General features: G+C 33.3%; 60 protein-coding genes (2 of these 60 cut by a window edge). 51 read left to right on the forward strand and 9 right to left on the reverse strand.

Annotation, left to right across the window (positions count from 1 at the left end; translation table 11 throughout):
• From fliF to X925_RS00545, 16 genes are all read left to right on the forward strand, one after another.
• On the forward strand, nt 1–476 hold the 3' portion of the coding sequence (fliF, locus tag X925_RS00470; protein ID WP_121515196.1) for a flagellar basal-body MS-ring/collar protein FliF. It extends 1,075 nt beyond the left edge of the window; 476 of the gene's 1,551 nt are visible here — the last part of the coding sequence; the start codon falls outside the window, past its left edge; its stop codon occupies nt 474–476.
• 22 nt (nt 477–498) lie between these two features.
• Complete coding sequence (gene fliG / locus X925_RS00475) at nt 499–1,515, forward strand: flagellar motor switch protein FliG (protein ID WP_121515197.1); 1,017 nt, start codon at nt 499–501, stop codon at nt 1,513–1,515.
• A complete protein-coding gene (locus X925_RS00480) occupies nt 1,508–2,206 on the forward strand; it encodes a hypothetical protein (protein ID WP_012209178.1) in 699 nt (232 codons plus the stop codon). The genes fliG and X925_RS00480 overlap by 8 nt, the downstream gene beginning before the upstream one ends.
• Nucleotides 2,193–3,521, forward strand: a complete 1,329-nt coding sequence (locus X925_RS00485) for a FliI/YscN family ATPase (protein WP_121958832.1) — start codon at nt 2,193–2,195, stop codon at nt 3,519–3,521. Before X925_RS00480 ends, X925_RS00485 begins: the two co-directional genes overlap by 14 nt.
• Before the next feature lie 30 nt (nt 3,522–3,551).
• Nucleotides 3,552–4,913 carry a carbohydrate ABC transporter permease gene (locus X925_RS00490; protein WP_121958833.1) on the forward strand — a complete coding sequence of 454 codons (1,362 nt, stop codon included), beginning with the start codon at nt 3,552–3,554 and terminating at the stop codon, nt 4,911–4,913.
• A 15-nt stretch (nt 4,914–4,928) separates the two neighbouring features.
• Nucleotides 4,929–7,160, forward strand: a complete 2,232-nt coding sequence (locus X925_RS00495) for a carbohydrate ABC transporter permease (RefSeq protein WP_199171448.1) — start codon at nt 4,929–4,931, stop codon at nt 7,158–7,160.
• Nucleotides 7,161–7,179: 19 nt separating this feature from the next.
• Entirely contained in the window at nt 7,180–7,521 is a 342-nt protein-coding gene (locus X925_RS00500) for a hypothetical protein (protein ID WP_041534112.1), read from the forward strand.
• Entirely contained in the window at nt 7,478–8,248 is a 771-nt protein-coding gene (locus X925_RS00505) for a class I SAM-dependent methyltransferase (RefSeq protein ID WP_012209182.1), read from the forward strand. The genes X925_RS00500 and X925_RS00505 overlap by 44 nt, the downstream gene beginning before the upstream one ends.
• On the forward strand, nt 8,245–9,156 hold the full coding sequence (miaA, locus tag X925_RS00510; RefSeq protein ID WP_121958834.1) for a tRNA (adenosine(37)-N6)-dimethylallyltransferase MiaA: 912 nt from the start codon (nt 8,245–8,247) through the stop codon (nt 9,154–9,156). The genes X925_RS00505 and miaA overlap by 4 nt, the downstream gene beginning before the upstream one ends.
• Before the next feature lie 23 nt (nt 9,157–9,179).
• Entirely contained in the window at nt 9,180–9,422 is a 243-nt protein-coding gene (gene hfq, locus X925_RS00515; RefSeq protein WP_121515201.1) for an RNA chaperone Hfq, read from the forward strand.
• Between the two features lie 85 nt (nt 9,423–9,507).
• Complete coding sequence (locus tag X925_RS00520; protein ID WP_012209185.1) at nt 9,508–10,491, forward strand: M23 family metallopeptidase; 984 nt, start codon at nt 9,508–9,510, stop codon at nt 10,489–10,491.
• 157 nt (nt 10,492–10,648) lie between these two features.
• The gene (gene metK / locus X925_RS00525; RefSeq protein ID WP_121958875.1) at nt 10,649–11,845 is read left to right on the forward strand and encodes a methionine adenosyltransferase; all 1,197 of its coding nucleotides are present in this window, start codon (nt 10,649–10,651) and stop codon (nt 11,843–11,845) included.
• 211 nt (nt 11,846–12,056) lie between these two features.
• Nucleotides 12,057–12,359, forward strand: coding sequence for a 30S ribosomal protein S20 (gene rpsT, locus X925_RS00530; RefSeq protein WP_012209187.1), 303 nt, complete (start codon nt 12,057–12,059; stop codon nt 12,357–12,359).
• Between the two features lie 58 nt (nt 12,360–12,417).
• Nucleotides 12,418–13,362 carry a tRNA (guanosine(46)-N7)-methyltransferase TrmB gene (gene trmB, locus X925_RS00535; protein ID WP_158245376.1) on the forward strand — a complete coding sequence of 315 codons (945 nt, stop codon included), beginning with the start codon at nt 12,418–12,420 and terminating at the stop codon, nt 13,360–13,362.
• Nucleotides 13,362–14,366, forward strand: coding sequence for an NAD(P)H-dependent glycerol-3-phosphate dehydrogenase (locus X925_RS00540; protein WP_121958836.1), 1,005 nt, complete (start codon nt 13,362–13,364; stop codon nt 14,364–14,366). The genes trmB and X925_RS00540 overlap by 1 nt, the downstream gene beginning before the upstream one ends.
• Before the next feature lie 59 nt (nt 14,367–14,425).
• Nucleotides 14,426–14,875, forward strand: coding sequence for a hypothetical protein (locus X925_RS00545; RefSeq protein ID WP_121958837.1), 450 nt, complete (start codon nt 14,426–14,428; stop codon nt 14,873–14,875).
• Between the two features lie 34 nt (nt 14,876–14,909).
• Here the strand turns inward: X925_RS00545 and nth are convergent, their stop codons facing one another.
• Nucleotides 14,910–15,542, reverse strand: a complete 633-nt coding sequence (gene nth, locus X925_RS00550) for an endonuclease III (protein ID WP_121958838.1) — start codon at nt 15,540–15,542, stop codon at nt 14,910–14,912.
• Between the two features lie 348 nt (nt 15,543–15,890).
• Here nth and X925_RS00555 point away from each other — a divergent pair, with 348 nt between their 5' ends.
• The 28 genes from X925_RS00555 (at nt 15,891) to X925_RS00690 (ending at nt 42,654) form a co-directional block, all read left to right on the forward strand.
• Nucleotides 15,891–17,102 (forward strand): CinA family nicotinamide mononucleotide deamidase-related protein, encoded by a 1,212-nt coding sequence (locus X925_RS00555; protein WP_158245377.1) that lies wholly within the window; start codon nt 15,891–15,893, stop codon nt 17,100–17,102.
• A 39-nt stretch (nt 17,103–17,141) separates the two neighbouring features.
• Nucleotides 17,142–19,163, forward strand: coding sequence for a chemotaxis protein CheA (locus X925_RS00560; RefSeq protein WP_012209193.1), 2,022 nt, complete (start codon nt 17,142–17,144; stop codon nt 19,161–19,163).
• Between the two features lie 112 nt (nt 19,164–19,275).
• Nucleotides 19,276–19,704 carry a chemotaxis protein CheW gene (locus X925_RS00565; RefSeq protein WP_121958840.1) on the forward strand — a complete coding sequence of 143 codons (429 nt, stop codon included), beginning with the start codon at nt 19,276–19,278 and terminating at the stop codon, nt 19,702–19,704.
• A 28-nt stretch (nt 19,705–19,732) separates the two neighbouring features.
• Complete coding sequence (locus tag X925_RS00570; RefSeq protein WP_121958841.1) at nt 19,733–20,092, forward strand: response regulator; 360 nt, start codon at nt 19,733–19,735, stop codon at nt 20,090–20,092.
• A gap of 5 nt (nt 20,093–20,097) precedes the next feature.
• On the forward strand, nt 20,098–20,481 hold the full coding sequence (locus X925_RS00575) for a hypothetical protein (protein ID WP_121958842.1): 384 nt from the start codon (nt 20,098–20,100) through the stop codon (nt 20,479–20,481).
• Nucleotides 20,482–20,486: 5 nt separating this feature from the next.
• A complete protein-coding gene (fliP, locus tag X925_RS00580) occupies nt 20,487–21,236 on the forward strand; it encodes a flagellar type III secretion system pore protein FliP (RefSeq protein WP_121958843.1) in 750 nt (249 codons plus the stop codon).
• 4 nt (nt 21,237–21,240) lie between these two features.
• The gene (fliQ, locus tag X925_RS00585; RefSeq protein ID WP_012209198.1) at nt 21,241–21,507 is read left to right on the forward strand and encodes a flagellar biosynthesis protein FliQ; all 267 of its coding nucleotides are present in this window, start codon (nt 21,241–21,243) and stop codon (nt 21,505–21,507) included.
• 6 nt (nt 21,508–21,513) lie between these two features.
• Nucleotides 21,514–22,281: a flagellar biosynthetic protein FliR gene (gene fliR / locus X925_RS00590; protein ID WP_158245378.1), complete on the forward strand. Its 768-nt coding sequence runs from the start codon at nt 21,514–21,516 to the stop codon at nt 22,279–22,281.
• Nucleotides 22,203–23,336 carry a flagellar biosynthesis protein FlhB gene (gene flhB, locus X925_RS00595; protein ID WP_233187709.1) on the forward strand — a complete coding sequence of 378 codons (1,134 nt, stop codon included), beginning with the start codon at nt 22,203–22,205 and terminating at the stop codon, nt 23,334–23,336. Before fliR ends, flhB begins: the two co-directional genes overlap by 79 nt.
• A gap of 18 nt (nt 23,337–23,354) precedes the next feature.
• A complete protein-coding gene (gene flhA / locus X925_RS00600) occupies nt 23,355–25,487 on the forward strand; it encodes a flagellar biosynthesis protein FlhA (RefSeq protein ID WP_103065400.1) in 2,133 nt (710 codons plus the stop codon).
• Nucleotides 25,477–26,793 carry a flagellar biosynthesis protein FlhF gene (gene flhF / locus X925_RS00605; protein ID WP_121958845.1) on the forward strand — a complete coding sequence of 439 codons (1,317 nt, stop codon included), beginning with the start codon at nt 25,477–25,479 and terminating at the stop codon, nt 26,791–26,793. The genes flhA and flhF overlap by 11 nt, the downstream gene beginning before the upstream one ends.
• Nucleotides 26,790–27,644 (forward strand): P-loop NTPase, encoded by an 855-nt coding sequence (locus tag X925_RS00610; protein ID WP_012209203.1) that lies wholly within the window; start codon nt 26,790–26,792, stop codon nt 27,642–27,644. Before flhF ends, X925_RS00610 begins: the two co-directional genes overlap by 4 nt.
• A 48-nt stretch (nt 27,645–27,692) precedes the next feature.
• A complete protein-coding gene (locus X925_RS00615; protein ID WP_012209204.1) occupies nt 27,693–28,391 on the forward strand; it encodes a flagellar brake protein in 699 nt (232 codons plus the stop codon).
• A gap of 37 nt (nt 28,392–28,428) precedes the next feature.
• A complete protein-coding gene (gene cheC / locus X925_RS00620) occupies nt 28,429–29,061 on the forward strand; it encodes a CheY-P phosphatase CheC (protein WP_012209205.1) in 633 nt (210 codons plus the stop codon).
• On the forward strand, nt 29,054–29,551 hold the full coding sequence (gene cheD, locus X925_RS00625) for a chemoreceptor glutamine deamidase/glutamate methylesterase CheD (RefSeq protein WP_103065404.1): 498 nt from the start codon (nt 29,054–29,056) through the stop codon (nt 29,549–29,551). The genes cheC and cheD overlap by 8 nt, the downstream gene beginning before the upstream one ends.
• Before the next feature lie 12 nt (nt 29,552–29,563).
• Nucleotides 29,564–30,259: a sigma-70 family RNA polymerase sigma factor gene (locus X925_RS00630; protein ID WP_012209206.1), complete on the forward strand. Its 696-nt coding sequence runs from the start codon at nt 29,564–29,566 to the stop codon at nt 30,257–30,259.
• A gap of 2 nt (nt 30,260–30,261) precedes the next feature.
• Entirely contained in the window at nt 30,262–30,567 is a 306-nt protein-coding gene (locus X925_RS00635) for a hypothetical protein (protein ID WP_121958846.1), read from the forward strand.
• 39 nt (nt 30,568–30,606) lie between these two features.
• Nucleotides 30,607–31,104 carry a hypothetical protein gene (locus tag X925_RS00640; protein WP_012209208.1) on the forward strand — a complete coding sequence of 166 codons (498 nt, stop codon included), beginning with the start codon at nt 30,607–30,609 and terminating at the stop codon, nt 31,102–31,104.
• Nucleotides 31,083–31,784, forward strand: a complete 702-nt coding sequence (locus tag X925_RS00645) for a hypothetical protein (protein ID WP_103065406.1) — start codon at nt 31,083–31,085, stop codon at nt 31,782–31,784. Before X925_RS00640 ends, X925_RS00645 begins: the two co-directional genes overlap by 22 nt.
• A gap of 7 nt (nt 31,785–31,791) precedes the next feature.
• Entirely contained in the window at nt 31,792–34,716 is a 2,925-nt protein-coding gene (locus X925_RS00650) for a DEAD/DEAH box helicase (protein ID WP_121958847.1), read from the forward strand.
• 12 nt (nt 34,717–34,728) lie between these two features.
• Nucleotides 34,729–36,087: a tRNA uridine-5-carboxymethylaminomethyl(34) synthesis GTPase MnmE gene (mnmE, locus tag X925_RS00655; RefSeq protein WP_103065408.1), complete on the forward strand. Its 1,359-nt coding sequence runs from the start codon at nt 34,729–34,731 to the stop codon at nt 36,085–36,087.
• Between the two features lie 12 nt (nt 36,088–36,099).
• Nucleotides 36,100–36,804, forward strand: coding sequence for a hypothetical protein (locus X925_RS00660; protein ID WP_103065409.1), 705 nt, complete (start codon nt 36,100–36,102; stop codon nt 36,802–36,804).
• Between the two features lie 3 nt (nt 36,805–36,807).
• The gene (locus X925_RS00665; RefSeq protein WP_103065410.1) at nt 36,808–37,983 is read left to right on the forward strand and encodes an ABC transporter permease; all 1,176 of its coding nucleotides are present in this window, start codon (nt 36,808–36,810) and stop codon (nt 37,981–37,983) included.
• 26 nt (nt 37,984–38,009) lie between these two features.
• On the forward strand, nt 38,010–38,816 hold the full coding sequence (locus tag X925_RS00670) for an S-adenosyl-l-methionine hydroxide adenosyltransferase family protein (RefSeq protein ID WP_121515216.1): 807 nt from the start codon (nt 38,010–38,012) through the stop codon (nt 38,814–38,816).
• Nucleotides 38,806–39,423: a YigZ family protein gene (locus X925_RS00675; RefSeq protein ID WP_012209215.1), complete on the forward strand. Its 618-nt coding sequence runs from the start codon at nt 38,806–38,808 to the stop codon at nt 39,421–39,423. Before X925_RS00670 ends, X925_RS00675 begins: the two co-directional genes overlap by 11 nt.
• A complete protein-coding gene (gene dnaX, locus X925_RS00680) occupies nt 39,420–40,823 on the forward strand; it encodes a DNA polymerase III subunit gamma/tau (protein WP_121958848.1) in 1,404 nt (467 codons plus the stop codon). Before X925_RS00675 ends, dnaX begins: the two co-directional genes overlap by 4 nt.
• Before the next feature lie 9 nt (nt 40,824–40,832).
• Nucleotides 40,833–41,669, forward strand: coding sequence for a hypothetical protein (locus X925_RS00685; RefSeq protein ID WP_121958849.1), 837 nt, complete (start codon nt 40,833–40,835; stop codon nt 41,667–41,669).
• Entirely contained in the window at nt 41,638–42,654 is a 1,017-nt protein-coding gene (locus X925_RS00690; protein ID WP_121958850.1) for a spore photoproduct lyase family protein, read from the forward strand. The genes X925_RS00685 and X925_RS00690 overlap by 32 nt, the downstream gene beginning before the upstream one ends.
• A 47-nt stretch (nt 42,655–42,701) precedes the next feature.
• Here X925_RS00690 and speE read toward each other — a convergent pair whose 3' ends face one another.
• From speE to X925_RS00705, 3 genes are read right to left on the reverse strand one after another with little or no spacing between them, the layout of a single operon-like run.
• The gene (speE, locus tag X925_RS00695; RefSeq protein WP_121515221.1) at nt 42,702–43,568 is read right to left on the reverse strand and encodes a polyamine aminopropyltransferase; all 867 of its coding nucleotides are present in this window, start codon (nt 43,566–43,568) and stop codon (nt 42,702–42,704) included.
• A complete protein-coding gene (gene speD / locus X925_RS00700; RefSeq protein ID WP_121515222.1) occupies nt 43,568–43,966 on the reverse strand; it encodes an adenosylmethionine decarboxylase in 399 nt (132 codons plus the stop codon). Before speD ends, speE begins: the two co-directional genes overlap by 1 nt.
• A gap of 14 nt (nt 43,967–43,980) precedes the next feature.
• Entirely contained in the window at nt 43,981–44,517 is a 537-nt protein-coding gene (locus X925_RS00705) for a helix-turn-helix domain-containing protein (protein WP_121958851.1), read from the reverse strand.
• Between the two features lie 199 nt (nt 44,518–44,716).
• Here X925_RS00705 and X925_RS00710 point away from each other — a divergent pair, with 199 nt between their 5' ends.
• From X925_RS00710 to X925_RS00730, 5 genes are all read left to right on the forward strand, one after another.
• Nucleotides 44,717–45,736: a rod shape-determining protein gene (locus X925_RS00710; protein ID WP_103065417.1), complete on the forward strand. Its 1,020-nt coding sequence runs from the start codon at nt 44,717–44,719 to the stop codon at nt 45,734–45,736.
• A gap of 112 nt (nt 45,737–45,848) precedes the next feature.
• Complete coding sequence (locus tag X925_RS00715; protein ID WP_233187710.1) at nt 45,849–46,415, forward strand: hypothetical protein; 567 nt, start codon at nt 45,849–45,851, stop codon at nt 46,413–46,415.
• A gap of 19 nt (nt 46,416–46,434) precedes the next feature.
• A complete protein-coding gene (locus X925_RS00720) occupies nt 46,435–46,848 on the forward strand; it encodes a hypothetical protein (protein ID WP_041534115.1) in 414 nt (137 codons plus the stop codon).
• Complete coding sequence (locus X925_RS00725) at nt 46,829–48,538, forward strand: penicillin-binding transpeptidase domain-containing protein (RefSeq protein WP_121958853.1); 1,710 nt, start codon at nt 46,829–46,831, stop codon at nt 48,536–48,538. The genes X925_RS00720 and X925_RS00725 overlap by 20 nt, the downstream gene beginning before the upstream one ends.
• A 150-nt stretch (nt 48,539–48,688) precedes the next feature.
• Nucleotides 48,689–49,930: a hypothetical protein gene (locus X925_RS00730; RefSeq protein ID WP_103065421.1), complete on the forward strand. Its 1,242-nt coding sequence runs from the start codon at nt 48,689–48,691 to the stop codon at nt 49,928–49,930.
• Here X925_RS00730 and X925_RS00735 read toward each other — a convergent pair.
• On the reverse strand, nt 49,920–50,366 hold the full coding sequence (locus tag X925_RS00735) for a DUF123 domain-containing protein (RefSeq protein ID WP_081429278.1): 447 nt from the start codon (nt 50,364–50,366) through the stop codon (nt 49,920–49,922). The genes X925_RS00730 and X925_RS00735 overlap by 11 nt on opposite strands.
• On the opposite strand from X925_RS00735, the gene X925_RS00740 reads away from it, so the two are divergent.
• A complete protein-coding gene (locus X925_RS00740) occupies nt 50,353–50,883 on the forward strand; it encodes a hypothetical protein (RefSeq protein WP_121958854.1) in 531 nt (176 codons plus the stop codon). The two genes, X925_RS00735 and X925_RS00740, sit on opposite strands and share 14 nt — an antisense overlap.
• Here X925_RS00740 and X925_RS00745 read toward each other — a convergent pair.
• Nucleotides 50,872–51,732, reverse strand: a complete 861-nt coding sequence (locus X925_RS00745; protein WP_233186698.1) for an alpha/beta hydrolase — start codon at nt 51,730–51,732, stop codon at nt 50,872–50,874. The two genes, X925_RS00740 and X925_RS00745, sit on opposite strands and share 12 nt — an antisense overlap.
• A 286-nt stretch (nt 51,733–52,018) precedes the next feature.
• On the opposite strand from X925_RS00745, the gene X925_RS00750 reads away from it, so the two are divergent.
• Nucleotides 52,019–52,261, forward strand: coding sequence for a glutaredoxin domain-containing protein (locus tag X925_RS00750; protein ID WP_012209229.1), 243 nt, complete (start codon nt 52,019–52,021; stop codon nt 52,259–52,261).
• Nucleotides 52,262–52,320: 59 nt separating this feature from the next.
• Here X925_RS00750 and X925_RS00755 read toward each other — a convergent pair whose 3' ends face one another.
• From X925_RS00755 to priA, 3 genes are all read right to left on the reverse strand, one after another.
• Nucleotides 52,321–54,837, reverse strand: a complete 2,517-nt coding sequence (locus tag X925_RS00755; RefSeq protein ID WP_103065424.1) for an alpha-amylase family glycosyl hydrolase — start codon at nt 54,835–54,837, stop codon at nt 52,321–52,323.
• Between the two features lie 140 nt (nt 54,838–54,977).
• Complete coding sequence (gene hpf / locus X925_RS00760) at nt 54,978–55,577, reverse strand: ribosome hibernation-promoting factor, HPF/YfiA family (protein WP_103065425.1); 600 nt, start codon at nt 55,575–55,577, stop codon at nt 54,978–54,980.
• An 84-nt stretch (nt 55,578–55,661) separates the two neighbouring features.
• Nucleotides 55,662–57,671, reverse strand: the 3' portion of a protein-coding gene (gene priA, locus X925_RS00765; RefSeq protein ID WP_012209232.1) for a primosomal protein N'. It continues 285 nt past the right edge of the window; only the last 2,010 of its 2,295 coding nucleotides appear in the window; the start codon falls outside the window, past its right edge — the gene reads right to left on this strand; its stop codon occupies nt 55,662–55,664.

Below are 57,671 nucleotides of genomic sequence, written 5' to 3' on the forward strand. Positions count from 1 at the left end.
AAAGCATAACACTTTTTATTGATTTCCAAAACAGTAAAGTAGGCGATAGTCAAGAGCTGAGGTCTCAAATTAAAACAGCTGTTGCTACAGCTATTGGCACACCTGAAGATAATATCTCTTTAGTTGATATACAGTTCAATAGGGATTTGGAAGCGATGAGAGCAGATATTGAATATCAATTACAACTCAGAAGACAAAGAATCACTAATATTGTAATTGCTATAATTGTGATCGCATTCGTTATGATGCTTGTCATCCTAATTGCGAGGGCTCGCAGAGTTAGAAAGGCTTCACAACTCGTTGAAGAAAGAAAGCGGCAATTAGAATCAAGAGTTGAAGAAGCGATGAAAGAAAGAGGTGTTGAGGTTGAAGAAGTTTCACCTGAACAAGAGAGATTTAGGGAGATTGCTGCTTTAGCGGAAAATAATCCAGATGAGGTCGCGGATATCATTAAATCTTGGCTTAAAACTCGTTAATTGTCAAAAGGGGTTGCTTTAAATGGCTGAAAAGGGTAAAGAATTAGATGGCTTAAAAAAATCCGCTATATTATTGGTACTCTTAGGTCCAGAAAGGGCAAGTAAAATATTAAAAAAGCTAGACGAAGAAGAAGTAGAACAGTTAACTTTAGAAATAGCAAATTTGGACAAGATTGATGAAAAAACAAAACAGGCAGTTATGGATGAATTTGGAGAATACATAAAAGCAAAAGATTACATCAACACTGGTGGCGTTGAATATGCAAGAAATCTTCTGGAAAAAACTTTTGGACCAGAAAAAGCCATAGATATAATAGACAGATTGGTTTCTAATTTGCAGGTTAAACCTTTTGAATTTTTAAGAAAAGTGGATGTTTCACAGATGGTTAATGTGTTACAAAATGAACATCCACAGACAGTAGCACTTATATTATGTTATCTTCCACCTCAAGCAGCTTCTCAAGTTATTTCTGAACTACCTGAATCTTTACAACTAGACGTGATAAAAAGAATTTCTACAATGGATTCTGCCAATCCGGATATCGTAAAAGAGATAGAAAGTAGGCTAAAGGATCGTCTTTCTGCCTTCACCGTTCAAACTTTTTCTCAGGTTGGCGGGATCGATATCACCGCGGAAATAATGAATAACATCGATAGAGCGGTCAGCAATAATATATTTGAAAAGCTTTCAGAAAGAGACCCCAAACTGTCGGATGAAATTAGAAGAAGAATGTTTGTTTTTGAAGATATTGTCAAGTTGGACGATAGATCAATACAAAGAATACTTCGTGAGGTAGATAGCAAGGATTTAACAATTGCATTAAAAGGTTCTAGCGAAGAAGTTAAAAATACCATCTTTAAAAACATGTCTAAAAGGGCTTCACAGATTATAAAAGAAGAATTGGATTTTATGGGACCTGTTAGAGTCAGGGATGTAGATGAGGCACAGCAGAGAATCATCAATGTAATCAGAAAACTTGAAGAGTCTGGTGAAATTATTATAGCTGGTGGCGGGGCAGGTGAAGAATTGATTGAATAAAAGAATCGTAAATAATAAATTCGTTGTTTTAGATAAAACCTTCGAATTATCCGTAGAAGAAATAGAACAAACACAATATGAAGAAAATAAAAGAGAAAAAGATAAATTAAAAGAGGCTATTGAGTCAGATGCCCAAAAAGAAGCTCAAAAGATAATTGAAAACGCAAAAATTACGAGTCAAAAAATCATTGAAAATGCAGAATTAGAAGCTAAAAGATTAAAGGAAGATCAAATTAAATACGTAGAAGAGAGGAAGAAGACGCTCGAAGAAGAACTGAAAAAGGTTAGAGCCCAAATTCAAAGGATTTCAAAAGAGTATGATATTTATATCAAAGAGTTGTCACAGCAGAGTTTAAATTTCTGTGAAAACACTATCAAGGCTGTCGTCGAAAGATATTTTAAAGAAAAGTTTGATTTTCCTCAGTGGGTAGAAATTATTTTTCAAAATTTTGAAAAGAAGCTTTCATCAATGAAAAATTCTAAAATTAAACTAAGTCCTTCTTTCAATAAAGAATACGCAAATTTAATAAGAGACAGGTTTTCTGATTTTTTTTATATAGTTGAAGACCCTTCTTTACAAGATAATCAAATAGTTTTGGAAACAGATCAAGGAATATTCGACCTAACTCCTCAAACATTTTTTGAAGATATTTTGAACATGGTGGAGGAAGCTATAAATGCAAATAAATGATTTTTCTTCATCTTTAGCTTATTTTACTGATAAATTAAAAAATAGACCTTTATTTGAACTAGAAGGTAAAATTAGTAGGATAGTAGGTGTTACTATTGAATCAATTGGTCCCAGTGTGGCTTTGGGGGATCTATGTAGGATAAAATTGAAAGATGGTTCAAAGATTTTTGCAGAAACCGTAGGTTTTTCCGATAACAAAGTGCTTTTAATGCCATTAGAGGATGTAAGTGGTATCTATGTGGGGGCGCCGGTAGAAAGAGTAGATAGTAAAATCAATGTGAAAATTAGCTCAGAACTTTTAGGACACGTGTTGGATGGTTTAGGAAGGCCTATGGATGGTTCAAAAGTAAAGAGTTACGAAAGTAAAAGTATATATAGATCTGCCCCCAACCCTCTTTTAAGAAACAGAATTAAAGAACCTTTATCTGTAGGAGTAAGGGCAATCGATGCTTTTTTAACCCTTGGTAAAGGTCAAAGAATTGGAATAATGGCAGGAAGCGGTGTAGGAAAAAGTACCTTACTGGGAATGATAGCCAGGAATACCGAAGCAGATATTAACGTCATTGGGTTGATAGGAGAGAGGGGAAGAGAAGTTAAAGATTTTATTGAAAAAGATCTTGGGGAAGAAGGATTGAAAAAATCTGTTTTGATTGTTTCAACTTCAGACTCACCTGCTCTACTAAGAGTAAAAGCTCTTTACACAGCCACCACTATCGCAGAGTATTTTAGAGATTTAGGTTACAATGTTTTAATGATGGTCGATTCAATCACTAGATGGGCTATGGCTCAAAGAGAGATTGGACTTTCCATAGGTGAACCACCAACCACCAGAGGATACACACCCAGCGTCTTTGCAAATATGCCAAAAATTTTAGAAAGAGCTGGTAACTCACAAAAAGGAAGTATGACCGCTATCTACACCGTACTGGTTGAAGCCGATGATATGAACGATCCAATTGGTGACGCTGTAAGAAGTATAGTCGATGGTCATATTGTTCTTTCAAGAAGCCTCGCAGATTCTTCGCATTATCCCCCAATAGATATCCTTTCCAGTGTAAGTAGGTTGATGAAAGAAGTAGTAGATGAAAAACACCTTAAAGCAGCAATGTTTATTAGAGATATTTACGCAAGTTATATGAATTCCAAGGATTTAATCGAAGTTGGTGCGTATAAGAAGGGAAGCAATAAAAAAGTAGATATTGCTTTGGAAGAAATAGAAAATATAAATAATTTTTTAACACAGAGAATAGAAGAAAAAGCGCCTTTTGAACAAACGTTGAAAAAGTTAGTCGAAATATACCAAAGGTACAACTAGATTTAACTAAACAGCGGGAGGCAGAAAATATTGTTAAAAGCGGAATACGCCATCATTTTTTATGTTTTATTGATCGTCTTATCCTTGCTTTTAGTCAGAATGTTTTCGAAAAGATATTTAAAACCTGTTAAGTACAGGAAAGTTAAAGAAAGCATTTCAGCTTATTTGTATTTATTACCTTCTTTTGTGATTCTAGGGATATTTGTTTTTTGGCCTATTTTTTATTCTTTCTATCTGAGTTTTTTTAAGTGGGATTTCCAAAATCAAGGTAATCCAATTTTCATTGGGTTTCAGAATTATATAGAATTATTTAAGTTAAATCAACCTGTGAATATAACATTCAACGAAGCATTTTTCAATACACTTCTAATCTTTATGACCGCTATTTTTATCATTCATTTGATCTTTGACCTAAAAAAGATAAAAACCCCTCGGCAAAAATATTTAATTGTTTGTATGAGTATATTGGGAATAATTTCTTTGTTAACTATTAATTCAATACAGTATCTTAATGTAGTGAGCGCCTTAGTTCTCGTTGTGGTTTACACGATTTTATTATCTTTACACTTTGCCGATCAAATGTCCAATAAAATTTTTCTTCGAATAATCACGTTCATCGGATTATGGATAGCCTTTTACTCGTTGGGAGTCCCCGAAATTATAAGGTTTTTGAGCTTAGCAAAGGAACAGTCATTGTTCATCAAAGCAATATGGAATACGACTTATTATGTTCTACTTTCCACGCCTATTACTATTCTGTTTGCTTTGTTAATAGCCTTATTGTTGAATAGAAAATTATATGGCAAGACTTTTTTTAGAACGGTTTATTTTATTCCTTTTGTAACAAGTGTAGTGGCAATTTCTCTAGTTTGGCAATGGATATTCAACGACAATGGTTTATTAAATTATATTTTAACTCAAATAGGTTTTTCAAAAACTCCATGGCTTAAAGATCAGAAGTTTACGATTCCTACCGTTGCCATAATATCTATATGGAAAATGGTAGGATATTACGCGATCATCTTTTTGGCAGGCCTGCAAAATATTGATAAAGCTTACTACGAAGCTGCTGAAGTTGATGGAGCCACACCTTTTCAAAAATTTCAGTTTATCACCTTACCTTTATTGTCTCCCACAACTTACTTTATAATCATAGTTGCTATGATCGGGGCATTTAAAGTCTTCGATGAGATTTTCATACTCTATGTAGGTATGCCTGGACCTTACAACAACAGTGGGATGACAATGGTTTACTATGTGTATGATATGTTCTACGTTCAACAAAGGATGGGAAGAGCTAGTGCTGCTGCTTACGTACTTTTTGGGATTATTCTATTGTTTACAATCCTTCAGATGAGAAGTAGCAGAAGTAGAATACATTATGAATCCTAAAGGAGGAAATTATACTTGAATTATTCAAAGTTTATTAAAACACTTTGGACTTTGATAGTTTACTTATTGTTAGCAGGTGGCGCCATAGTTATGCTCTTGCCTTTTGCATGGATGATAATGACCTCTTTGAAAACAAGTAGTGAAATCAACATGTGGCCTCCAACATGGACAACAAAAAATTTTCAGAGTGAATGGGGTTTAAATTTAAAATTAACCCCTTCAAAGCCTTCCCCACGGACAGGCTTAAGTTTAGCTGAATTTAGAACTTTATCAGCCCAAGAGAGTTACAACCCTTACAAAATGGTCTATGAAATAGACGGGGACTATGTAAGCAGGGGAAGGGTACAACTCTCTTTTAACGAGATAAATTATACAGATCAAGCAAGTGTCGATTATATGATGTCTGATATCTACGATTATATTTCAAATATTGAATTAAGAGAAGATTTATCAAGCTTATTTGCTGTAGAAGATTATTCTCTTGAAACGTTTGAAAGTATTTATTTTACTCTTTTTTCCCAAGAAGATGGTTATTTTAAACAGACCACTACTATAAGAAGGATACAACAAAGTATAAGCAAAGTTCAGAATTTTATAGATATAACGCTCGAAAGAACTATCAACATCTTGCCGTATTTTAGAACGAACCCAAATATGACAGAAAGTCAAATAGAAAGTATTACAAGAAGTAAAGAAATATTTTCAGATTATTTGGGAACGATAAAATTGAAAGCCGACGAATTGAATTCAAAATTGTCTTCTTATCCAGCAGAATTGAGAATAATTAGCCAAAGTGAGGTAGAACAATTAATCAATTTACTTGCCGATTTTTTATCGGAGATTCAAACTTTTGAAGATGAAATCCTATCTAACACCAATACTTTGATTCAAAGAAATATTTACGAACCCATTATGAAAGATATCAACACTTTAACTTTCTTTATGTATTTTAACGAAAAATATGGTGAGGAACAAAATATAACATTTGAAGATGTAAACATAATATTTGACGTTCCTACGAAAGAAACAAAGTATCAGAATATCATCGAAGGTATCCAGCAAACAGCATATCCAGAGTCATTTAAACAAATTGTGATTTCATTGGCTGACGAGAAAAATATTGAGAATTTGAATCAAGAAGTCGTTTCATATCTTGAGAACGATTTCGTAAATGATGTAAGTAATTCTTTAATAGATGACCCTAGAAACCTTTCAATATACACAAACATTATTAGAACTTTATCGCAGAACCAGGCTAATCTTGAGCAAGCTAAGACGGTACTCTCAGAATCTGATTACAATTTTTTAATAGAACACATTCAAGGTAAGGAAGAAGAGTTTGGGAGGATATTGGAAAAAAGGGCAGAATATGATAAAATATTAAAAGATTTCGATAGGTTTTTCATTGATACGATCTCCAAAGCAACTATTGTAAGCGCACCGGCGTTTGTTGATAAAATTTTGTACAAAAACAATTCAAATATTGAATTGTATACAGTAAATGTACCGTCGATCTGGTTGCTTGATGATGTACCTTCTGGAAAGGTTGAATATTCTTTTAATCAGGTATTAGGTAATATTTTTCAAAATTATGTGGACGCATGGAACGGAGCTCCATTTTCTCGGTACTACATAAATACGGTTTTCGTTTCTCTGGTTACCACTGTTTTAGAAATAATATTCGCCTCGATGGCTGCTTTTGCATTTTCAAAACTTAATTTTTGGGGAAAGGATTTTATTTTTATAACTTTTTTAGCGACTATGATGATACCAGGAGAGGTTTTGTTAGTACCCAATTATATAACTATTAGTAAATTTTCTTGGATAGACAGTTACTATGCTCTGATCGTTCCGTGGGTGATTAGTGTTTTTGCTATATTTTTGATCAGGCAGCAGTTTATGACGGTACCCAACGAGTTATGGGACGCAGCTAAGATAGACGGATCTTCAAGTTGGCGATTTTTATGGACCGTGATGGTTCCTCTTAGTAGACCTGCGATTTTAACTGGGGCGCTACTAAAATTTGTAGGGAGTTGGAACGCCTTTTTATGGGTTTTGATCGTCACTAAAAGTCCTGAAATGAGAACACTTTCAGTGGGATTACAAAATTTTAGAACCGACGCGGGAGAGATTTACAATCTTTTAATGGCGGCATCCACTTTTACTATGATACCTATAGTGATATTGTTTATATTCTTGCAAAGATATTTCATAGAAGGTATCGCAAGAACCGGTTTGAAAGGATAACATAAGGTTCAGTTGGGAAGTGAGAGCAATTCCATTTATTGAGTTAGATAGTAGTAAAAATAAGAAAAAGCAGGTGCTCGATCGTAAAAAACCAAATATTTCTAACATTTTGCGACTGTTATTATTAAGCGCTTTGATATTTATATTGGGGTTCGTTTCTTTCCAAATATATAGACAAATAGATTTGTATTACAACTTAAAAGATCAATACAATGAAATCGAAAAAAGAAAAAAAGAACTGAATGATGAAATTTTGAAGAGAAACCAAATCCTTTTGGACTTAAAAAATAGATTAGCTGATAAAGGAGTTATAATTGATGGTGAAGAATTCCACCAAATGGATCTTTACAACTTCCCATAAGCCAAATAAAAAACAAGTAGAAAAAGCGTTGCAATTAGCCAACAAATACGGTGGTGTTTACTTAGAAAGAAATAAGCTCCGAATGAACGAAGGGGATTTTTATTTTGTAATAGATAAGAAGCTATCGCTGAACTTTCAATGGGAGGATGGAAAATTATTTTTCCATCCTTCTGTTTCCAAAATAAGGTTAAACAATTATTTAAAAAATGGAATCGATCATTTAATAAACGCAGTATCTCCGAAGAAAAACGATATTATACTTGATTTAACCCTTGGCCTTGGAAGTGATGCCTTACTACTGTCATATTTTTGTGAAAAAGTAGTGGGCTTAGAGGCTTCTTTTCCTATATATGCGGTTGTTGCAGAGAATATAACAAACTATGACTACAAAGAAAATTGGATGAAAGAAGCTTCAAAAAAAATCGAAGTGATCAATTCTGATTATAAAATTTTTTTAGACGAGCAAAAAGAAGGAAGTTACGATGTTGTTTATTGTGATCCTATGTTCGAGAATCCTCAATACAAATCAAGCTCTATCAATCCTTTAAGGAAGTTTGCCCGATACGATAAAATAACACGAGAAGATTTAGAAAAGATGATTAAAATTGCTAAGAAAAAAGTAGTAATCAAAGCACGTTCTAACGACAGTGTATGGGATTTATACAGTTTCGATAAAAAAATCGGAAGTAAAAAAAGTGGAGTATTTTTCGGAGTGATTGAAAAGTGAATAAAGTTTTAGTTATAGCAGGTCCTACGGCTGTTGGAAAAACAGAAATATCCATTGAGATAGCCAGAAGAATTAATGGTGAAATAATTTGTATGGATTCGAGACAAATTTATAGCCATCTTATAATTGGTACCGCTATGCCTGATGAAGAAACAAAAAAATTGGTCCCACATCACTTGTATGGTTCAGTAGATCCACGGACCCATTTTACAGCTTTTGATTATAAAAAATTGGCAGAGAAAAAAATCGGTGAAGTACTAAATAGAGGAAATACACCAGTTTTAGTCGGCGGGACAGGCCTATACCTTGATGCTCTGAGGAAAGGTTTTTTGAATGTAAAATCCGACTATGGTTTAAGGACTTATTTAAGAAAATTAGAAACAAATAATCCTGGTGTTTTAAGAAAGATTTTGGTAGATTTGGATCCACAAAGAGCTCAAAAGATTCATCCAAACGACTTGAAAAGGATCATTAGAGCCATAGAGATTTATGTTATAACAGGTATAAAAATGGGTGAAATTGTAAAAGAAAATAGGCAAGACGAAAATTCTTTTGATTACCATATAATAGTACTAGATAGAGAAAGGCAAGAATTGCACGAAAGGATTAACAAAAGAGTTCATCAAATGATCGATGAAGGTTTGATAGAAGAGGTGCGAAATCTCTTGTCTTTAGGATATTCTACAACTCTTAACGCTTTAAACACCATAGGTTATAAAGAAGTGGTACAATATTTATATGGGAAAATCGATTTTAATGAAATGGTTCACCAAATAAAAGTAAACACTCGTAACTATGCCAGAAGACAGATAATATACTTTCGTAAGATAGAAGGTGCAAAGTGGATCAATTTGAGTAAAACAAGTCAAGAAGAGGTAGTAGATCAAATATTAAGTGAATTTATTTAATTTCTTGTGCGAGGGGTGATAACATGGCAGAAAAGTTCAATTTACAAGACCGATTTTTGAATATTTTGAGGATTAACAAGATAGAAGTAAAAATCTATTTAGAAGGGGGATTTCAAACAAGTGGAGTGGTGAGATCTTTTGATGATTATACTGTTTTGTTGGAAAAAAACGGTGAACAATCACTGGTTTATAAACATGCCGTAAAAATGATGGTACCTTCGAAATATATTAAACTTTTCCAAGAACCACCGTCTAAAGATGAGTAGAAAGAAAAACTACCCCCATTTAAGAAGGGGTAGTTTTCTAGTATTTTTACAAAATAATGTTATGAAAATGTTGGAGGGAATTAATTTGAAAAAAACTTTTTTGATATTTTTGTATATACTAATATTTTCTGTTTTTTCCATTTCTCAACTATTTCAGCCACCTATAAAAAACTCATACATAACAGCTTCCTTTGGTGAATACAGAGATACTGGCGTGGATCCGCATTTTCATTTAGGAGTAGATTTTTCTACTTTTAACAGAAAGGGAGAGACTGTTTATGCGGCAGCTGAAGGTTCTCTATATAAGATATGGCTAAATGATCCTCTCTACGGTAATGCAATATTTTTATACCATGAAGACTCCGATTTAATTAGTGGTTATGCCCACTTAAGTGTTTTCTCTGATAAAATATCTAAATATACCCAATTAGTTCAAAACGAGTTTGGAAATCAAAAGATAGAAATTATATTTCCTAAAGATGAAATTCCAATAAACTTAAATGAGATTATAGCCTATTCAGGAGATACAGGGGAAGCTATTGCTCCACACCTACATTTTGAGGTTTTAAAACAAACCGGAGATGAATTCGTCAATTACGATCCCCTTGAGTTTTTAGAATATCATGAACAAAGGGATAAATCTTTGGAATTAATGAACATTAGATCCAATAATAAGTATTTTGAGGTTACAGAAAATGGAGAAACCGTTGTAGAGTACACAGGTAACTACCCCCGGATAGACATTAGAGTAAGAGAAAAATTAGGAAATAACTCCACTATTCTTCCTAAAAAAGTATCGATGTATATCAATGGGATTTTAACTTATAAGTTGGATTTTAGTCAGATCAAAGAATCCGAAATATATAAAGCCGATGCTGTATTTGGATATGGTTCTACATCTTCCATATATTGGTTGAAAATGTACTCTGATGAATATTTATCTCCAATAGTTATCAATGACTTTTCTGCATTTTCATATGGAACATCTACGACATTAAATGGAGAAATCGTTTTAGAAGACATATGGGGTAACGAAAAAGTTTATAAATTGAAATTCATAAAACCATAGGAAATGTTAATTCTATTTTTAAAATTTAACAATGTAAGAGTTTTATTCACTTGAGAAATTTGATTTTTTTGATATAATATAGCTCGTGGAATTCTAAAGATAATCTGTAATCCGTCGAAAAACTCGAAGAAATTAAGGAGGCTAAAAAGTGAAAAAAATGCTCTTTACCAGTGAAAGTGTAACTGAAGGTCACCCAGATAAAATCTGTGATCAAATTTCTGATACTATACTTGATGCTATACTGGAAAAAGAACCTGAAGAAAATAAGATGAATGCCCGATGTGCTGTGGAAACTTTGGTGACAAGGGGGCTAGTTGTAGTTACAGGTGAAGTTAGAACCTCGGCATATATAGATGTTCCAACGCTTGTCAGGAATACTATTTTAGATATAGGTTATAACAGAGCTAAATTTGGATTTGATGGCGAAACATGCGCTGTAATTACTTCTATTGAAGAGCAATCACCTGATATAGCCCTAGGGGTTGACAGATCCTTCGAAGTTAAATCAAAAGAAAAGGAAGATCCTTTTGAGAAGATAGGAGCAGGAGACCAGGGCATTATGTTTGGATATGCCACAAACGAAACTGATGCTTATATGCCTTTACCTATTCTATTAGCTCACAGACTTGCAAAAAGATTGGCTGATGTTCGAAAATCTAATACTTTAGATTTTTTAAGGCCTGATGGTAAAACCCAAGTAACGGTAGAATACGATGAAAATAATAACCCGGTGGGCGTTGAAACTGTACTTATTTCTGCTCAGCATTCTCCTGATATAAATAGACAAGAGTTAGAAGAAGCAATAAAAGAACATGTAATAACCCCGGTGATACCCGAAAATCTTTTTACAAAAAACACAAAAATTCTTGTCAATCCTACAGGAAGATTTGTGATTGGAGGTCCTCAAGCTGATACAGGTCTCACAGGAAGGAAGATAATCGTTGATACATATGGTGGCTGGGCACCACACGGTGGAGGAGCCTTTTCAGGAAAAGATCCTACCAAAGTAGATAGATCCGCTACTTATATGGCAAGATATGTAGCCAAAAATTTGGTGGCAAGCGGGGCTGCAGATGAAGTTTTAATTCAACTGTCTTACGCCATTGGTGTTGCTCAACCTGTTTCAATAAATATTGACACAAAAGGTACTGCAAAAGTCGACGAAGAAAAGATATATAAAGTTGTAAAAGAGATTTTTGATTTTAGGCCTGCCGCTATAATTAGTAACTTAAATCTTTTACAACCTATTTACCAAAAGACTGCTGCTTACGGACATTTCGGGAGAAAAGATGTAGAATTTCCCTGGGAGAGATTGGATAAAGTTAAGGAATTGAAAGCAGCATTAGGTTTGTAATTTAGTTTGCTGTAGTATGCAAACTATGTTTTTTTGCCGTTTTATGCAAAAAACTATGATTTTGAACTTGGGGATCTTAAGGGGCTTGCCCCTTAACGTACGGGCAAAGGGGCGCTAAAGCAGGTTTTAGAAATAAATAACTTTCAAAAAAGATTTTGATTTTAAAAGGGTTACAGGACGAATAATAAAAGTTGAGGAGGTATTTAAAAAATTGCCAAATAAAAAATCAGCAGAAAAAAGGGTTAGACAATCAGAACAAAGAAGACAAAAAAATCGCGGATATCAAAAGAGGATCAAGGAAATTTCTAAGGAAATAGACAAGAAAATACATGAAAATGCCGAAAGAGAAGAATTGATGCAGTTATTAAGCAAGTCTTTTAAAATTATTGACACTGCGAAATCACATGGTGCTGTACATAAAAATTACGCAGCAAGGAAAAAATCGAAATTACATTTAAAGGTTAAAAAATATTTAGGCGAAATGGCACCAGAAAGTTCACCAGTAAACGAGTGATCCATAAATTTTATAATCAAAAAGATTATAACCCCCTTTTTTGGGAGGTATTGAAATTTTGAATTCGTATTCTTTTTTACAAAAGTATCAAATAAATACAAAAGATGTAAAAAGTTATCCTATCGAATGGAATAAGGTTTTTGGAAACAGTAATAAGTTAATAGTAGAAATTGGATTCGGTGGTGGAGAGTTTTTAGTAAATTTAGCTAAAGAGAACAACAAGTATAATTATATAGGAATAGAAACATCCCTAACTTCTTGTAGCAAAATAAAAAGCAAAATCTTTCAAAATAATTTAAACAACATACAAATAATTCTTGAAGATGCAAAATTCGCTCTTAGGGAATTTTTTTGTGATAACTCTGTTAATAAAGTAATAGTTAATTTCCCATGCCCATGGCCAAAAAGCAAACATTCAAAAAACCGTCTTTTTGACGAAAAATTCATAGACACATTATCGTCGGTATTAGAAGTAGATGGTGAATTAACTTTAACAACCGACGATTTTGTCTATGCTTCTGATGTTGAAGAAAAATTCACAAGCAACGGATGCTTTGAAGTAAAAAATATTGCCGAAGTTCAGCAATTGCCATTCAAAACTAGATATGAAAAAAAATGGGAAAGTGAAGGTAGAAAAAAGTATTTATTAATAGCACGAAAAAGGTTCAAAAAAAACATAAAAAGATTGCTAGAAGGGGAATTAGATTTGCCTCATGAGAAAATTAAGAAAGTAGATTTTGATAAATTACAATCTCTGGTTGGACTAAAAAAATCCAGTAGTGACATGGTTATAGTTATAAAAGATGTCTACACTAAAATAGATGGTTCGGAATATTTAGTGAAGGTTTATTCTGAAGACGAGGGGTATATTCAAAGTTACTTTGTGAATGTCATCAGAATGAGAGAAGGATGGTTAGTAAAACTAGACGATATAGCAAAAGCTTACAGAACCCCTTCTGTTAAAGAAGCTGTGAATACAATCGCCAAGGAGCTGGAAAATTAATGCCTCATATAACGGTTTTGGGTGCGGGTAGTTGGGGAACCGCTATATCGAAGCATTTAGTCGATAATAATCAAAAAGTAACAATTTGGGATAGAGATAAAAAACTCTTACAAGAAATAAAAGAAGGACGCAATCCCCGATATCTGCCTACCCTAAAACTTCCATCAAATGATATTAATGTTGAAGGGGATATAAATGAAAGCTTAACTAATGCACAAATTGTAATTTTAGCCGTCCCTGTTCAACATATATCAGAGGTATTAAGCAAAATTCACAAGAGCTCTCTTATAAATAAAGAGGTTATTTTTGTCAATCTATCAAAAGGTATAGAAATTAACAACCGAAAAATACCAAGTAAAATTTTTGAGGAATACCTATCAGGATTTAATTATTGTACTCTTAGCGGTCCAAGTCATGCGGAAGAAGTAGCAGAAAATGTACCTACATCAGTTGTAATTGGTGGTATAGATGATCAGGTCAACAAATATATACAGGAAATTTTTAGCAGTGAAACTTTTAGGGTGTATACTAACAATGATTTGATAGGAGTAGAAATCAGTGGTGCTATAAAAAATATATATGCAATAGGTGCGGGTATAATAGATGGATTTGGGAAATGGGATAACACAAAAGCTGCCCTAATTACCCGATCTTTGGTTGAAATTATTAGGTATGGAACGTATTATGGAGGAAAGAAAGAAACGTTCATGGGGTTAGCGGGAATTGGAGATCTTGTTGTAACATGCACTAGCTCACATAGCAGGAATCGGTACGTTGGAGAAATGCTTTCAAAAGGTATGAGTCTAAAAACAATATTGGAACAGATGGTTATGGTAGCAGAAGGCGTTTACACGGCTAAAGCTGTGTATAACGACGCAAAGGAAAAAGAAATTGAAATGCCCATAGCTTCAAAAATCTATCAAGTATTATATGAAGGTGTAGATCCTAAAACGGCTATTTACGAATTAATGACAAGGGATTTGAAATCTGAATTTTTTAATTGAACGATATTATGGTATAATTAAATATAAAAGTTAAATTTTAAGTTTAAGGAGGCATTCGAATGCAAGTTTCTTTGGATCAGCTTTTACAAGCATTAATGATACGTTTGGAAAGTTTAGAGATATCTTTAGAAGATTTAAAATTTAGAACAAATGTGGCTTTGAGGTTAATCAAGAAAAATGACCTTTTGGATGAAGACAAGGTAAAAGAATCTGTGAAAGAAGAATTAAGTGCTTTAAATGAACTAAGTGAAGATAAGATGGATTTGAGCGATGAAAGAATTGAAGAGATCTCAAAAGGAATAACACAATGGATCGATAATGACTTAGATAGTTTAAGGAAAAGAATGGCAGACTACCAGGAAAAAATGAAACAGCTACTTGAGCAAGAGGAAGCTGCAGGTAATATCAGTATAGCGCCCCCCGAACTTTTAAACCAACTAGAAAGAGCAGGCATTGCAAAGAATCAAAAAGAAAAAGGTAAGAATAGAGGAAATATAATCATGCCCTAAGGTTTGATTTTAAAAAATAAGAGCCGGTATCAGTTTACCGGCTTTTGTTTTTATATATTTGTTTTGCAGGGCAGACTTCATTCAAAAAACATTCGTCGCACTTTGGAGAAATTGGCTTACAAATCTTTTGACCAAAATTCACCATTGAACCATTCAGAGGTCCCCATAATTCAGATGGGATAATTTTTTTCAATTGTTCTTCAGTTTCTTCAGGTGTCTTTGTTTTCACCCAACCGAGTCGATTAGATATTCTATGTACGTGCGTGTCAACTGCAAGTGCTTCTTTACCAAAAGACACGTACAAAACTATATTAGCGGTTTTTCTTCCCACTCCAGGAAGCTCAATCAACTCTTCTAATTCATCAGGTACTTTCCCATTATACTTTTCAATTAAAATTTTAGAAATATTAATAATTCTTTCTGATTTTTGTTTGTACATACCTGCTGGCTTGATTAGATCGTATAGGTCCTGCGGATTCAATTTAGAAATCTCAAAAACATTTGTGTAGCGAGAAAAAAGTGATTTAGAAGCTTTTTCAGTATTTTCATCTTTTGTTCTTTGAGAAAGCACCGTTTCAATTAAAACCTTAAAAGGATCCGTTTCAGAGTTACTACGTGGAAACATATTTATGATCTTTTCTGCTTCTTTTTTTATATCTCTCTGCATGTCTACTCCTTTTATCATAAAGTTTTTGGGAACTTTTTAAAAAGCCTGACAGCTTGGATCTTGTTTGTTTTAGCGCCCCTTCGCCCCGCTCCCCACCCGTTTTGCTGATTTGTGCAAAAATCTTTATTAAAATGAACATTGGTTTTGGGGGTTTGGGTTTGGTGGTCTCCCAAACCATGCTTTTTAATTACTTCTTTACATTTAAAAGGGTTCGGGGGTTTGGGGGCTTGCTCCCAATGTGTAATGATAGCACAAAAAATATTAAAATTAGAAAATTGTGAAAATAAGAAAAAAATTGTGGTAAAATATATTGATTTAGTTTAGATAAAACATATTGGAGTGACAAAATTGAAGTCTTGTATAATTGCGACGGGTAATGAATTAACGGAAGGTATAATATTGGACAAAAACTCAAAATACCTTGCCGAAAAGCTCAAATCTGTTGGATATGATACTTTAAAAATAACGAATGTAAAAGATGATTTATCTTTGATAAAGTTATCCATTGAAGAATCGTTAGAGATGTGTGATATAATATTTCTAACAGGTGGTTTGGGACCAACACAAGACGATTTGACAGTTCAAGCTGTTTCTGAAAGTTGTAATATAGATATTGTATTTAATGAAGAATTATTTGAGAAAATAAAAAAGTATTATTACAACAAAACCGGGAAATACTTAAGTATCCTAAAAAAACAAAGCTACGTTTTAAAAAATGCTGAGATACTTCAAAATCCTGTAGGAAGTGCACCAGGACAAAAAGTTCATTTTAACGGTCACACTATTTATTTACTGCCAGGACCTTATAATGAGATGAAAACAATCTTTGATACGCATATATATGATGAATTAAAAAGTAATATGAAAAACGATCATGTGGAATATTCACTTTACTTTTATGGCTTAACAGAAGCTGAGTTAATGCAAGAAGTTTCAGTCATCTTGAAAAATTTTGATTACTCTACAAAAATAGAAGAATACATAGGTCCCAGTTTAAGAATTAGAATGCAAAAAAATGACGATTTTGAACCCATATTAGAAAAGATATTGTCTCAATTTAGTAGGTATTTTATTGGTTTTAAAAGTTTAGAAATTACTTTATTTGATGTATTATTGAAGTCTTCAAAAACACTTTCTTTTGCGGAGTCATGTACTGGAGGGATGCTCTCAGATACATTGGTATCCATTCCAGGTGCTTCTAATGTGTTTAAAGGTTCATTGGTAACGTATTCTAATGAATCAAAAGTAAGATTATTGGACGTCAAAAAAGAAACCATAGAAAAATTTGGAGCTGTTAGTGAAGAAACCGTCAAAGAAATGGCATATGGTTTGAAGAAAATCATGGAAAGTGATATCTGTGTGTCTGTTAGTGGCATAGCAGGGCCAAGCTTAGGAAGTGAACAAAAACCAGTTGGGACAGTTTGGTATGGTTTTCTCATTAACGAAGATTTTGTTGCCCTAAAAAATGTTTTTACAGGGGATAGGGATGAAATTCGAAAAAGAGCCACGTATTTTGCTTTTTGGAATATTTTAGATTTGGTTCGAAAACGATATCTTTAGAAAATAGTGTAGAATAGCTTGAAATAGGAGGGGATAGAATTGTCGAATTACGATGTATATTTAAATGTTTTTTTAGAGGAATCTAAAGAAAATATTCAAGAACTTAACGACCTTCTACTTGAACTTGAAAAAGATAAAAGTAACTTAGAAATAATAAATAATATTTTCAGAGTAATCCATACCTTAAAGGGTATGGCAGGGACAATGGAGTTTGACACGTTGGCTAAATTTTCCCACAAATTGGAAAATGTGTTAGATTCATTAAGAAATAAAAATATTGATTTAACTGATGATCTGATGGATTTTTTATTTAAAGCTTCTGATGCATTAGAAGAAAGTATTTCAGATATAGAACAAGGTGGAAATGGCGGTATAGAAAAGTTGGAAAAACTTTTGGATAAAATTAACTCTTATGTGGAGTCAACAGGTTCGTCTAAATCGGCCAAGTATAAAGCAACCGGAAAAGAAGAAAATCTAGTCAAACAAAATAATGAAATATATTCTAAAATGGGCGAAGAAACTAAAGAGCTTTTAGAGAATGTTTTTAAAAAAGCCAAAGAAAATAATCTGAACTTTTTAATTTTGAAGGTTATTTTAGAAGATGGCGTTCAGTTAAAGCAGGCAAGAGCTTACGCAATACACCACAAATTAGAAGATAATGGCTGTGAGATAGTTTATACTTACCCCAGTGTCGAAGAGATAGAAAAAGAAAATTTTGATAAAGAGTTAATTTTTGGGATCGTTACCTCCAAAAGTATTGGAGAAATAGCAGAACTCGTTAATAAAGTTGCCGAAGTAGAATCAGTTTATGTGGATGAATTTTCAGCGAATAACCTTTTTGGATCAAAAGAAGAGAATAAAGATGAGGAAGAAGGGTCAAAAGAAGAGGGCATAGAGAATAACAAAAAAGAAGTTAAGCTTTCAAGGAGTATAAGAGTAGATATAAATAAATTGGATGATTTGATGAATTTAATGGCAGAACTCGTTATAGCACGAAGTAGAATTATTGAAACTTTAAGTAAGTACGATGTAAAAGAAGTAGATGAAAGTTTAACTCAGCTTTCAAGGATAACCTTAGATCTTCAAAATGTTGTCATGAAAATTAGAATGGTTCCTGTCGCATTCGTCTTCAATCGGTTTCCAAGGCTTGTACGGGATCTTGCAAAAGAATTGGGTAAAAAAGTGAACTTTGTAATTCAAGGAGAAGAGACAGAATTAGATAGAACAGTTGTTGATGAAATAGGAGAACCCTTAGTTCATTTATTAAGAAACTCTTTGGATCATGGTATTGAAGGTCCTCACGAACGATTAGCCAAAGGTAAACCTGAAACTGGGACTTTGAAGTTATCAGCCAGACATGAAGGAAATGGAGTTATCATAGAAGTCGAAGATGATGGGAAAGGGTTTGATGTAAATGAAATACTCCGAACAGCTATAAATAAGGGGTTGATTAGTTCATCAGAAGCATCAAAATTAAGCGAAGAGGAGATATACAATTTTGTCTTTTTACCAGGTTTTTCTACTAAAACAGTTTCTACGGAATTATCAGGTAGAGGGGTTGGAATGGATGTAGTTAAAAGTACAATAGAAAGTTTAAAGGGTAATATTTCTTTGGAAACAAAAAAAGGAAAAGGCACAAAGATAAGTATAAGGTTACCTCTTACCTTGGCAATTATCGAAGCCCTTCTAATAACTGTAAATGAGCAAGTATATGCCATACCTATTGCTAACATTGATACAACTCAAAGACTGAGTGATGGCGAGCTAAAAATTGTTCAAGGTCAAGAAGTTTTCCTTTTGCGAGGGGAAGTAATGCCTGTAGTACGTTTAAGAAAGTTATTTGGTTATGAAAAGAAAAAAGATTCTTCAAGCGAGTATATTATTATTGTCAAATTAGGGAACAAAAAATATGGTGTTGTTGTAGATAGATTATTAGGCCAAGACGATATAGTTATCAAATCCTTGGGGTCTTTGCTGAAAGATGTTAAAGAATTTAGCGGTGGAGCAATTTTAGGAGATGGAAGAATTGCTCTAATATTAGATGTGGCTTCTCTAATATAACAAATTTAATAGACATTATTGTGAGGCGGGCTGCGGGGCGAAGGGGTGCAAAAGCAAGTTTTATATTTTCGAAAGTGTTATCAATAGTTGTAAAAGAGGGGGAAATAAATATATGATGGAAGACGTTCTTTCTTTCAAAATTGTGGATCAAGAATATGCTTTACCAATAGAGAATATAGAAAGTGTTGTTGATAAGACTGATGTAACACCCGTTCCAAATTCAAAATACTTCGTAGTTGGTTTAATCAATTTACGAGGAAGAATAGTTCCTGTTATCGAATTAACTAAGATTTTAGGTATTGAAGTTCCAGAAGACCACATTTATCAAAATATTCTTGTTTTAAAAATAAACGAAGAGGAAATAGGAATGTATGTAGATGAAGTTGAAAACGTTCTTTCCATAGATCCTGAAAAGTTGGAAAAATTTCAATCAAAAGAGTCAGTTTATTCGGATAAAGTTAAAGGTGTTATAAAGATAGAAAATAGGTTGATAGTATATTTAGATTTAGAAAGTGTCTTAGAGGCTGAGTTAGAAAAGTAAAAAATTTAATGTCTTCGGAGGTGTTTTAATGGCTAAAACTGTCTTAATAGTGGATGATGCTGCTTTTATGAGAATGATGTTAAAAGACATATTAACTAAAGCAAATTATGAAATAGTAGGGGAAGCTAGCAACGGTCAAGAAGCGGTTGAAAAGTATCAAGAGCTTAATCCAAATTTTGTGACAATGGATATAACTATGCCCATTAAAGATGGTATTCAAGCTATAAAAGAGATAAAGAAAATAGACCCTAACGCTAAGATTATAGTTTGCAGTGCTATGGGGCAGCAAGCTATGGTTATAGAATCGATTCAGGCTGGTGCCAAGGATTTTATTGTAAAACCATTCCAGGCTAATAGGGTTATAGAAGCCTTACAAAAATTGGAGTAGTTTAAATGCCCACTAACTATGCAACGCCGACCAATAATTTGGTTAATGTATCATTTTGGTTTGTAGCCATAATATTACTCATCATACTTCTTGCAGTGTTTTATTATATACTGGCTAAAACATTAAAAAAAGGCCCTAAAAGCAAAGAAGTAAAGATGGTAAAAAAATACTATCTAGATAGGAATTTATACGTTGGAGTATTGAAAGTTTTTAAAGAATATTACCTTATTTTGACTACTTCCAATTCCAGTGAAATAGTAAGAAAATTAGAAGAAGAAGAGGTTCAAGAAATTATGAATGAACATCCTAAATTTCTTGAAACCTTTTCAAATATATTGAAAAAAGATAAAATTTCAAGGGGAAGGGAAGAGGAAAAATTAGAAAAGTAAAGAAGATAATAACTCTTATTCTTTTTATCCTAGCTTTTAGCTTAGTTTTTTCTCAAAATACCGTTCAACTCCCAGGGGTAGATATACAAATAAACCCAAATGAAGAAGTTAATACTTTAACGCCGACGCTGACAATACTTTTAATAGTAACTGTTTTGTCCTTAGCCCCAGGGTTTTTAATGTTATTTACTTCATTTACGAGAATAGTTGTGGTGTTAAGCTTTTTGAGACAGGCAATGGGTACCAGACAAGCACCTCCAAATCAAGTAATGTTGGCTTTAGCCCTCTTTTTAACGATAATGATAATGTTTCCCGTTTTTAATGGGGTGTATCAAGAGGCAATTATTCCGTACAATCAAAATGAGATTAGCTACGAAGAAGCTATACAAATTAGTTGGCAACAATTCAAAGATTTCATGATTTCAGAGATTGTCGCACATAAAAATGAAGATGATATTTATTTACTTTCATCTTCAATGAATGTAGAGATAGAAAATATTGAAGAAACTCCTTTTCAAATTCTGGTACCTGCCTTTGCAATAAGTGAGTTAGAAATTGCCTTTAAAATGAGTATATTGCTCTATTTACCTTTTATAATAGTAGATATGGTGGTAGCGAGTATTCTGTTATCTATGGGGATGATCATGATACCTCCGATTCTGATTTCATTACCTTTTAAAATAATGATTTTTGTAATGGTAAATGGATGGGACCTCATAATTGGTGGATTAGTGAGGAGTTTTGTGGGAGGATGATCTCATGAGCGAAGAGGTACTAATAGAGATTTTTGAAAACGGTATAATGCTTTTTCTAAAAGTGGTCTCTCCAATTTTAATAATAAGTGTGGCGGTAGGGTTGATTATTAGTATATTTCAAGCCGTTACGCAGCTTCACGAGCAGACGTTGACATTTGCTCCTAAAATTATAATAACTTTTTTAGCGTTGGTTTTGATGTTCTCTTGGATAATGCAAAATTTATCAGATTTTTCATTCGAGTTGTTCACTTATTATTTAGGGATGATTTAGTTGGAGTTGGAAAATTTAACATACCAACTATGGGTTTATTTTTTCATTTTTGCTAGAGTGGCTGGAATCACCTTTTTCATTCCTTTTTTTAGCACTACTTTTGTTCCCGTTCATATAAAAGTTTTTATAACGCTCTTTATTTCTTATTTGGTGCTATTTGAGGTTAACGGTACTTTCCCTATAAATTCATCGCCTTTAGTAATAATATTTTATTTGTTGATGAATTTTGTTTTTGGAAGTAGCGTAGGATTAATAGCTAATATTTTGTTTTATGCCTTTCAATTTGCAGGGGAGACGATAGGTATACAAATGGGATTTGCGATGGCGAATGTTTTTGATCCAGTAACTAGCGATGAAGTTTCTTTGGTTTCTGAGCTTTCATTTTTATTCAGTATGTTGCTTTTTTTTATCTTTAAAGGACCTTTAATTTTATACTCAATAATTATAGATTCTTTCAACAAGGTTCCCGTGGTTTTTACTCTAGCGCCTGATGGATTTATGGTTTTTTCCCAAAAATTATTTGATGTATTCACTATAGGACTTCAACTTTCGATGCCGTTTATTGCATTTATGATCCTTTTGAAAGTTGCTTTGGGAATAGTTTCTAGATTGATCCCACAGGTTAATGTTTTTATGGTGGGTATCCCACTAGAAATACTGGTAGGATTTTTACTTTTCTTAGGAGTGATATTGATTTGGGAAGATCAGTTTACTACTCTATTCTTTCAACTAATGGAATGGATAAAAAATTCAATGATCCTTCTATTTCAATAAACCTTCAACTTTTTGCGGATCCAGATAAAACTGAGGATCCAACACCTAGACGTTTAGAAAAAGCTCGAGAAGAGGGAAACATTCCTCAATCGAATGAATTTAACATGGCGGTTAGTTTTTTATCAATTTCGCTTTTTTTGTGGATAATATTTGAGCCACTCCTTAACGATATTTTTAAGGTATTTTATGATTATTTATCTTTAGATTTAGACTATTCACCAACAGATTTGCTTGGATATGAGATTACAGCACACATGAACTTATACATAAAATTGATACTGTTTTTTGTCGTTGCCGTTGTAGTTTCTACCCTTTTGGGAATGATCCAAACCAAATTTTTGTTTACTTTTAAATCTTTAAAATTGGATCTGAGCAAGATAAACCCCATTAAAGGATTCAAAAGGTTATTTTCTTTAAGATCTGTTGTAGAGCTTATAAAGGCCCTTTTAAAATTAACCATATTAGGATTGTTAATCTATAATATAATAAAGGCCAATTGGTTTAAGATACTCTCTTTGGCAGAGGAAGAAACGGCTTTTTCTTTTAATGTGATTTTTGATTTGGTGATTAACGTGCTGTTTCAATTAGGAATAGCCTTACTTCTTCTCAGTTTGTTTGATTTTTGGTACCAGAGGTATGAATATAAAAAAGAGTTAAAAATGAGTAAGTATGAGGTCAAACAAGAACGAAAGGAAATAGAAGGTAACCCTGAAATTAAACAAAGGCAAAGAGAATTGATGAGAAATTTGGCAAGAAGTAGAATGATGCAAAAAGTCCCTGAAGCGGATGTTGTCATCACCAATCCTACTCATTATGCTGTTGCCATAGAGTATAATGCTGAAGAAATGCATGCGCCCATTGTTGTAGCAAAAGGAAAAGATGAAGTTGCATTTAAAATAAGAGAGATTGCTTTTAAACATAGAATCCCTATCTTAGAAAGACCTGCTTTGGCAAGAGAAATTTATGAGAAAGTTGATTTAAACGAAGAAATACCAGAAGATTTATACACCTTAGTTGCAGAGGTACTGGCTTACGTCTACAACCTCAGTTATTAATTCATTGGGGGGATAGCAATGAATTTTACTAGAATAAAAGGGTTAGATGCAGTAATATCCATACTTATTGTTGGAATAGTTGTGTTGATGGTAATACCTATTCCTACGTTTTTGCTAGACTTTTTGCAACTTTTAAACATAATCGTTTCGATAATGATTTTATTGGCTACATTATATTTGAAAAGGGCATTGGATATTTCTATTTTCCCATCTTTGTTATTAGTTATGACTATCTTTAGGTTGGCGTTGAATGTTTCTTCTACTCGTTTGATACTCTTAAACGGTAAAAATTTCGAAGGAAAAGTTGTTAGAGCCTTTGGAGACTTTGTTGTTGGTGGAAATTATATTGTGGGAATCATAATCTTTTTGATACTCGTTATAATTCAATTTCTCGTAATAACTAAAGGAACAGAAAGAATATCGGAAGTAGCCGCAAGGTTCACTTTGGATGCCATGCCTGGTAAACAGATGAGTATAGATGCTGATATGTCTTCAGGGTTGATTAACGAAGAAGAAGCTAGGCAAAGAAGAGAAGACATACGAAGAGAAGCCGACTTCTATGGTGCGATGGATGGAGCTAGTAAATTTGTGAGAGGGGATGCAATAGCCGGTTTGATAATAACCCTCATCAATTTAGTTGGAGGTTTATTAATTGGGATTTTACAGCAGGGACTGACGATCGCTGAAGCAGCAGAAGTATTCGCCTTACTCACCGTTGGTGATGGACTAGTTGCTCAAATTCCTGCGTTGTTAATTTCAACCTCTGCGGGTATGATAGTTTCAAGAGCCGCTTCAAAAGATAATTTTGGGGTAGATTTAATAAGACAACTTACTTCTGATACAAGGGTTTTAAATATAGCAGGTGGAATAATAATATTTTTAGGTTTGTTAACACCAATCCCAGTTTTTCCATCTTTGATTTTAGGAGGAGGTTTACTTTTTGTAGCTTATGCGAATAAAGCTAACGAAGGCCAGCTAGCTTACGAAACAACAGGTTCTAGTGGTGGAGGGATTGGAAGCTCAACTGCACCAAAAGCTGAAAAAAGAGGTGTTTCTGGCGGTTTTTCACCACCTCTTACAACTCCAGAAGAAGTTTCAGAAGTTTTACAAGGGGATACAATTGAGGTAGATATTGGTTATGGATTGATACCTTTAGCTGATCCCGATCAAGGTGGAGACCTCTTAGATAGGATAACCGTTGTTCGAAAACAATTAGCTTATGAATTGGGTATAGTAATCTCTCCTATTCGAATAAGGGACAGCGTTCTATTAAGTTCGAACGAATACGTTATTAAATTGAAAGGCGTTGAAGTTGGTAGATTTGAGTTGATCCCCGATAGACTTCTGGCAATAAACTCGGGTATGGCTTCAGAAGAATTGCCTGGTATAAAGACAAAGGAGCCAGCCTTTGGGTTGACAGCTTTTTGGATAGATGAAAGTTTAAAAGAGGAGGCTATAGAAAAAGGTTACACAACTGTTGATGCCCCCAGCGTTTTCGCCACTCACCTTTCCGAAACCATTAAAAAATATGCCCATGAAATTATTGGAACCAAAGAAATAGAAATATTGATAGATGGATTGAGAGTTAATTATGCTAATCTAGTAGATACCTTAATTCCAACGATGCTAAAAATGCATGAACTAAAAAAAGTTTTAAGTGAATTATTGTATGAAAGGGTTTCGATAAGAAATCTTTCTTTAATTTTTGAAAGTTTGATAGAAGCAGTTGATAAATACGGTAACAATATCGAGAACTTAGTAGAGTATGTTAGAAGATCATTGGGGAGGCAAATAGTTGAAAATTTAAAATCTGATGATGGAGAATTACACGTCACCGCACTGGATCCAACTATAGAGAAAAAATTAGCTGAATCGATAAGGGAAGCCGATTCGGGAAGGGTTATTATACTCGAACCAGAATATTCGAATATTTTGGTACAAAAAATATCTAAATCTCTGGAAAATATGATGATGAAAGGTTTTAACCCTATATTGATTTGTTCTAAAAACATAAGATATCCGTTTGCCAGATTTACATTAAAATTTATACAAAACATCAGTATTGTAGCGTATGAAGAGATACCCTCGGACACTTCTCTAAACGTGAATGAGATAGTGAAAATAGAAGGTGAAAGATCCAATGCAAATTAAAAAACTTACAGTAAAAACGATTTCTGAAGCAATGGAAAAGATAAGAAGAGAATTTGGAGAAGATGCCTATATTTTAGATACAAAAAAAGTAAAAAAGGGTGGCTTCTTTGGAATTGGTGGAGAGAAATACCTTGAAGTAACTGTTTTGAGTGAGGAAAACAAAAATCCCGAATACAAACCTCAAAAATCGAAAAAATCTACACAAGAATCTGATAGTACCTATACGCTAAACGATCTAATAAAAAGGAATACACCCGAATTTTATAGAAAAAAAGAAAGAGAAGAAAAAATATCAGCACCTTCGTATTTTAAAAGTAATAAAGAACCTAATTATAAGGATTCGAAAGACGATTTAACAGAGTTTATAAAAACGAGTAGAGAAATATCCTCTAAGATAGACAAAAGTGCTGAATCATTTTATCGTCAACACATTGAAAGGGAACCTTCTGAAAGTGAGATCAAAGATAGTCTGAAATTACAAGAGTTGATGAATATGGTTGAAAAGTTGAATAAAAAAATGGAAGTGAACAATCTTTATCTTCAAGATATAAAAGATAAGCTATACGAAAAATCGTATTCAAGAACTTTCATTGAGTCCTTTTTAAACCAATTGAACGATTTAAAAGTTGAAGAAAATTGGAAAAATCAAGAAATTATAAGAACCAGATTTGAAAAGAAACTTTATCAAAGCTTTGAAATTTTAAATTTTGGTGATGTAAAGAATAAAGTTATGTTTATAGGTCCCACAGGAGTGGGAAAGACGACAACATTGGCAAAAATAGCCGCTAACTTAAAAAAAATGAATAAAAAAATTGCACTAATTACAATCGACACGTACAGAATAGCTGCAACTGACCAGCTAAAAACTTATGCAGATATATTAGGTATTTCTCTTAACATTTGTTATACCCCGTCTGACCTTAAAATTGCTGTGGAATCACTTTTGAATTTTGACGTAATTCTAATAGACACAGCCGGAAGAAGCCATAAGAACAATTTACAGATGGGGGAACTCAAAGTTTTTAAAGATGTAGTTAACCCTGATTACAATATAATGCTAGTATCCTCCAACACCAATTGTGAAGATATGATGCATATTTACGATAATTTTTCTTATCTAAAACCCAACGCATTAATTTTTACAAAGATGGATGAAACGTCATCATATGGGCAATTATTTTCTTTTCTGGAATATTCTAAATTACCTTTGTTGGGGATAACAGATGGTCAAAGAGTTCCTGAAGATTTGAAGTTTCCTTCTAAAGAATGGCTGACTCATGCAGCAGTGGAGGAGGTATTTAAATGAACCGGATATATCGTGATCAAGCAACTGGTTTAAGAGAAGAGTTTTCTAATACACAAACAAAAATTATAACAATCGTAAGCGGAAAGGGAGGAGTAGGCAAGTCGGTATTATCAGTGAATATAGCTACTGAGTTAGCCACACATGGGAAACGAATACTTTTGTTTGATTCGGATGCCGGTTTTGCAAACGCTTCTATTTTGATGGGAAAAACTGTGAAGGTTACGTTGAGTGAATATATGAGGGGAAATGTAACCTTCAACGAGTGTGTTCAAGATACAGAGTACGGTGTTAAGATAATTAGTAGCGGTTTTGATTTCACAGATTGGAAGATCTTTCAAAATAATTTTACCGATTCGATCATGGATGAATTTTTAAATTTGTTGAAAGATATCGATTTTTTTATAATAGACGTAGGTGCAGGTTATTCTGAAAAACTCAATAATTTTTATTTAAATTCTGATACTATCTTTCTAATAACTGTTCCCGAACCGACTGCTGTAGTTAACGCTTACACCCTGCTGAAAGCTTTATCTGTTTTGAATGTAAATGGGGAAATAGAGATAATTCTTAACATGATCAAAAATAAAAATGAAGTGGAGATGGTTAAATCCGTCTTAAGTAGAACTGCAAAAAGGTTTTTAAACAGAGAAATAAATAACTTTCATGAAATTTCTTACGATGAAAACGTTCATATGAGTGTTAAGAGGCAGATACCATTAGTTTCATTGAAAGAAAACAGTAAATTTTCAAAAGATATAAAAAAGATTACCTCCAATATATTGAATATAGAAACCTCTTCCCATATTAATTTTACCCAGAGATTGAAAGAGATGTTTGGAAAAGACCATTGATGTTCGGGGTGGATGAACGCTATAAAATAGATAGAAAAGGGGTTTAAGATGTCTGATTTTGTCGAAAAAGTAAGCTCAAAGAATGTTTTATACACTAATATGCCCTTGGATTTAGAGATTCAAGAAAAAGGAATTCAAGGAGTTTATAAAAGTATCCTATACGAACATGATCTCAGCAGTAATCTAGCTAAAATTGGAATGCCGATTTTTAAGGGAGCCTATCTGCAAATTTTTCGAGGTACTAATCTAAAAGTAAGAGCATACTCTTCAAGGGCTGTTTATTTATTCAAAAGCAAAGTTTACAGCAGTGGAAAAGAAGGAAATATCAGATACCTTATAATAAACATTCCTGAAACAATTGTTAGAGTGCAAAGAAGGCAACATGCCAGGATCCCTGTTTCTGAAGAAGGTACCTTTTGTTTCAAAGAAGACCTAGAAAATAGTGAAAGTGAGGAGAACATTCAACCAACAAAATATCGGTTTATGACTAAAGATTTCAGTGCAGGAGGATTGGCTATCGTTACCTCTAAAGAGATGAAAGTCGGACAAAAGATAATAATAAATTTAGCATTAAAAAATGAGATCAGACTTGAAAACATGGAATCCGAGGTTGTTAGGTCTATTGGAAAAACTACAAGTGGTGAATACATTTATGGAATTAAGTTTTTAAACTTAACAAGAGAAAAAGAAGAAGAGCTGGTGAGGTTCGTTTTCAAATTAGAGCGGGAGTCATTTAAAAAGATTTGATACAGTACCTTTTTCATAACAAAAAGGGGGAAGTTTAATGTCAATCTATGATGAGATTAACGAACAGAAATTGGATGCATTGAAGGAATTAGGAAACATAGGTGCAGGTAATGCGGCGACAGCTATTTCAACGATGCTGAACAAGAAAATAGATATCACAGTTCCCTCTGCTGAAATTTTACCGATTTCAGAGTTATGGGAGGAGTTTAGTGATCCTGAGGATATAACAGCCGGGTCAATGGTAGAAATTGGTGGAGAGCTTCATGGGGCGATTTTGTTTCTGCTAGGAACTGAAGAGATGAAAAATATTTTAGAGTTGTTAATGCTCCCCCGACCACAAGACTTAACCCAAATTGATGAAATGACCTCTTCAGCCATAGGTGAAATTGGTAATATTATGTGTAGCTCTTATATATCTGCGCTTTCGAATTTCACAGGTTTGAACATACATTCCTTGCCTCCAAAAATTACCGTAGATATGTTAACAGCTATAGTTTCTGAGTCTTCCCTCATGGTTACTGAAGGGAGCGATTTTGTAATTTTAATTAGAACAGAAATAAACATGGAAGAGTATGAAGGGAACGTAAAAGGCTTCTTGATATATTTATCAGACGAACAAAATATTTTAAAATTATTAAAATCCTTAGGAATGGGGACGAATAATGACTGAGAGCAAGAAAAAAATAATAGGAATTGGTGAATACATCGTAGATAAAAATCCAGCTATTTTGGTAACATTAGGGTTAGGCTCGTGTGTAGCCGTTTGTTTGCGAGATAAGAAAAACCTCATTGGAGGGTTAGTCCACGTCATGCTTCCTGAAAGTAGAGATAATAAAAAAGATCAAAAGATCGGTAAATACGCAGATACAGGGATAAAAGCAATAATAGATGGAATTATAGATTTGGGTGGAAACGTTAAATATCTGGAAGCTAAGATAGCAGGGGGGGCAGCTATGTTCCAAAATTCGAATAATTCTTTGAATGTTGGAGCCAAAAACGTTGAAGCCGTAAGACAAATTTTGAAAGAAAACGACATAAAAATAATTTCTGAAGATACAGGAGGAAATAGAGCTAGAAGTGTTGAATTTAACATCGCTAATGGAGAATTAAAAGTTAAGAAGGTCGGCGGGGGAGAAAAAGTTGAAATCGCAGTAATTTAAGGTGGCAAATATATGAAATACAAAATTAATGAAGAACAACTGGTAATGGAGTTTTTGCCAAAAATAAAGATTATAGCTTTGAATCTGAAAACCACTTTACCAAAAAATATAGAATTAGAGGATTTGATTCAGGAGGGGATTATTGGATTACTTCAATCATATAAAAGATACAACCCGGAAAAAGGTACTTCCTTTTACACCTACGCTCTAAAAAGGATAAAAGGTTCAATGTATGATTATCTGAGGAGAATAGATTGGCTTCCAAAGGACGTTCGAAGTTTAGTAAAAAAGTACGAAGATTTGATTTACGAATGTAAAGATAATGAGTACATAGACGATAATTCAGTGGCAGAAAAACTTCATATTGAAAAAAATGATGTAGATAAAATAAAGTTCTCCTTGAGCAAAAGGCAGATTCTTCAATTGGATGAGTACTTTTTAAACAATGAAGAAGATACCTGGCTTGAAGATATACAAGAAGAAAACGACCCTGAAATACTGGCTTATAAAGATATGTTACATGATAAATTAACAGAAAGTATCGAGAAATTGGAAGAAAGAGAAAAATTGATACTTTCTCTATACTATAACGAAGGCTTAACCTTTAAAGAAATAGGAAGTGTTTTAGAAATAAGTGAATCACGGGTTTCCCAGTTACACTCAGTAATATTGGTGAAATTAAAAAAGATGATTCAAGGAAGTGAATAAATATGGCTTCACTTCATGAGTTACAAATATTAGTGACCAAATCTATAGATGTAGCAAACAATGTCCAGGCGATATCTCATTCTTATGATGCAGCTAAAAATATGTTGCTAGTTGAACAAGCGAGTGAATATTCTCAAAACCTACAAAAAAGGATAAAGAGTAAAGATCAAGTTGAAAAGAAAAATGTTGATAACAAATCATCCAGCGGGGGTTTTTCTCAGAGATCCCAGAGTACTGAAAACAAAAATAGTGTAAAGAGGCTTGTAGTGGATGAGTACAGAGGTAAACTTTTGGATTTAAGGTTATAAGTATCTATCCTTATGGGTGGGGAAGGAGAAATAAAAATTATGTTAGGATATTTTTCAATATATAAATCAGAAGATGAAACGTTTTCAGGTGGATTATTGGTTCTCAATGAAAACGGTATCCCTGTTTCCTTTAAATACACAGAACCGATAAAACCTTCCAAAATCCAAAAAATAATTTATGGATCGAACCTAAAAAATTATTTAGCCTTTCAGATACTAAGTAGCGAAGAATTATACTCACCTCACGATGTGGACTTAATACTAACGGACGACAGCGATCTAATAAATTATATTGATATTGACAAAGTTATAATGTATATAATGGAAGTAAGTAGTGATAAAGGCTTTGAAGTTAAAGAAAAAGAAGGTATAATTCCCATAAATCAAAATTCTAGCTTAAGATTTTATTCTTCGAAAGTTCTAGATTCTCTTACGTTGAAGAAGCTTAAATCCTACATAGAGATTTTTGATATCTTTGAACCATTTACTCGATTAAAAGAGGCTTTGGTGTATATATGTTCCTCAAAAGAAAAATAACTATCAATCAAGTTAATCTTTCATTGTATACCCCTATAAATTCCGTGCCTTTCCAGAACGTAAGTTTTCAACTTCTATCTTCAAAAACCCAAAACCTAAAAATAAAAACCATTGGTATTAACGAGTTGGTAAAGATAACAGAACTCCCATGGGGCGAAGGGGGAATTAACTTTATTGAAGAAATAGATCACTTTTTACCAAAAAAAATAAATAATTTTGATTTTATTAAGATTAGTATAATTAAAAATTCTTCTTTATCTGGTATAAATATAAAAGAGAGTGAAATTAAGATGGGAGTCAGCTTAATAAATGTTCCAATGCCAACAGGTGCAATCCCAAATACGACAAAAATGATAGAATTTAAGATTAAAGAAAGTGTCCCTCAAAAAATAGTAGTTAAACCAATTAGAAAGGCTTTAAAAAGACCTGTTTCAAAGGAATACATCTTACAGTTAGCCCAAGAAATTGTATCATCAAAAAAAATGCAAAAGATAAAGCTTTCGTTCTTAGGTTTTTGTATTAAAGTTCCCATAGCAGAAGAGATAAATTACTATTGGAAAGGTGAAAAATTAATATGTTTTCTCAAAAATAATAAAGCAGACATTACTGACTACCTTGATTGTGCCGTTTTTCTCGATTCTGAAACCAATAAGAAGTATTTGAAGTTTATCAGGAGGTAACTTTGATTTGATTAGAAAAGAACTTATAAATTTTCTAGATTCGCTAAAAAAAGTTAACAAACAAAAAATTTTAGTTTTACCTGATGGATATCTCCAAGATTTTGACGATGAGGAAGAGGTTTTCATTTATCCAGATTTTGACATATTTCCATTTGAAAATCTGGATATCTCTCCAAATATCAAAGCAAAGAGGATGAAAACGTTACATGCCTTATTAACGAAAAAGAACGTGACCGTTTTAACTACCTTTTCATCCTTAATAAGGTACACCTTGCCTAAAAACGAATTTGTAAGCAAAAAGATCAAAGTTGGAGATACGTTCGATCTTGATCATAACGTTCCTTACCATTTAGGATACAATCTTTCAGAAGAAGTAACTAGTCCCGGAGAATATTCTAAAAGAGGTTTTGTCAGAGACTTTTTCATTCCAATTTACGAACAACCGGTTAGAATAGAGTTATGGGATGAAGTAATAGATAGAATATCCTTTTTTGATTCTTATTCCCAAAGGTCTATTGAAAATTTAAAAGAAGTTGAGATAATTCCAGGATCTGAAATTATGAAATTTGATCACAACTTAGAATTTTATGAGGAGAGATTAAAAAAATATCTTAATGGGACAAATGAAGAAGAGTTTCTGACTCTCGACCAATTCAATACCCTTCCGGGAATCTTTTACAAAGATAAAAACACAATATTTAGTTATCTTAATGAAGATGGAGATATTTATTTAATCAACAAAGAAGAAATCATAAACTCTTACTCTGAAAAAGAAAAAGAAAATTATGAAATGTGTGACACTGAACTAAAACGAAAAATATATAAAATGTTTTCTGGACATAACCTTGAAATTTTAAACAAAATAAAATATGAAGAAGTTAAACTTACCTTAGAAAAGATTTATTTTATAAAATCCAAAAAGGAAGATAAAAGGTTAGAGTATATACCTCTTCTTGATTGGGAAGATCTAAACGATGGGGACTTGGTAGTACACGAAGATTATGGGATAGGAATATATCACGGCGTTAACAAAGTTGAGACTCTTTTGGGTTTGAGAGAGTTTGTAACATTAGAATACTCCGATAATTCAAGGGTATATGTCCCAGTAGGTAGGTTAGACAAACTATCTAAATACATCGGAGACCCAGAATCCGTTAAAATATCTTCTTTGAACAGTAAAAGCTGGAAAAATACAAAGCAAAAGGTAAAAGAAGAGATTAAACAAAAGATAGAAGAGCTCCAAAAGATCTATGCCTTAAGGGAAAATCAAAGAGGAATACAACTATTTGGAGATCCTGAATTGGAAGAAAAATTCAAAGAAACCTTTCCTTACGTCGAAACACCTGACCAAGAAAAAAGTATCAAAGAGGTTATGAGAGATCTAGAAAGTGAAAGACCGATGGATAGATTGTTGTCAGGTGATTCGGGATTTGGTAAAACTGAAGTTGCAATGAGAGCAGCTTTTAGAACGGTTGTTTCAAATTACCAAGTGCTATTATTAGCTCCTACAACGATACTTGCCAAGCAGCATTACGAAAATTTCAAACAAAGAATGGACTCTTTTGGAATTAAGATAGCTTTAGTTACCCGTCATAAAACTCAAAAAGAAAAGAAAGACCTCTTTGAAAGTATAGGAAAAGGTCAAGTAGATATAGTAATAGGGACGCACGCCTTATTATCAGATTTATTGCAGGTAAAAAACCTGGGATTAGTTATAGTAGACGAAGAACAAAGATTTGGCGTACTTCAGAAAGAGAAATTCAAAAAGTTAAGTGATGGAGTAAACTTCCTTATGATGAGCGCCACTCCTATACCTAGAACCTTATACATGTCTATCAGCGGCTTAAGAGACATCTCCACGATATCGACGCCGCCTGTGGGTAGGTTACCCATTCAAACATTTATTGGGAAATACTCAGATAAGTTAGTACGCACGGCTATTTTGAGAGAAAAATCTAGGGGTGGACAAGTAATCTATATTCACAACAGAGTTCAGGAATTGAATGAACTGCATAAAAAATTGCGAACACTTATTCCAGAAATAAAAATAGCAATGGTTCATGGTGGGACACCAAAAAAGGAGTTTATAAAATCTATAAACGATTTGTATGATGGAAATATTGATCTCCTTCTTTCGACAACAATAATAGAAAATGGAATAGATATACCCAATGTCAATACCCTTATCCTAGATGACCCAGAAAGGTATGGGATCTCTCAGTTGTATCAAATTAAAGGAAGAGTTGGAAGATCTAACAGAAGAGCTTTTGTCTACTTTCTATTTAAAAAAGAAGTTACCCCTCAAACCAAAAAAAGGCTGGAAGCAATCAAACAGTACAATGAACCAGGAAGTGGATTAAAGCTTGCTTTGAGAGATTTAGAAATTCGTGGATACGGGGATATATTGGGGATAGAGCAAAAAGGTCATATTAATGCGATAGGCTATCATCTATACCATGAAATGTTGAATAAAATTTTATTTGAATATGGGATTAAAAAGGAAGAAGAAATTCAAAAACCTCAAACTTACACAGAGATAAAAGGTATAAAAGGTTCCCTAGTTATTCCAGAATCATATATTTCTAATTCTATTGAAAGAATGAGAATATATAGAAGAATATCGGTGGCTAAAACAGTTGATGATGTTGAGGATATAAGGTCTGAAATACGCGATAAATACGGTAAATTTCCAGAAGAAGTTGAGAGATTGTTTCAGTACGCTTTGATAAAAGTTAAAGCCAATATGGAAGGCATTAAAGAGATAGAAATAGGAGATACTTACATATCTTTTAAATTCGAAAATGATGTAAATCCTGTCATTGAAAAGTACAACAAATATTCAAGAAAGATTACCTTTTATCCAGAAACGAAAGAACTCATTAGTTATGGGCCAAAAGATCATATGAAATATATGGAAAAGGTTTTTTCTTAAGAGGTGAAAAATGTGTTGAATGATACAATAGTAGCCATTTCATCTCCGATTGGTACGGGAGCCATAGGGGTAGTAAGAATTTCTGGCGATCACGTTAAAAACATAATAGACCAAGCATTAAAAAGAAAAAAATATACACCTAAGAAGATGTACTATGGTTGGCTTTACGATAAAGAAGGAGAAAAAGTCGACGAGATTACCTGGGTTTACCATTCACAGCCTCACTCTTATACAGGGGAGGATATGCTTGAAATATTTTGCCATGGTGGTAAACTTATCACTTATGCTGTACTCAATACGATTATAAAATATGGGGCAAGACAAGCTTTACCTGGGGAGTTTACAAAACGTGCTGTCTTAAACGGTAAGATGGATCTCATAAAAGCAGAAGCTGTAAACAATGTGATTACTTCAGAGACGGAAATCTCTTTAAAAGCCTCTTTTAATCAACTTAAAAATGCTGTTTCGGAAAAAATCAAAGACATAAAAAACAGTTTGCTAAATATCTCAGCCCAGATCGAGGTAGAAATGGATTATCCTGATGACATAGAATTTCAAGATCACGATTTAAAAAACAAATTAGTCCATATCGTAAATAGTATGAATCAACTACTAAAAGAAGCTGAGAACGGTATTATAGCCGTTGAAGGTGTAAGAACAGTTATAGTAGGAAAGCCGAACTCTGGGAAAAGTACCTTGTTAAACGCCCTTTTGAGAAAAGATAGAGCGATTGTAACTGATATTCCTGGGACAACTAGGGACACAATAGAAGAAAACTTGAACATAAACGGCATATACATAAGGCTCATAGATACAGCCGGAATACGATATACAGAAGATACCTTGGAAAGGGTTGGAATAGAAAGGACCATAAATTCTATAAAGAATTCTCATCTAATCTTGTTTGTTTTGGATGGTACAACGCCTTTCACCCAGGAAGACGAACTAATTTATAATAAATTAAATGAATTGGGAGATAAAACTGTTATAATTATATTGAATAAATCCGACTCTCCTAATTTTACAGAGAATAATTATCTATCTTTGAAACAAAAAAATCCAAATGATTTTGTTATAATTTCTGCAAAGAACGGAGCAATTAAAAATTTGGAAAATAAGATTTATGAAAAATTTTTTGAGAAGGTCAACATAGAAGAACCAACTCTAACTAACCAAAGGCAAAAGATAACTTTAGAATCATCTAAAGAGTTTGTTTTAAACGCCATTAATTCGCTTGAGAAAGGTTTTTCTAACGATATAATTATGTATGACGTAAGAAAAGCACTTGAAAAGATCTACGAACTCTCTGGGGAAAATTATACTGAAGAATTACTGGATAAAATCTTCTCCACATTCTGTGTTGGAAAGTAGGAGGTAAAATATATGTATCTGTTAGTTTCAATTTTTTTTGGACTAATCCCCTTGATACAATTTTTCATAAAAGGTTGGTACTTTTTTGGACTATCTTCTATAGGCTTAATTGTTTCGTATTTTATGCTTAAAAAGAGGGGAGCCAAACCATTCATCACAGAAGGTGCGCTCTTATTAATCTCGCAGCTTTTTATGAATATAATTGGGCTATCAAATATACCGATATTTTTATATATCTCTTTGGCAGCGGTTTTGATTTTTGTTGCCTCGAGAGATGAAAAAATAGTTGACGATTTGAAAGATTATATAAAAGAGACAGGCCATTCTAAAGAAAATTGGGATTTTGAAGTATGTTTTTTTGGAATGGGGCAGATTAAAAATATCGATCAATTAACAAATTTATCCACTGCTGCATTTGGTTTTTCAGACAAAGGTATAGCTTTCAACACTAAGTTAAGAAGTGGGAATTACACGAGGTTCATTGATTATAATGAAATAGATGATTTCGGAATGTTCAAACTGCAAAAGAAACAAGAGTTGTACTACCCCAAAATAAGAGATATGTTCATCTGGCCAAGTAATATGAGCACTATGCATAAACCGTATATAAACACCTACGGTTTATATCTTTTAGTGGGGGATGAATCTTTGACTTTTTATGAATCGCCAAGTATCATACTTAAAATATCTGAACATTTAGAAGAAGCGAGGAGATAGACAATGAAAATTTTGAAGATGTCGTGGTATGAGATAAAAAAAGTACTGAGAAATAGAGGAGTATTAATACTAAGTATTATAATACCCGTTATTTTAGCATATTTTGGCTCTTCATTCTATCCTGCAGATATGGCACAAGATTTCCAGTTGGCCTTATATAACGAAGATAACAGTCTTTTAGGTAATTTCAGTTTCATTTTGATAAAACAATTTTTGAATTTTGAGAACACCATCGAAATTAAAAATGATGACCAATTAAACCAAATAATTAGAGAAGGAAATTATGATTCAATATTGATCATTCCAAAAGGTTTTACGCAAGATTTGATTGATCACAAGCAGACGGTCTTGTACATTATACCAAACCCTCACAAAATTCAGAACAGTATGATGGTCTATACCGGTTTTAAAGCTGTTTTTGATGAGCTAGCTGGGATACCAGAAATAAAAGTTGGCTCCACAACTGAGTTCTTACTTCAAGGAGGTATAGGGATCGACGAAACGAGGCCCAAGCCGGAAATAAAAATGCTTATACCAAGTGCCTCTGATGGTTCTTTAGTTGTTTCTCCCACTACAAATTTGGGGATTAATGATATGTTTGCTCCTATCGTTGCGGTGGTTGTAATCCTTTTGTTATCTATGATAGGAATAGCCTCTTCCATCGGTCAAGCCAGAGAAGTTGGATTACTAGATTTATACATATCAAATGGATTAAAAACGTGGCAATTCATTTTATCAAAAATAATATCGTACATCATAATAGGTTTCGTTGCAGGAATGTTCTCGTGGTATATGTTTAGAATGTTTGGTGTTCAATCACAAGCTAACCCATGGAATTTGATCTTACTTGTTTTAGTATCCGTATTTTCTTTCACCTCTTTTGGCTTGTTTTTATCTTCTTTTTTAAAAACTGCTCGAGCAGCTTCCTTCCTTGTAACGGCAATGATTGGAGGAATGTTAGTATTTGGCGGTACTTTAATTCCAATTCCTACAGGAAGCATTCTTGAAAAGATTGCGAACCTATTTCCCGTTAAATACTCTTTAGATGGCTGGAGAAAAATAACGGTATTAGGTTATGGCTTAAGTGATATAAGCTTTGAAATTCTAATTTTATTAGGTTTTGGACTTTTTTTCTGTTTGGCATCATTACTTTTGTTACAAGCTACGCAAGAAACATAGGGAAGGAATAAGGGAGGTCTAATTCGGTGAATCATATAGCCTTTTTAACGGATTGGGGGCTTTCTTCATATTATGTCTCTGTTTGTAAATCTGTTATAAAAAGAATAAATCAAAATGCTGATATAATTGATATCACCCACAGTGCTGGACATTTTAATATAAAGAAGTATGCAGCTATAATTTTTAGAGCCTGTCAAGATTTTGAAGAAGGGACCGTCTTTTTGTGTGTTGTTGATCCAACCGTAGGTAGCCCAAGGAAACCGATCGCATTGAAAACGTCAAAGTACAACTATTATTTTGTTGGACCAGATAATGGTTTATTTACTTTTGTGATGCAAGAGTTCGGAGTTGAAAAATCTGTTGAGCTATCCGACAAGAGATTTTTCTATAAAACCGATTATTCATCAACATTTCATGGGCGTGATATATTTGCACCAGTGGCTGCATACATTTCTAAAGGTATCAATATCGATCATTTTGGACCCAAAACTGAAAAATTAGCAAATTTAGATGTGCAAAGACCTATCATTGAAGATAACAAAATAATATGTGATTATTTATATTCAGATGATTTTGGAAATATCGAAACTAACTTATCTTCCAACTATATAGAACATTTAGATCTAAGCAAAAAGGTAACAGTTGAAATAAACGGTACAAAAGAAGTTGTTAGGGTCGTGAAGAACTACTCTGAAGTTAAAAAGGGCGAATTATTGTTACATGTTGACAGCTCAGGATTCTATGAGATTTCTGCCAATCAATCCAGTGCGGCTAATAAATTTAACCTAACCGATGATTTTGAAGGGAAGATAAAGATATATCTTGAATTATAAATCAATAAAAGATCCGATCGAAATTACATACACTGTAGAAAGGTCAAAATTCATTGGTAATATCGCAAAGACCAATTCGGTTGATGAAGCACAAAAATTTATAAAACAGATTTCCCAAATGTACAATAACGCCACGCATAACTGTTGGGCTTATAAGGTGCATGAGGGAGGAAGAGAAATCGCTAATTATTCCGATAACAATGAACCATCAGGCACCGCTGGCAAACCTATATACGGTGTAATTGAAAAATTTGGTCTCTTGAACGTGACCATTGTTGTTACGAGGTATTTTGGAGGAGTGAAATTAGGGATTCGAGGTTTAATAGATGCCTATTCTAAAACAGCTGAAGATGTTGTTAAAGCTTCTAAAGTGGTTACCTATGAAAAGGTATTTATTTACGAGGCAAAATGTGACTACAGTAATTTTTCCTTCATACAAAACCTCATGCAAAAACAGAATAACTTCAAAATAATAAAGCAAAACTTTTCAGACGAAGTTTATTTCATATTTGAGGTATTAGAGGATAACAAAGAAGATGTGTTATCACTAATAAAAAACAAGGTGTACAAATTAAATCTTGTCGGCAATTCGGAGGGAACTTTGTGAACAATAATTTATATAGAAAATACAGACCAAAAGATTTTGATGAAATTCTAGGACAACCTCATGTAGTAAAATACTTTAAAAACGCTTTGAACAAGCAAGAAGTTTCTCATGCTTATATTTTTTCGGGTCCGCGGGGCACCGGAAAAACCACTACTGCCAGAATACTTGCCAAAGTATTAAATTGTAAGGATCCTCAAGGGTACAATCCTTGCAACAAATGCGAGAACTGTGTTTCTATAAACAATAACAGTTTTTTGGATGTAATTGAAATGGATGCGGCTTCGAATAGAGGAATAGACGAAATTAGAAACATCAGGGACTCCTCCAATTACAGGCCAGTCTATGGGAAATACAAAGTATATATAATCGATGAATTTCATATGTTGACAAGAGAAGCATTCAACGCGCTATTAAAAACGTTAGAAGAACCACCTTCACATGTTATTTTTATTTTAGCAACCACAAATTTGGAAAAAGTCCCTGATACCATCATTTCTAGGGCTCAAATTATAAACTTCAAAAATTTAGGTCAGAGTGAAATAGTAGAAGGATTGAAAAATATAGCAAGCTCTGAAGGAATAGAATATGAGTTAGACGCCCTAGAAATCATTGCTAAAAGGGCAAAAGGTGGGATGAGAGATGCCATATCGATGTTGGAACAAGTAGAAAAATTTGGAGAGATGAAGATCACTCACCAAGACACCCTCGACATACTAGGTTTGTTCGATGAAAATTTTATTGTTCAATTCATAGAAAATGTCTACAATTCAAAAATCGATGAATTTTTGGCACAATCTGAAGATCTGTTCAATTTAGGGAAAGATCCAGAAATTCTTTTAGAGCAATCCATAGAATATATTTTTGATTCACTAATTAACGAGAAAAGAAGTAACTTAATTCACTTAATGGGGACATTCAACGATATACTTAAAGATTTAAAATACAGTGAAAATAAAAGGTTGATTTTCGATGTGGAGATCTTAGATTTCATGCATAAAAATTCAACTACGTCCTCAACTATATCTTATGATAAAGAAACAACTCCAAAAAGAAAACAAGTAGCCACAGAATCCGTTCCCAAAGAAACTCAACACCCAATTATGAAGAAGATTCTTGATTACTTCAGCGATCCACACGAGAAGAAGTCCAACATGGCTATATACTTCGCTATGCTATTTTCGAATCCGGAAATTGAAAACAATAAAATACATTTCAAATTCTCCTCAAACCAAAAGTTAGAATATGAAATCCTAAAAAAGTATGTAGATGAATTAAAGGTGAATATATTTTTGCTGATCGATGGATCATACGAAATCACTTTTTCTCTCGAAGGTGGCGAGGTGGAAAGTCTGACCCAACAAAAAGAAAAAGCCAATTTGAGAGAAAAGAAACTGTTCTGAGGGAATTACATGCTTAATATAATCTCTGCAATGGGTGTTGAAGCACAAGCGATAATAAAATATTTAAATTTAAAAAAAACAACAGATAGACCTTTTGAGAGTTATCACGACGACGAAGTCAACCTTGTAGTATCAGGCGTAGGAAAAATCAACGTAGCCGGAGCTACATCTTATCTATTGAAAGATACCTTAAAAGGTTATCCCCATAATGATTATGCAATAAACATAGGAATATGTGGTAGTTTAAATAACAAATTTGAAGTTGGAGATCTAATTTTAGTTAATAAAGTAGTAGATTATGAAAGAAAAAGGAAGTACTATACGGATATCTTAGTCGAACACAATCTAAAAGAAGGTTCCATTCAAAGTATAGATATTCTCAACAGCAATTATGAATTTGAAGAAGACCTAGTCGATATGGAATCATCGGCTTTTTTTGAGATTGCTTCAAAATTTTTGTCTGTTCATCAGATATATGTAGTAAAAATAGTCTCCGATAAAGTAAGTAAAAATCAACCATTAGAAAGATTGACTAAAAAGAATATAGATGAGTTGATTAACGATAAATTAGAAGAAATTTTTTCTTTCACAAAATTGGTGAGTTCTCTACTAAAGTTATTTCACCCTATTCTTCAACAACAAGACGAAGAAATCATAGAGAAGGTATCTAAAGGTTTGAAGCTAACGTTCTCACAGACCAAACAACTTGAAAATGCATATGCCTATTTCAAATCTAATAAGAAAGTAAGCCCTTTATTCTTAGAAGAATATTTTAACTACATTCCAAAAAGCCAAAAAGAAAGGGATGCGACTTTTGAAGATCTCAAATCAAAACTATACAAGTGAAACCTTCTCACACATCTACATTGAAAAAGAAGCTTTAAATTACTCCCTAACAAATGAAATTACTAGCAAGCTAAACAAAAGTAAGATTGTATATATAGATAACTACAATGAAATATTCTCTAGAAAGAACCAAAACCCTTTTCTACAAAAACTCTCACTGTCTTTGATTCTAGCAGTTAACAAGGGTGATTTTATCTATAAAGGGTCTCCTTTGTGCCATGACTTTGAACAACAAAATTTCTACTACACAAATTTCATAGTTAATTGTCTGTTCGATTGCGATTACTGTTATTTGAAAGGTATGAACTTCTCTTCCCACATTTTATTCTTTGTTAATCTCTCAGATTACTTTCATGAATTAAGCAGATTGTTAAGTGAAGAAGGGAAGCTTTATCTAAGCATATCGTATGATTCAGACATCCTTCTTTTTGAAGGGATCTACCCATTTTTAAAAGAATGGATAGCATTTGCTAAGGCAAACCCTTTGATAACTATAGAAATTAGGACTAAAACAACCAATTATAAAAAATTTTTGAACTACTCTCCATTAGAAAATTTGATCATTACATGGAGTATATCCCCCCAAGAAGTAATAGCAAAATATGAAAAAAACACCCCATCTTTAGAAAGAAGGCTAATGGCTATATCTCAGTTACTACAAAAAGGTTGGAAAGTCAATTTAGCGTTGGATCCTATACTTTATATAGGAGAAGATTGGGGAGAGAAATATAAGGCGTTCATTAACCTGATATCACAGAACATTAACTTAAAGAAGATCAATGCGATTACACTGGGAGTATTCAGAATGCCGTCTGACTACTTAAAAAGATTTAAAAAGTTTTTTAAATCCCCGATTGCATTTTTCCCTTATCAAACCGCAAATGGTGTATCCACTTACCCTGAGGAATTAAAAAGTAAAATGATTGAATTCGTCTCTTCAGAGTTGGAAAAAATATATGATAAAAGAAACATATACATAGTTTGATTGTTTTAGAAAAAAAGACGGACCAATGTCCGCCATTATTTAATGAATCAACTGATTAATTTTTTTACAAAAACAGGTAGAGAAAAGGATGCAACGTGAACTTCTTCATCGTAATATTTAAGTTCTTTATTAAACTCCCTAACCTTTTCAGGATCAAAATCTTTTATTGGATCCAAATTTTTTGAAGCAAATGTCCATGTCCATGTACCCGGCATATATTGAGGTACATAACCCATGTACAATCGAGCTACATTGAAGGTATTGCTGATTCTTTTATACGCCCTTATCATCCATTCTTTTCTTAAAAAAGGCTCCTCTGTTTGTGCAGAGAAAACTCCGTTTTCCTTCAAGGCTTCAAAACATTTATGATAAAACTCTTCGGTGAAAAGTAGTCCACCTTCACCTTCTGTGGGATCAGTGGAATCAATCAATATAGCGTCGAACTCATCTTTAAATTGAGAAACAAATTTACTTCCATCCTCATAGACTATTTCTACTTTTGGATTTTTTAACTCATAAGAAATGTTGGGTAAATACGTTAAAGCAGCTTCTACAACCTTTTTATCCAATTCGCAAAGGATCACTTTCTCTACAGAATCATGTTTCAATACTTCTCTGACAGTCCCTCCATCGCCTCCACCGATTACTAAAACCTTTTTGGGATCAGGATGTATGAACAAAGGAACGTGTGAGATCATTTCATGATAAACAAATTCATCTGAATCTCTCGTCATGATGAACCCATCTAATGAGAATAACTTTCCAAATGTTGGAGTTTCATATATATCTATTCTTTGATATTCAGTTTGTTCGGTATAAATGTGATTAGTTACTTCTGTGAAAACTCCTACATTATGTACTTTATCGTACTCGGTAAAAATAGTATGTGGAAAGTTAAAATTATTTTCAGCCATCAACTCACCTCTATTTTATGAGCGGAATTTTCAGGAATTCCTATTGAAGAAAAGACTCCTCGTTTGAATTCTTGACTTTCCTGTCTTTTTGAATTTAAAGCATCTTTTAGATAATAGAAAGCTTTCCATGGATCTACAGAATCTCCACAAGTATATATATCTAAAGAGGCGTAACTGTATTCAGGCCAAGTATGAATTGCCAAATGAGATTCAGAAACAATTATTGCTCCACTTACCCCATGAGGTAAGAATCTATGAAATGTTGAAGTAACTATTGTTGCCCCAGATTCAATGGCTGCCTTTTTCATTAAGTATTCTATTTGTTCAACATCGTTTAGTATCTCTTCATCACAGTCGTATAATTCGGCTATCAAATGCCTTCCTAGGGATTTAGCCATCTCTCAATCCTCCTTTAAAATATTTCTATCCATATTAGAGTCGCTGAATTTGTACTACTTTTATTTTTTATGAAATGCTTCTTATTTGCTGAATAAAAAAAAGTTTCCTCTTTGCGTACCAAATAAACTTCTTTGTTTAGGTATAACTCTATCTCTCCTTCGATCACATATCCCAATTCCACACCTTCATGAGGTTTCTCGATATCCGTTGAACAACCTGGTTCCAAAACTACCAAAGAAGGTTCTATATTTTTTGGTTCGGACGTTGTTAAAAGAAGCTCTTCTTTAACACCTGTTGGTGTATCATATATAGGTATTCTATCTTCTTTTGTGAAAACAATCTTTTCCTTATTTTCAAGATTTGAAAAAAAGTCTTTCAGATCAGTTCCTAAGGCTCTTAGAATCATTTCCAAATTTTCAACGGTAGGAGAAGCTAAATCCCGTTCAACTTGGGAAATAAAGCCTCTAGTTAAATCAGATCTCGTCGCGAGCTCCTCTTGGGTCATGTTTCTCATTATTCGAAGGCTTTTTATCTTTTCACCTATTTGCATTCAAGGTTCCTCCAATAAACTATCAAAAATGCACAGTTAATTAAACAAGTCGGTTAATATTATAAATTTTTATTTTATATTTGTCAATTACAACAATTTACATTTATGTTTCTACAACATCAATTTTGAGTTGTTTGTGTTATACTAATAACTAGTGGGGTGGGGAGCATAATATACTTTTAAGGAGGACTTTTAAGCAATGCGATCGTATTTGAGGCCTTATCTAGGTATAGATTTAGGAACAGCAAACACTTTAGTTTATATGAAAGGTAAAGGGATAATTTTAAACGAACCCTCTGTTATAGCTATCAACAAAGATACTTCAGAATTGCTAAAAGTAGGAAAAGAAGCTAAAAAAATGATTGGGAAAACGCCTGCTAATATAATCGCCATCAGGCCTCTTAAAGAGGGGGTAATAGCAGATTATAATGTGGCTATGACGATGCTTAAGTATTTTATAAACACTGCATTGAATGGTTTTAGCTTTTTTAAACCAATGGTAGTTGTTGGAATACCTACAGATGCAACCCAGGTGGAAAGAAATGCTTTGAGAGAAGCAGCCTTGGATGCTGGATCCAGTAAGGCTTTTTTGATTGAAGAAGCCATGGCAACTGCTATTGGAGCTGGATTGGATGTAGAAGAACCCTCGGGAAATATGATCGTAGACATTGGTGGAGGTACCACAGAAATAGCTGTAATTTCGCTTGGAAATATTGTATTATCCAAATCTATAAGGGTAGCGGGAGATTTGATCGATCAAGAAATTATCAATCACATAAAATCAAAATACAATATGGTAATAGGAGAAAAAACTGCTGAGAGGATAAAAATTGAAATTGGAAATGTTTTTGATAGTCCCCAGTACAATGATTTAAGCATGGAAGTGATAGGTTTAGATGTTCTCACCGGCCTTCCAAAAAGTGTTACGATCACAGGCTCAGAGATAAGAAATGCAATGCGGATACCGGTTAACAAGATAGTTGAAAATATTAAATTGGCTATCGAAGAAACCCCACCTGAACTTTTGTATGATATAGTAAATAGAGGTATATTTTTGGCTGGTGGAGGGGCTTTGATAAAGGGCATAAAAGAGCTATTAGAAAGGGAAACTTTGATAAGAGTTGTAATAGCGGATGATCCAATAACTTGTGTGGCAAGAGGGGCAGGGATGGTTATTGATAAGATAAATCTTATAAAAAGTATATCTCAAAAAGCTTAATATGAGATATTTTGGGATTTTATTTTTAGTAATTTTGATCTTTATTTCGATTTTATTTAATACTTTTGAAAGCTTGGGAGGTATTTTAAAACCTCTAACATACCCGGTTGATATGCTTTTTTCAACGCTTCATTTCAAGGTTTCAGAAAGAAATGCAAGTGCTGAAAAAATTTCTAGTATCTTGGATGAACTCAAAAAACAGCCTATCTATATAATAGAAAGTAAAGAGATCGAAAATGTAGATTTAACGATCCCTCGAGGTATAATTTTGAGTGAAACAGAGCGCTCTTTTAACGTTTTGACGAGTAATGAAGGAAATTTAGACAAAGGTTATTTAGCCGTTTCTACTGATGGGAATCTTTTAGGCTTTGTTGAAAATACATTTTCAGATAGAGTAGTGGTTAGAAAATTGGGTTGGGGAAACCAAGATTTTTTTGGAAAAATAGGTTTCGTAGATGTGTTGATAAGAGAAGATAAAGGTAATTTATTGGTTGAAATACCTGATAATTATAATGTAATAATGGACGAACACCTGAATATAGATCTTCCTAATTATGTAAAAAGCGGAGAAAAAGAAGGTATATTTTTATCAGGTGAAATTGTTTCTAAATATGGAGATCTTTATCTTTTCAACCCTGTGACGATTGATGGTTTTTTAGTTTACTTTTTCCCTTACTAAAGTAAAGAAGTGAGAATATATGATGTATCTAATTTATTTTTTATTAGCCCTCATTACCGCTTCGTTTGATAGATGGCTTGGAGAAATACTTTTTTTTGTTTTCCCTATAATTGCTTTATATGTGGCAGACTTTAAAGAAGATGATACTAGACTTCTTTTCTTCGTATTGATATATACTATTTTCTATTTCAATTCTAGGTTTGAATTGGGATTTCTTGCAATAATTTTTTTTGTTATCTTTCTTCTCATCAACTTTTTCTTACATCAGTTGGAAATGACTTTAATTAAAGCATTGATATACGTGGGTGTTTTGTCGCTTTATATGAGTGTCATTACTTCTTCTCTTTATCCTTTTTTATGGGATATGATTATCGTCTTTGTATTATATTTTATGAACATGAGGCTGGTTTTCAATGAAAGAAAAAAGAGCTAAAATACTGTTTTCTTTATTTTTTTTGGGTATTGCTTTACTTTTTGCGAGATCATTTCAATTACAGATTTTAAACTGGGATAAATATTCAATGGAAGTTCAAGAGTTATCAACAAGAATTGTAAAAGATTCTCCTAAAAGAGGAAATATATACGATAGAAATGGAAATTTGTTAGCATGGAACCAAAGGATATATAATTTAACGAATTTAGGAGGAACGCTCAGTGAAGAAACAGAGGCCGAATTGTATCAAGTTCTAAAAGATGTAGTGGATAATCCGTATGCTATAATAGATAAATTAAATTTTCAAAAAAGAGTGAATTTAGAAATAAATTCAGTAACAGCTCAAAAGATAGCCAGTATTGACAGAAATCTACAAGTTGAAGAAAGATATATAAGAAAGTATGCCCACGAATCTTTGTACCATGTCTTGGGTTATGTGGACAATGAAGGTACTCCAAGATCAGGATTAGAATTGGTGTTTGATGAAGAATTACAGGGGCAGCCAGGGTACAAAATGGTCAATATTGCTACAAATGAATCAGTTTCACCTATAATTGCTCAAGCCCATTCTATTGACGGGAATAATATTTATTTAACGTTGGACTTAGATTTACAGATCAAAGCCTACAATTATTTAAAAGAAAACAACTACAATGGTTCGGTGATAATCTCCGAACCAAAAACGGGAGAAATTTTAGTCTTTGTTAGTCATCCTTCGGTAGATCCTAATTTGTTTGCCCAAGGAATGAGTAATTTAGAGTTTCAAAGAATTTTGAATGACAATAATTTGCCATTGTTAAATAGAGCTGCATCCGCATTGTATCCGCCTGGATCTATTATAAAACCGTTTGTTGCATATGCTGCACTTGAGGGGGGTATATCTCCACAAGCAACCATAAATTCAACCGGAAGATACGATTTAAAGAACTCTCAAGGTAACGTTATCGCATCTTATTACGATTGGTATACTTTAGGACATGGTGAAACCGATTTGGTAAAATCCTTGAGAGCATCGGTTAACTCTTATTACTATTGGCTTGGGGAAAATTTGGGAATAGATTATTTAAAAAGTGTTGCAGATAGATTTGATATTACTTCTAAAACAGGTATAGAAATACCAAATGAAAAAAATGGGATTTTTCCAGACCCTGAATGGAAGTATGAGAAATTTGATACTATATGGTATCCAGGAGAAACATTATTAACGTATATAGGTCAAGGATACATCACAATGACGCCACTTCAAATTCTAAGAATATATAACATCCTTGCTACAAAAGGTGAATATTATCAGTTTAGCTTATTTGAAAGAGAAGAAGATGTTTTTGGAAATATAATAAATAAAAATGAACCTTTACTTAGAGATTCATATGAAATGAACGAAGAATACCTGAAATATGTTTACCAAGGTATGATAGAAGTGACTTCATTCAGTGGGCCACCTGGTGAAGAAGGTACTGCTTATCAGTCGTTTATGGATTTCCCAATAACGGTAGCCGGAAAGACAGGTACCGCAGAAGTAGGAGGTGGAAAACCTGCTCACTCGTGGTTCGCCGGATTTTTACCAGCAAATGATCCACAGTACTCGATTGTGGTTGTAATAGAAAATGGAGGGATGGGGTCCACCGGTGCAGCACCTATTGCTAGAGAGATACTCGATGATCTACTTGAAAAATATCATATTCAATAAAAAAGGGTGGGGAGCGGGGGAAGGGCGCTATAGATATTAGATAGTTTTATAAAGAAAATTCTGTTTTTAAAAAAGGATTACAGGGCTGAGCTCTCCCATACATGACTAGGACCCCAGGTCCTTTCAAAAATTCAAAAGGAGATGATGTTAATGAAGAAAATGTTTATATTTTTGATGCTCATCGTTTTTTTAAGTATGACGGCTTTGTCTGAGAATTATACCTTCATCTTTAAAGACGTTCAACTGTTCTATAACGTTTCTAACGAAACCTCCTTCCTTGTTCCTGATGGTTTTGATGTACTTTGGATCAGTGGAGTGGATTCTTGGGAACTTAAAAAGGTGTATCAACACTTTCCTTTTAAGATAGCTTCATTGGAAGATTACACTCAAAAATCTATTGAAGCCATAGATGAAAATGTTTACAAGATCATTGGAACAAATGAAATTCTATTTTATAACCCTCAATTAAATCATTGGTGCGTTACTGATGAAAAGAATAAAGATAAGATCCAACCCACTACTCAAATTCTATTGAAAAACCCTAAAAGTGCTGTAATTGCTTTAAGAGGAGAAGGTTCGTGGGAAGTTATCTATGAAATGAAAAGTGATGGAACTTTCAACAAAAACGTTCAATTCAACGGCGTTCCTGTTGGGCAAACCAACCTATACTTAGTTAATGAATATCTTAACTTGTCTTCTCGTGATTACATAGAGAGTACAAAGTTATTGAGTAGCACACGTATGGTTAATGAAGATGATTTTGGAATGGTTGCAAAAGAGGCAATTCTAAGTCAAACTTATACAATGAATTTGGGAAAAGTCAATTTTCAAAATACTTTAATGAATGTTAGGATATCTCAAAACGATATATTATCATACCAAGACAGAAACGTAATTAATTTTTCTTTGTACACCAATATAACAAATTATACAAAAACCCAGATAATAAGACACGTAGAAAACACAAAATACAATGGTTTAGGGATAGAGTTACCTTCGGGAGAAGTCTGGATACACGAAGAATTCGATAATGAAAGTTTTCCGATAAAGTTAGCGTACATTAATGATACTCCCGTTGGAGACACGCTCAAGATAAACTTAGGGGAGAGTTGGGATGTACAATATAAGATAGAAAAATTGTCGGATGTTGAAGTTAAATCGGCAAACTCCCGAATAGTAGACTTTTTGATCACAGTCAAGAATTTCAGCTATGATCGACAAATCGTTAACTTGAGTATGTTTGAACCCAATATCGAAATAGAAGAAATGCAAGTAGAAGGAAATTATCAAAATTTAAAAAACAACTCAGAAAAAGGTAAAATTGATATTGTCTTCGATATAATAGATGAGGTAAAAATAAGGATGACAATTAAAACTGTACTTAAAGAATAAAACTCTTAATAATTTCAAAAAAATAGTCGATATTATCTACGAGGTAAAGATTTGATTTTACAGTTAAGTCACTGGCACCAAACCCTTTAATAAATTGAAATCTCTCGGCGAATTCCTTTGAGATATCTTCTTCAAGGCGTTTATCTGAAGGGAGCATCGCGACAAATATTATTTTGTTTTCATTGTTTTCTAAAATGCCGTCTATATGCCAGTGTTTTTGATATGCCTTCTCCTTGAAAGTCATATGTCTGCCAACTCTTTGGTAAAGGTTTTTCATAGCAGAACCTATATAGGCGTACAATCCTTTGTTGATCTTTATCTCTTTGTGATGTAAGTTTACTGTAAAGTCTTTTTTTATATCAATCAGTAAAATGTAAGATCCTTTATTCGTCTTTATCCCTCCCAAGAGAAAGGTGATTTTTATGATTGACTCCATCAAGCCAGAGCATTTTAACCCATACTTGGGCTACAAGTTAGACCCGGGCGAGCTTGGATTGGCTAACAGTTCCCCTGCTTCTTTGAGTATACTTAGGGTGGCAGCCCATGAGTTGGGGAATATAAACCAATTTAAATCTCAGGCTCTGAAAAAAGGTGGAATTGTTATATATACAGACATCGACCTTAATCTTAAAAGAAGGGGAGGATTTTTAGCTGCCGTTGGAGGAAAATCTAAAGCTGTTATTCTGTATAGAAAAGAAACAGATAAAAGTTCTCCACAAGATCCCGTTTATGAACTGCAAAATACAGAGAAAAACACCAAGGAAACAAAAGATATAAAGCAAAAGATCGAAAAAGAAATTCAAAAAATAACGAATGAATTAAGAACAGAAACGGATCCAGAAAAAATTAAAAAGTTAATCAGCACCCTTCAATCTTTAGAAATTTATAAAAGTAACAGCTCTTCTTTAGATTTGGAGTTTATTTTAGGATTAACTTTGGATCTAACGGTTTGATTCTAAAACTTCTTCTCTTTTATTACTTTTCTCCGATATCTCTTGGGGCTGGTCTTTTTCTATAAAATTAATCACCCAACGCCCCACAATTCTTTTGAATATATAACTTGATTTATGTCCCGCCAACAGACCTTTGACTTTTTTATTTGGTAATAAGTTTTGAAGGTCATTTGTGGCTTTATGTGGCATGATTTTATCGAAAAGAGCTTTTATAAAAAGAACAGGTTGATTAACGAACTTAGCATAACTCAGCGAGTCGTAATGATAACAAGTAATAGGTGTTTTTTGGAATATATCATCTATAGAATTGATATTATTTTTTACAAAGTTAGCCGCATCACTTCTAAATTTTTTACAAAACTCTTCGGAATCGCAACCAAATGAATTTTTTTCTTTTGCGTATCTTTCCCTAACTTTTTCCGTATATGGTGAGTAAAAGTTTATCCATCTCCAATTCCCACCAGTGATCATCAAGATACCTTTTTTAATCCTCTTATCGAGAGCTAAACTCATAGTACCAATGATTCCTCCAAAAGATACCCCCATTAAGTACAAATGATTTTCCGAAAAATCATCGAAGGTTTCAAGTAAATCGATTGCTCTTCGAACATCTTTTACAGAATTATGAAAAAGTACTGTGCACTCATTTGGTTCAGGTGAATAATAAGGGTCACCATCTTCTACATCGTTTGGTTTTCTACTCAGATGGTAAGGAAGGATCACAACACTCGTTCTGTAGCCAAATTTTTTGAAATACCTCCCGTACCATTCAAGATATGGAACGTTGTTGGGTCCAATACCATGTAGAAAGATTATATCCCCTTTAACTTTTTGTTCAGGTTTAAACATATGAATTACCTGAGTTTCGTTTTCTTTGTAAATGGGATCAGTGTACACAGTGTGGAAAGTGTAAACATAATAATCGTTTTCTTCTCTTACTTTGTAATTTATCGGAAGTTTAGGATATTCAAATATGTAGTCCGTTGTTTATCACCTCGTATTTTATACATGTAATTGACATTTATGCATCTCTATTTTACAAAGTTATATTTACTTTTTCTTAAAATAAACATTATAAAATTCTGTTATTATAATAAAAAATACCTATATAGGGTATAGGAGGTTGAAAGATAACATGCAACATGTAAAAGTAAAGGTTTATACAACTCCAAACTGTCCTTGGTGCAGAAAAGCCAAATCGTATTTTAGAGAGCTAGGAATAAAATTTAGTGAAGTAGATGTTTCAAGAGATCCAAAAGCAGCAGAAGAACTAGTTCGAAGGACTCATCAAATGGGGACTCCGGTAATTCAAATAGGGAGTCAGTATATAATCGGTTTTGATAAAAACAAAATCGATAGTATGCTGGGAATAAACTAAAAAAACAATTTCAATTATAAAAACATAGGGTCTTTAAAATTAGACCCTATGTTTTTTTCTCAATCAATCTTTATCAAAACATCGTCCATTATCTTCGGATCGGTTGGGTTACCTCCCCCAAACGACCAAGGTCCTCCATTTGGTGATAATGGTCTCAAGACCCCTTCGATTCCATCGTAATCGTATGTTGTTATATAAATAGTCCATCCTGAAAGGTCGCTTGTGTCAAGTGTTGAAAGTGGAATCATAAAGGTTATTTTATTTTCTTGTTTATTAACCTGCGTAGTAGGGGCAGGAGTTATTGGATCACCATATTTATTAGCTGATGAGTTCTCTGAACTGAAAAGACTGATACCCCAACCGGTTGCGTAAACTTCGTAATCCCAATCTAAGCTATTAGGCATAGTTGCATTTTGAAATGGTAATTCTACTGCTCCTTTTTTGTCAGGGTCGTCGAAGAAGATTTGAAATGTCACATGATCGAATCCGTTTGCAGGGTTCCAGATATCAGTCACATTCTCCATAGTTACAACCATCCTAAGCATAGTTCCAATTTGTATCAATTCAACCTCTTTAATATCCATCTGTTTGTTGAAAGTTGGGTCTTTTGGGTAAGAATAAGTTCCATTAGGTCCTTTATCGTCTCCCAGAGAGTCTTCAACTATTTTAAGAGTCACCATTGGAATTTCGAAATTAATATTATAACTTTCTGAATAATCAACTATTAATGGAGTTCTTCCGTAGGCTTTAACGAATATGTTGTGTTGCCCAGGTGTGAAATCCGAGATGTTTATTGGGATTTCCCAAGGTTCATTTTGTTTTTGTGTGAGATTGATTTTAGCATATTCCTTTTCCTCACGATCAACGATTACCTGAATAGATTTTGCGTTTGATGCTGTTCCTTTTAATACGAAGTTTTCAGAGAAGGTTTGACCTTCTTCTAAATTTGTAATTTCTACAGATACTTCTTCTTCCTTGACAGGGTTAATTTCATTCGTTACCTCGAATATACCGATTGCCTTAGCGTTTAACAAGATATTCAAAGGCGAAGAGTATACGATTTCTTTGTTAATCATATTGTTTACTAAAATGGGTTTAAGAATGGTACCTTCATCAATCCCTAAATCAACATCTGTAGCATGTTTTTTATTGGAAGATGTATTCATCAAAATAATATAAGATTTTGATTCATCTTTTACTTTATAAATGAAAGGTCCTGGACCTAATTCATCTGCGAAGAGAACTTCTACTTTTCCATATCTGAAGGTTGGTATATTTTTCCTTAATTCAGTTAATTCTTTGATGTACTGAAAGGTAGGTGTTGTTGTATCAAAGTGGTCAACTCCTCCAGAAGCAAATCCCTGTTCAAACATTGCTGCCCGTGTTTCAACAAAGTTTTGTTCGGTACCGTAATATATAGTTGGTATTCCTGGAATAGTGAATATAAAAGTTAAGGCCTGCTTGAGACTGTTTATATCAGAACCTTTTAGGAATCTATCCATATCGTGATTATCAATAAAGGTTATCATTCTTGAAGGATCTTTGTACATAGTTTCTCTTTGATTTAATCGATACTCCAAGTAAGATGTTGGTTTTCCTTCTTTAAACACACGCTTGATATCCGTTTGAAGAGGAAAATCTAACATTGAATTAAATCCAATTTCCATATATTCATTTAAAGATTTCTCCGCTACGTTCGTGAACGGTTGAGGTGTTATCCATGCCTCACCATAAGTTAAGAAATCATTTTTTTCAACTTTTTGCGCTATTTCATATATTCCATTTTCTCCATTTAAAAATTCTTCCCAAAATTCATTTGGAACATATATAGCGGTATCTATCCTAAAACCATCTATATCCGCTTCTTCTATCCAAAAAGTGTAAGAATCTTTCAAAGCTTCAATCACTAAAGGATTCTCAGTGTTCAAATCATCTAACTGAGAAAATTCGGTATTATATTGGTTTGGATTTTTAATTTCAGAGGGCCAATGATAAACATTCAATTTTCTTTGTTCTGGATCGTTATAATCATTCATATTGAAAGGATACTGGTCGGGTTTGTTTGTTGGAACACTTTGATTGTTTAAAAAATATCGTCCGTTTTTGTAAATCAAAAAATTACCCGTATGATTCGCTACGATATCTTGAATTACATACATACCTCTTTTGTGAGCTTCTTCTACAAATTTTTTGTAAAGTTCTACATCTCCAAAATGTTCTTCTACCTTTTTAAAATCTCTTGCCCAGTAACCGTGATAACCTCCATAATTCACACTTCCATCCCACCATTGGTTAGCGACAGGCGGTGTAACCCAGATTGCAGTTGCCCCTAATTCTTTTATATAATCTAACTGGTCGATCAAACCCTGGATGTCTCCACCATTGTACTTTGAGTTTACTATTCCACTTTCTATTCCTGAATCTGTTAGTACATCGTTGGAAGTATCTCCATTTGCAAACCTGTCTATCATAACAAAATAGATGATCTGATCTTCCCAATTTGGAGAAGGTGTTCCAGAAAAAACAAAGGAAGCTAAAAAAAGAAACAATGTTACTAAACCTAAGTATCTTTTCATTTCTCCATCCTCCTTTTAACTTTTGTAATAATGGAAACGTTTTACTAAAAAATTATAACATAAATTTGAGCGACGTGCAAATCCAAGTAATACGCATAACAAAAAGGGATGCATTGTGCATCCCTTTAAGTGCTTAACGATTATTCATTGAATTCTATGAGGCCTAAGTCTCCATCTTTTCTTTCATAAAGAACGCTTATGGCATCATTTTCTGGATTTCTGAAAACGAAAAATGAATGGCCTAAAAGTTGCATTTGTAACATTGCTTCTTCAACGCTCATAAGAGTTAGATCAAAATTTTTTGTTCTCACAATCTTTGGAGCATCAGGTTTTTCTTCAATTTCTGATTCATTTTCTTCAGCTAAATCAAGATTTTTAATGTCAGGATTTTGAAGATTTTGTTCTATTTCCATACGCGCCTTTTTATCTGTTCTACTTTGTTCTTGTAAACGATTCTTTAGTTTTCTGATTTTTCTTTCCAAAGAGTCTGTTACCTCATCAATAGCTTCATAAAGATCGTTACTTCTTTCTTCTACTTTTATGATTTTACTTAAAGGATTAATGTGGGTAGTTATTTCAACTTTGTATATGCCCCTCTCTTTTGTTATTCTGACATCAGAAGGAGAGACAATATCAGGATGTTTTTTGAGCAAATGGTCTGGTTTACTCATTCTTTTTTCGATATAATTCTCTAAAGCTTCGGTAAGTTCTACTTCCTTTGTATAAACTTTATACTCCATCTAAATCACCTCCAGATTTGAATAGTTGCTATACTTATATCTATATTTTTGCATTAAATATGAATATTGTTTTCAGAGTAATATTTATACTAACGTAGTGGGGGGATTAACATAAATTTTGATGTCTCTAAAATGTTTTTTAAGCGTTGAGTATAAAAAGTCATGATTTTTCTGTTTACTTTTTATAATGATTTGATACCTGTAATTCCCTCTTAATTTGGAAATGATTGGCACAACGGGTCCCAATATTTCAATATCAACTTGATTTTCAATTTTACTCAACTCTTCGACGATTTCATTTGCTTTAGCCTTTGCTTTGTCAGCGGAAGGGTTGTTCACTAAAATCATAAATAATGTGACGAACGGAGGATATCCGTATATTTTCCTTTGTTCAAGATCATTCTCTGCAATTAGGTCAAAATTATGATCAATTAAAGATTTATAAATATGATTCTCTGGTTGAAAACTCTGAATGATAACTTTGCCTTTCTCTTTCCTGCCAGATCTTCCTGCAACCTGCATCAGCAAAGAGGCTGTGCTTTCTTGAGCGTTGTAGTCAGGAAAGTTGAAATATCTGTCAGCGTCAAGAATGACTACTAAATCTAAATCTTGAATATCCAAACCTTTAGTGATCATCTTAGTTCCAACAACGATCTTTTTCCCTGGTTCTTTCATGAAATTAAAAGTGTTTCGTAAATCTTTGAATGTTTTTATAACCGTCCTATCAACCCTTACTAGAGGTTGTGAAGGGAACAATTTAGCCAATTCAGCCATAACCCGTTCCGTACCGAAACCTCTTGTTTGAAGTTTAAAGCCTCCACACTTTGGACAAAAATTTGGTAATTCACTTTCCTTTCCACAGTAATGGCATCTTAATTTTCTTTCATTTTTATGAAAGGTTAATGAAACATCACACTCATCACATTTGAATATATATCCGCAGTCGCTGCAAATTACATAATTGGCATATCCTCTTGTTGGCGTGAAAACAATTACTTTTTTGTTTTTTTTCAAAGAAATTTCTATATTTTCTACTACCTTTTTGCTGAATATCCAGTTATATTTTTCATCTTTTTTCATATCAACTATTTGGACTTCAGGCATTTCGGTAAAGTACCTTGTATGTATTTTTTCAAGATAAAAAAAGTTCGCTTTTGCCTTGTACAGATCAATCACTCGTGGTGTTGCTGATGAAAGTATCAGTTGAATGTCTTCTAAATCTTTTCTAAAACAAGCCGTATCTATCGCATCGTAACTAACGTTTTCTATCTGATAGTAAGATTGATCATGTTCTTCATCGATTATAATCATTTTTAAATCTTTCATGGGTATGAAAATGGCGCTTCTTGTTCCTATGACTAAGTCCAATTCACCATTCACGGCTTTGTACCAAGTTTGTACTCTTTCGCTACTTGTAAGTCCGGAATGGTAAAACGCTGCATTGTAGTTAGCAAATCGTTTTTTTAACCTGATCATTAGCTCCGAGGTTAAAGAGATTTCTGGCACTAAAAGAAGGACTTTCCCGCCATTTTCCAAGATAGGCCTTGCAACTTCAAAAAATACTTCTGTTTTACCGCTCCCCGTAACCCCATACAATAAATGTGGTTTATCAGAATTTGCTTTTATTGCTTCAACTGCTTGCCTCTGTTCATCATTTAAAGAAATTTCTGTATTTTCTTCGTAAATTGGGAAACCTTCAGATAATTCAATTATACCTTTTTTCCATAAAGTGTTCAAAACGGTGGAACCTTTTTTCAAAATACCTTGTGAGTACAGATCGCTTTCTAAGGTTTCACCGTTTATGGATAGATAATTTATTACCTCTCTGGCAGATTTTGACACATTGAACTTCCACATCTCTTTTAAGTCCATTTTTAGGCTAACAAACTTATCTATTTTCTTTGTAATTTCTTTTCTGTATAGTTCTATCTCAATTAAATTTGAATCTAAATATTCTCTTAACTGCTTGTTGGCTTTTGAAGCATTATCAAAAGATTTTAAAAATTGCTTGTAAAAAATAGGCTTTTGAATAGGAGAAAAAGAACTTTTTGGTGTAATTCTCAGTTTATAAATATCCGAAGAAAGAGGAGGAAA

It is taken from the genome of Petrotoga sp. 9T1HF07.CasAA.8.2 (assembly GCF_002895585.1).
Taxonomy (GTDB): domain Bacteria; phylum Thermotogota; class Thermotogae; order Petrotogales; family Petrotogaceae; genus Petrotoga; species Petrotoga mobilis.

What these genes read in the sequence shown, in the direction of transcription:
- X925_RS00720 (WP_041534115.1), top strand. Translation starts at nt 46,435, where the DNA reads ATGATGTATCTAATTTATTTTTTATTAGCCCTCATTACCGCTTCGTTT.
- X925_RS00755 (WP_103065424.1), bottom strand. Translation starts at nt 54,837, where the DNA reads ATGAAAAGATACTTAGGTTTAGTAACATTGTTTCTTTTTTTAGCTTCC.
- X925_RS00540 (WP_121958836.1), top strand. Translation starts at nt 13,362, where the DNA reads ATGCCTCATATAACGGTTTTGGGTGCGGGTAGTTGGGGAACCGCTATA.
- flhA (WP_103065400.1), top strand. Translation starts at nt 23,355, where the DNA reads ATGAATTTTACTAGAATAAAAGGGTTAGATGCAGTAATATCCATACTT.
- X925_RS00635 (WP_121958846.1), top strand. Translation starts at nt 30,262, where the DNA reads ATGGCTTCACTTCATGAGTTACAAATATTAGTGACCAAATCTATAGAT.
- flhF (WP_121958845.1), top strand. Translation starts at nt 25,477, where the DNA reads ATGCAAATTAAAAAACTTACAGTAAAAACGATTTCTGAAGCAATGGAA.
- hpf (WP_103065425.1), bottom strand. Translation starts at nt 55,577, where the DNA reads ATGGAGTATAAAGTTTATACAAAGGAAGTAGAACTTACCGAAGCTTTA.
- X925_RS00570 (WP_121958841.1), top strand. Translation starts at nt 19,733, where the DNA reads ATGGCTAAAACTGTCTTAATAGTGGATGATGCTGCTTTTATGAGAATG.
- fliQ (WP_012209198.1), top strand. Translation starts at nt 21,241, where the DNA reads ATGAGCGAAGAGGTACTAATAGAGATTTTTGAAAACGGTATAATGCTT.
- nth (WP_121958838.1), bottom strand. Translation starts at nt 15,542, where the DNA reads ATGCAGAGAGATATAAAAAAAGAAGCAGAAAAGATCATAAATATGTTT.
- X925_RS00740 (WP_121958854.1), top strand. Translation starts at nt 50,353, where the DNA reads ATGATTGACTCCATCAAGCCAGAGCATTTTAACCCATACTTGGGCTAC.
- X925_RS00665 (WP_103065410.1), top strand. Translation starts at nt 36,808, where the DNA reads ATGAAAATTTTGAAGATGTCGTGGTATGAGATAAAAAAAGTACTGAGA.
- hfq (WP_121515201.1), top strand. Translation starts at nt 9,180, where the DNA reads ATGGCAGAAAAGTTCAATTTACAAGACCGATTTTTGAATATTTTGAGG.
- X925_RS00545 (WP_121958837.1), top strand. Translation starts at nt 14,426, where the DNA reads ATGCAAGTTTCTTTGGATCAGCTTTTACAAGCATTAATGATACGTTTG.
- X925_RS00725 (WP_121958853.1), top strand. Translation starts at nt 46,829, where the DNA reads ATGAAAGAAAAAAGAGCTAAAATACTGTTTTCTTTATTTTTTTTGGGT.
- X925_RS00730 (WP_103065421.1), top strand. Translation starts at nt 48,689, where the DNA reads ATGAAGAAAATGTTTATATTTTTGATGCTCATCGTTTTTTTAAGTATG.
- X925_RS00750 (WP_012209229.1), top strand. Translation starts at nt 52,019, where the DNA reads ATGCAACATGTAAAAGTAAAGGTTTATACAACTCCAAACTGTCCTTGG.
- speD (WP_121515222.1), bottom strand. Translation starts at nt 43,966, where the DNA reads ATGGCTAAATCCCTAGGAAGGCATTTGATAGCCGAATTATACGACTGT.
- X925_RS00565 (WP_121958840.1), top strand. Translation starts at nt 19,276, where the DNA reads ATGATGGAAGACGTTCTTTCTTTCAAAATTGTGGATCAAGAATATGCT.
- X925_RS00615 (WP_012209204.1), top strand. Translation starts at nt 27,693, where the DNA reads ATGTCTGATTTTGTCGAAAAAGTAAGCTCAAAGAATGTTTTATACACT.
- X925_RS00735 (WP_081429278.1), bottom strand. Translation starts at nt 50,366, where the DNA reads ATGGAGTCAATCATAAAAATCACCTTTCTCTTGGGAGGGATAAAGACG.
- X925_RS00645 (WP_103065406.1), top strand. Translation starts at nt 31,083, where the DNA reads ATGTTCCTCAAAAGAAAAATAACTATCAATCAAGTTAATCTTTCATTG.
- X925_RS00610 (WP_012209203.1), top strand. Translation starts at nt 26,790, where the DNA reads ATGAACCGGATATATCGTGATCAAGCAACTGGTTTAAGAGAAGAGTTT.
- speE (WP_121515221.1), bottom strand. Translation starts at nt 43,568, where the DNA reads ATGGCTGAAAATAATTTTAACTTTCCACATACTATTTTTACCGAGTAC.
- metK (WP_121958875.1), top strand. Translation starts at nt 10,649, where the DNA reads ATGCTCTTTACCAGTGAAAGTGTAACTGAAGGTCACCCAGATAAAATC.
- fliG (WP_121515197.1), top strand. Translation starts at nt 499, where the DNA reads ATGGCTGAAAAGGGTAAAGAATTAGATGGCTTAAAAAAATCCGCTATA.
- X925_RS00640 (WP_012209208.1), top strand. Translation starts at nt 30,607, where the DNA reads ATGTTAGGATATTTTTCAATATATAAATCAGAAGATGAAACGTTTTCA.
- X925_RS00575 (WP_121958842.1), top strand. Translation starts at nt 20,098, where the DNA reads ATGCCCACTAACTATGCAACGCCGACCAATAATTTGGTTAATGTATCA.
- X925_RS00745 (WP_233186698.1), bottom strand. Translation starts at nt 51,732, where the DNA reads ATGTTTAAACCTGAACAAAAAGTTAAAGGGGATATAATCTTTCTACAT.
- X925_RS00710 (WP_103065417.1), top strand. Translation starts at nt 44,717, where the DNA reads ATGCGATCGTATTTGAGGCCTTATCTAGGTATAGATTTAGGAACAGCA.
- X925_RS00715 (WP_233187710.1), top strand. Translation starts at nt 45,849, where the DNA reads ATGCTTTTTTCAACGCTTCATTTCAAGGTTTCAGAAAGAAATGCAAGT.
- X925_RS00685 (WP_121958849.1), top strand. Translation starts at nt 40,833, where the DNA reads ATGCTTAATATAATCTCTGCAATGGGTGTTGAAGCACAAGCGATAATA.
- X925_RS00630 (WP_012209206.1), top strand. Translation starts at nt 29,564, where the DNA reads ATGAAATACAAAATTAATGAAGAACAACTGGTAATGGAGTTTTTGCCA.
- X925_RS00660 (WP_103065409.1), top strand. Translation starts at nt 36,100, where the DNA reads ATGTATCTGTTAGTTTCAATTTTTTTTGGACTAATCCCCTTGATACAA.
- X925_RS00705 (WP_121958851.1), bottom strand. Translation starts at nt 44,517, where the DNA reads ATGCAAATAGGTGAAAAGATAAAAAGCCTTCGAATAATGAGAAACATG.
- cheD (WP_103065404.1), top strand. Translation starts at nt 29,054, where the DNA reads ATGACTGAGAGCAAGAAAAAAATAATAGGAATTGGTGAATACATCGTA.
- cheC (WP_012209205.1), top strand. Translation starts at nt 28,429, where the DNA reads ATGTCAATCTATGATGAGATTAACGAACAGAAATTGGATGCATTGAAG.
- X925_RS00505 (WP_012209182.1), top strand. Translation starts at nt 7,478, where the DNA reads ATGGTGAAGAATTCCACCAAATGGATCTTTACAACTTCCCATAAGCCA.
- X925_RS00485 (WP_121958832.1), top strand. Translation starts at nt 2,193, where the DNA reads ATGCAAATAAATGATTTTTCTTCATCTTTAGCTTATTTTACTGATAAA.